The 54,221-nt window shown below is 65.0% G+C and carries 58 protein-coding genes and 1 pseudogene (2 of these 59 cut by a window edge); 30 read left to right on the plus strand and 29 right to left on the minus strand.

Annotation, left to right across the window (positions count from 1 at the left end):
• The 4 genes from ACT54B_RS18300 to ACT54B_RS18315 all read right to left on the minus strand — a co-directional run.
• Positions 1-328 carry the start of a sugar ABC transporter ATP-binding protein gene (locus tag ACT54B_RS18300; RefSeq protein ID WP_476046983.1) on the minus strand. Its footprint begins 1,226 nt before the window's first position, so 328 of the gene's 1,554 nt are visible here — the first part of the coding sequence; its start codon is at positions 326-328; its stop codon lies beyond the left edge, outside the window.
• 162 nt (positions 329-490) lie between these two features.
• Entirely contained in the window at positions 491-1,423 is a 933-nt protein-coding gene (locus ACT54B_RS18305; RefSeq protein WP_476046985.1) for a sugar ABC transporter substrate-binding protein, read from the minus strand.
• Between the two features lie 205 nt (positions 1,424-1,628).
• Positions 1,629-2,441 carry a TIM barrel protein gene (locus ACT54B_RS18310; RefSeq protein WP_476046987.1) on the minus strand — a complete coding sequence of 271 codons (813 nt, stop codon included), beginning with the start codon at positions 2,439-2,441 and terminating at the stop codon, positions 1,629-1,631.
• 162 nt (positions 2,442-2,603) lie between these two features.
• Complete coding sequence (locus tag ACT54B_RS18315) at positions 2,604-3,635, minus strand: LacI family DNA-binding transcriptional regulator (RefSeq protein WP_476046988.1); 1,032 nt, start codon at positions 3,633-3,635, stop codon at positions 2,604-2,606.
• Positions 3,636-3,796: 161 nt separating this feature from the next.
• Between ACT54B_RS18315 and ACT54B_RS18320 the strand changes: the two genes are divergently transcribed.
• The 9 genes and pseudogenes from ACT54B_RS18320 (at position 3,797) to ACT54B_RS18360 (ending at position 10,753) form a co-directional block, all read left to right on the plus strand.
• Entirely contained in the window at positions 3,797-4,885 is a 1,089-nt protein-coding gene (locus ACT54B_RS18320) for a fatty acid desaturase family protein (protein WP_476046990.1), read from the plus strand.
• A gap of 45 nt (positions 4,886-4,930) precedes the next feature.
• The gene (locus tag ACT54B_RS18325) at positions 4,931-5,245 is read left to right on the plus strand and encodes a MocE family 2Fe-2S type ferredoxin (RefSeq protein WP_476046992.1); all 315 of its coding nucleotides are present in this window, start codon (positions 4,931-4,933) and stop codon (positions 5,243-5,245) included.
• Positions 5,246-5,288: 43 nt separating this feature from the next.
• Entirely contained in the window at positions 5,289-6,083 is a 795-nt protein-coding gene (locus ACT54B_RS18330; protein ID WP_476046994.1) for a 3-methyl-2-oxobutanoate hydroxymethyltransferase, read from the plus strand.
• A gap of 182 nt (positions 6,084-6,265) precedes the next feature.
• Entirely contained in the window at positions 6,266-7,489 is a 1,224-nt protein-coding gene (locus ACT54B_RS18335; protein WP_476046996.1) for an AI-2E family transporter, read from the plus strand.
• A 138-nt stretch (positions 7,490-7,627) separates the two neighbouring features.
• Complete coding sequence (locus ACT54B_RS18340) at positions 7,628-7,939, plus strand: (2Fe-2S)-binding protein (RefSeq protein ID WP_476046998.1); 312 nt, start codon at positions 7,628-7,630, stop codon at positions 7,937-7,939.
• The gene (gene bfr, locus ACT54B_RS18345) at positions 7,905-8,390 is read left to right on the plus strand and encodes a bacterioferritin (protein WP_476047000.1); all 486 of its coding nucleotides are present in this window, start codon (positions 7,905-7,907) and stop codon (positions 8,388-8,390) included. Before ACT54B_RS18340 ends, bfr begins: the two co-directional genes overlap by 35 nt.
• Positions 8,391-8,734: 344 nt before the next feature.
• Positions 8,735-9,448, plus strand: a pseudogene (exbB, locus tag ACT54B_RS18350) (tonB-system energizer ExbB); the annotation flags it as partial.
• Positions 9,449-9,452: 4 nt separating this feature from the next.
• On the plus strand, positions 9,453-9,899 hold the full coding sequence (gene exbD / locus ACT54B_RS18355; RefSeq protein WP_476047001.1) for a TonB system transport protein ExbD: 447 nt from the start codon (positions 9,453-9,455) through the stop codon (positions 9,897-9,899).
• Positions 9,896-10,753, plus strand: a complete 858-nt coding sequence (locus ACT54B_RS18360) for an energy transducer TonB (protein ID WP_476047002.1) — start codon at positions 9,896-9,898, stop codon at positions 10,751-10,753. Before exbD ends, ACT54B_RS18360 begins: the two co-directional genes overlap by 4 nt.
• On the opposite strand, the gene ACT54B_RS18365 is transcribed toward ACT54B_RS18360, so the two are convergent.
• On the minus strand, positions 10,750-11,796 hold the full coding sequence (locus tag ACT54B_RS18365; protein ID WP_476047003.1) for an adenylate/guanylate cyclase domain-containing protein: 1,047 nt from the start codon (positions 11,794-11,796) through the stop codon (positions 10,750-10,752). The two genes, ACT54B_RS18360 and ACT54B_RS18365, sit on opposite strands and share 4 nt — an antisense overlap.
• A 153-nt stretch (positions 11,797-11,949) precedes the next feature.
• On the opposite strand from ACT54B_RS18365, the gene ACT54B_RS18370 reads away from it, so the two are divergent.
• Positions 11,950-12,255, plus strand: a complete 306-nt coding sequence (locus tag ACT54B_RS18370; protein WP_476047004.1) for a WGR domain-containing protein — start codon at positions 11,950-11,952, stop codon at positions 12,253-12,255.
• Positions 12,256-12,302: 47 nt separating this feature from the next.
• Entirely contained in the window at positions 12,303-14,309 is a 2,007-nt protein-coding gene (locus tag ACT54B_RS18375) for a beta-N-acetylhexosaminidase (protein ID WP_476047005.1), read from the plus strand.
• 10 nt (positions 14,310-14,319) lie between these two features.
• Here ACT54B_RS18375 and ACT54B_RS18380 read toward each other — a convergent pair whose 3' ends face one another.
• Both ACT54B_RS18380 and ACT54B_RS18385 read right to left on the minus strand, forming a co-directional pair.
• A complete protein-coding gene (locus ACT54B_RS18380) occupies positions 14,320-14,847 on the minus strand; it encodes a methylated-DNA--[protein]-cysteine S-methyltransferase (RefSeq protein ID WP_476047006.1) in 528 nt (175 codons plus the stop codon).
• Between the two features lie 58 nt (positions 14,848-14,905).
• Positions 14,906-16,093, minus strand: coding sequence for an ROK family transcriptional regulator (locus tag ACT54B_RS18385; protein WP_476047008.1), 1,188 nt, complete (start codon positions 16,091-16,093; stop codon positions 14,906-14,908).
• Positions 16,094-16,192: 99 nt separating this feature from the next.
• Between ACT54B_RS18385 and ACT54B_RS18390 the strand changes: the two genes are divergently transcribed.
• Entirely contained in the window at positions 16,193-17,068 is an 876-nt protein-coding gene (locus tag ACT54B_RS18390) for an alpha/beta fold hydrolase (RefSeq protein ID WP_476047010.1), read from the plus strand.
• A gap of 71 nt (positions 17,069-17,139) precedes the next feature.
• Entirely contained in the window at positions 17,140-17,319 is a 180-nt protein-coding gene (locus ACT54B_RS18395) for a hypothetical protein (RefSeq protein WP_476047011.1), read from the plus strand.
• A gap of 2 nt (positions 17,320-17,321) precedes the next feature.
• On the opposite strand, the gene ACT54B_RS18400 is transcribed toward ACT54B_RS18395, so the two are convergent.
• From ACT54B_RS18400 to ACT54B_RS18415, 4 genes are read right to left on the minus strand one after another with little or no spacing between them, the layout of a single operon-like run.
• Complete coding sequence (locus tag ACT54B_RS18400) at positions 17,322-18,209, minus strand: branched-chain amino acid ABC transporter permease (RefSeq protein ID WP_476047012.1); 888 nt, start codon at positions 18,207-18,209, stop codon at positions 17,322-17,324.
• A gap of 19 nt (positions 18,210-18,228) precedes the next feature.
• Positions 18,229-18,945, minus strand: a complete 717-nt coding sequence (locus tag ACT54B_RS18405) for an ABC transporter ATP-binding protein (protein WP_476047014.1) — start codon at positions 18,943-18,945, stop codon at positions 18,229-18,231.
• A complete protein-coding gene (locus ACT54B_RS18410; RefSeq protein ID WP_476047016.1) occupies positions 18,942-20,108 on the minus strand; it encodes an ABC transporter substrate-binding protein in 1,167 nt (388 codons plus the stop codon). The genes ACT54B_RS18405 and ACT54B_RS18410 overlap by 4 nt, the downstream gene beginning before the upstream one ends.
• 41 nt (positions 20,109-20,149) lie before the next feature.
• Complete coding sequence (locus ACT54B_RS18415; RefSeq protein ID WP_476047018.1) at positions 20,150-22,036, minus strand: branched-chain amino acid ABC transporter ATP-binding protein/permease; 1,887 nt, start codon at positions 22,034-22,036, stop codon at positions 20,150-20,152.
• A gap of 189 nt (positions 22,037-22,225) precedes the next feature.
• Between ACT54B_RS18415 and ACT54B_RS18420 the strand changes: the two genes are divergently transcribed.
• From ACT54B_RS18420 to ACT54B_RS18435, 4 genes are read left to right on the plus strand one after another with little or no spacing between them, the layout of a single operon-like run.
• Complete coding sequence (locus tag ACT54B_RS18420; protein WP_476047019.1) at positions 22,226-23,128, plus strand: MurR/RpiR family transcriptional regulator; 903 nt, start codon at positions 22,226-22,228, stop codon at positions 23,126-23,128.
• Positions 23,125-23,763, plus strand: coding sequence for a cysteine hydrolase family protein (locus tag ACT54B_RS18425; protein WP_476047020.1), 639 nt, complete (start codon positions 23,125-23,127; stop codon positions 23,761-23,763). Before ACT54B_RS18420 ends, ACT54B_RS18425 begins: the two co-directional genes overlap by 4 nt.
• A complete protein-coding gene (locus ACT54B_RS18430) occupies positions 23,760-25,073 on the plus strand; it encodes a type I glutamate--ammonia ligase (RefSeq protein WP_476047021.1) in 1,314 nt (437 codons plus the stop codon). Before ACT54B_RS18425 ends, ACT54B_RS18430 begins: the two co-directional genes overlap by 4 nt.
• Positions 25,073-25,867 carry an N-formylglutamate amidohydrolase gene (locus ACT54B_RS18435; protein WP_476047022.1) on the plus strand — a complete coding sequence of 265 codons (795 nt, stop codon included), beginning with the start codon at positions 25,073-25,075 and terminating at the stop codon, positions 25,865-25,867. The genes ACT54B_RS18430 and ACT54B_RS18435 overlap by 1 nt, the downstream gene beginning before the upstream one ends.
• 14 nt (positions 25,868-25,881) lie before the next feature.
• On the opposite strand, the gene ACT54B_RS18440 is transcribed toward ACT54B_RS18435, so the two are convergent.
• The gene (locus tag ACT54B_RS18440) at positions 25,882-26,769 is read right to left on the minus strand and encodes a cation diffusion facilitator family transporter (RefSeq protein ID WP_476047023.1); all 888 of its coding nucleotides are present in this window, start codon (positions 26,767-26,769) and stop codon (positions 25,882-25,884) included.
• 294 nt (positions 26,770-27,063) lie between these two features.
• Here ACT54B_RS18440 and ACT54B_RS18445 point away from each other — a divergent pair, with 294 nt between their 5' ends.
• On the plus strand, positions 27,064-28,782 hold the full coding sequence (locus ACT54B_RS18445; protein WP_476047024.1) for a methyl-accepting chemotaxis protein: 1,719 nt from the start codon (positions 27,064-27,066) through the stop codon (positions 28,780-28,782).
• A 3-nt stretch (positions 28,783-28,785) separates the two neighbouring features.
• Here ACT54B_RS18445 and ACT54B_RS18450 read toward each other — a convergent pair whose 3' ends face one another.
• The 4 genes from ACT54B_RS18450 to ACT54B_RS18465 all read right to left on the minus strand — a co-directional run bounded on the left by ACT54B_RS18450 (position 28,786) and on the right by ACT54B_RS18465 (position 30,826).
• Positions 28,786-29,418, minus strand: coding sequence for a TetR/AcrR family transcriptional regulator (locus tag ACT54B_RS18450; protein WP_476047025.1), 633 nt, complete (start codon positions 29,416-29,418; stop codon positions 28,786-28,788).
• A gap of 164 nt (positions 29,419-29,582) precedes the next feature.
• Entirely contained in the window at positions 29,583-29,924 is a 342-nt protein-coding gene (locus ACT54B_RS18455) for a DUF2853 family protein (protein ID WP_476047027.1), read from the minus strand.
• A gap of 71 nt (positions 29,925-29,995) precedes the next feature.
• Positions 29,996-30,439: a hypothetical protein gene (locus ACT54B_RS18460; RefSeq protein WP_476047029.1), complete on the minus strand. Its 444-nt coding sequence runs from the start codon at positions 30,437-30,439 to the stop codon at positions 29,996-29,998.
• 36 nt (positions 30,440-30,475) lie between these two features.
• Positions 30,476-30,826 carry a YidB family protein gene (locus ACT54B_RS18465; protein WP_476047031.1) on the minus strand — a complete coding sequence of 117 codons (351 nt, stop codon included), beginning with the start codon at positions 30,824-30,826 and terminating at the stop codon, positions 30,476-30,478.
• A 240-nt stretch (positions 30,827-31,066) separates the two neighbouring features.
• Between ACT54B_RS18465 and ACT54B_RS18470 the strand changes: the two genes are divergently transcribed.
• The 4 genes from ACT54B_RS18470 to ACT54B_RS18485 all read left to right on the plus strand — a co-directional run bounded on the left by ACT54B_RS18470 (position 31,067) and on the right by ACT54B_RS18485 (position 34,736).
• A complete protein-coding gene (locus tag ACT54B_RS18470) occupies positions 31,067-31,996 on the plus strand; it encodes a DnaJ C-terminal domain-containing protein (protein WP_476047032.1) in 930 nt (309 codons plus the stop codon).
• Positions 31,997-31,999: 3 nt separating this feature from the next.
• Positions 32,000-32,317, plus strand: a complete 318-nt coding sequence (locus ACT54B_RS18475; RefSeq protein WP_476047034.1) for a chaperone modulator CbpM — start codon at positions 32,000-32,002, stop codon at positions 32,315-32,317.
• A gap of 503 nt (positions 32,318-32,820) precedes the next feature.
• Entirely contained in the window at positions 32,821-33,060 is a 240-nt protein-coding gene (locus ACT54B_RS18480) for a hypothetical protein (protein WP_476047035.1), read from the plus strand.
• Positions 33,061-33,149: 89 nt separating this feature from the next.
• Entirely contained in the window at positions 33,150-34,736 is a 1,587-nt protein-coding gene (locus tag ACT54B_RS18485; RefSeq protein WP_476047037.1) for an MBL fold metallo-hydrolase, read from the plus strand.
• Between the two features lie 3 nt (positions 34,737-34,739).
• Here ACT54B_RS18485 and ACT54B_RS18490 read toward each other — a convergent pair whose 3' ends face one another.
• From ACT54B_RS18490 to ACT54B_RS18505, 4 genes are all read right to left on the minus strand, one after another.
• Positions 34,740-35,438, minus strand: a complete 699-nt coding sequence (locus ACT54B_RS18490) for an RES family NAD+ phosphorylase (protein ID WP_476047039.1) — start codon at positions 35,436-35,438, stop codon at positions 34,740-34,742.
• Positions 35,432-35,845 (minus strand): antitoxin Xre-like helix-turn-helix domain-containing protein, encoded by a 414-nt coding sequence (locus ACT54B_RS18495; RefSeq protein WP_476047040.1) that lies wholly within the window; start codon positions 35,843-35,845, stop codon positions 35,432-35,434. Before ACT54B_RS18495 ends, ACT54B_RS18490 begins: the two co-directional genes overlap by 7 nt.
• A gap of 216 nt (positions 35,846-36,061) precedes the next feature.
• Positions 36,062-36,829: a class II aldolase/adducin family protein gene (locus tag ACT54B_RS18500; protein ID WP_476047042.1), complete on the minus strand. Its 768-nt coding sequence runs from the start codon at positions 36,827-36,829 to the stop codon at positions 36,062-36,064.
• Positions 36,830-36,922: 93 nt separating this feature from the next.
• On the minus strand, positions 36,923-37,327 hold the full coding sequence (locus ACT54B_RS18505; protein ID WP_476047044.1) for a winged helix-turn-helix transcriptional regulator: 405 nt from the start codon (positions 37,325-37,327) through the stop codon (positions 36,923-36,925).
• Positions 37,328-37,481: 154 nt separating this feature from the next.
• Between ACT54B_RS18505 and ACT54B_RS18510 the strand changes: the two genes are divergently transcribed.
• Positions 37,482-38,114: an NAD(P)H-dependent oxidoreductase gene (locus ACT54B_RS18510; RefSeq protein WP_476047406.1), complete on the plus strand. Its 633-nt coding sequence runs from the start codon at positions 37,482-37,484 to the stop codon at positions 38,112-38,114.
• Positions 38,115-38,162: 48 nt separating this feature from the next.
• Here ACT54B_RS18510 and ACT54B_RS18515 read toward each other — a convergent pair whose 3' ends face one another.
• Complete coding sequence (locus ACT54B_RS18515) at positions 38,163-39,059, minus strand: LysR family transcriptional regulator (RefSeq protein WP_476047045.1); 897 nt, start codon at positions 39,057-39,059, stop codon at positions 38,163-38,165.
• 154 nt (positions 39,060-39,213) lie between these two features.
• On the opposite strand from ACT54B_RS18515, the gene ACT54B_RS18520 reads away from it, so the two are divergent.
• Together ACT54B_RS18520 and ACT54B_RS18525 are read left to right on the plus strand one after the other, a co-directional pair.
• Positions 39,214-40,155: a ring-cleaving dioxygenase gene (locus ACT54B_RS18520; protein ID WP_476047047.1), complete on the plus strand. Its 942-nt coding sequence runs from the start codon at positions 39,214-39,216 to the stop codon at positions 40,153-40,155.
• Positions 40,156-40,222: 67 nt separating this feature from the next.
• The gene (locus tag ACT54B_RS18525; protein ID WP_476047049.1) at positions 40,223-40,843 is read left to right on the plus strand and encodes an alpha/beta hydrolase; all 621 of its coding nucleotides are present in this window, start codon (positions 40,223-40,225) and stop codon (positions 40,841-40,843) included.
• Positions 40,844-41,038: 195 nt separating this feature from the next.
• Here ACT54B_RS18525 and ACT54B_RS18530 read toward each other — a convergent pair whose 3' ends face one another.
• From ACT54B_RS18530 to ACT54B_RS18540, 3 genes are all read right to left on the minus strand, one after another.
• Positions 41,039-42,475 (minus strand): NAD(P)(+) transhydrogenase (Re/Si-specific) subunit beta, encoded by a 1,437-nt coding sequence (locus ACT54B_RS18530; protein WP_476047051.1) that lies wholly within the window; start codon positions 42,473-42,475, stop codon positions 41,039-41,041.
• A 13-nt stretch (positions 42,476-42,488) separates the two neighbouring features.
• On the minus strand, positions 42,489-44,060 hold the full coding sequence (locus ACT54B_RS18535; RefSeq protein WP_476047053.1) for a Re/Si-specific NAD(P)(+) transhydrogenase subunit alpha: 1,572 nt from the start codon (positions 44,058-44,060) through the stop codon (positions 42,489-42,491).
• Positions 44,061-44,295: 235 nt separating this feature from the next.
• The gene (locus tag ACT54B_RS18540; RefSeq protein ID WP_476047055.1) at positions 44,296-44,796 is read right to left on the minus strand and encodes a DUF4405 domain-containing protein; all 501 of its coding nucleotides are present in this window, start codon (positions 44,794-44,796) and stop codon (positions 44,296-44,298) included.
• 156 nt (positions 44,797-44,952) lie between these two features.
• Between ACT54B_RS18540 and ACT54B_RS18545 the strand changes: the two genes are divergently transcribed.
• The 3 genes from ACT54B_RS18545 (at position 44,953) to ACT54B_RS18555 (ending at position 47,747) form a co-directional block, all read left to right on the plus strand.
• Positions 44,953-45,354, plus strand: coding sequence for a DUF1236 domain-containing protein (locus ACT54B_RS18545; protein WP_476047057.1), 402 nt, complete (start codon positions 44,953-44,955; stop codon positions 45,352-45,354).
• Between the two features lie 182 nt (positions 45,355-45,536).
• Positions 45,537-46,517: a bile acid:sodium symporter family protein gene (locus tag ACT54B_RS18550; RefSeq protein ID WP_476047058.1), complete on the plus strand. Its 981-nt coding sequence runs from the start codon at positions 45,537-45,539 to the stop codon at positions 46,515-46,517.
• A 96-nt stretch (positions 46,518-46,613) separates the two neighbouring features.
• Entirely contained in the window at positions 46,614-47,747 is a 1,134-nt protein-coding gene (locus ACT54B_RS18555) for a PQQ-dependent sugar dehydrogenase (RefSeq protein ID WP_476047060.1), read from the plus strand.
• Positions 47,748-47,771: 24 nt separating this feature from the next.
• Here ACT54B_RS18555 and mgrA read toward each other — a convergent pair whose 3' ends face one another.
• Positions 47,772-48,797 (minus strand): L-glyceraldehyde 3-phosphate reductase, encoded by a 1,026-nt coding sequence (gene mgrA, locus ACT54B_RS18560; RefSeq protein WP_476047062.1) that lies wholly within the window; start codon positions 48,795-48,797, stop codon positions 47,772-47,774.
• Positions 48,798-48,911: 114 nt separating this feature from the next.
• Positions 48,912-50,108, minus strand: coding sequence for an MFS transporter (locus tag ACT54B_RS18565; protein ID WP_476047063.1), 1,197 nt, complete (start codon positions 50,106-50,108; stop codon positions 48,912-48,914).
• A gap of 120 nt (positions 50,109-50,228) precedes the next feature.
• Between ACT54B_RS18565 and ACT54B_RS18570 the strand changes: the two genes are divergently transcribed.
• Positions 50,229-51,071, plus strand: coding sequence for an AraC family transcriptional regulator (locus tag ACT54B_RS18570; protein ID WP_476047064.1), 843 nt, complete (start codon positions 50,229-50,231; stop codon positions 51,069-51,071).
• A gap of 203 nt (positions 51,072-51,274) precedes the next feature.
• Here the strand turns inward: ACT54B_RS18570 and ACT54B_RS18575 are convergent, their stop codons facing one another.
• Positions 51,275-52,441 (minus strand): serine hydrolase domain-containing protein, encoded by a 1,167-nt coding sequence (locus ACT54B_RS18575; RefSeq protein WP_476047065.1) that lies wholly within the window; start codon positions 52,439-52,441, stop codon positions 51,275-51,277.
• 91 nt (positions 52,442-52,532) lie between these two features.
• Positions 52,533-53,582 (minus strand): ornithine cyclodeaminase, encoded by a 1,050-nt coding sequence (locus ACT54B_RS18580; protein ID WP_476047066.1) that lies wholly within the window; start codon positions 53,580-53,582, stop codon positions 52,533-52,535.
• Between the two features lie 124 nt (positions 53,583-53,706).
• On the opposite strand from ACT54B_RS18580, the gene ACT54B_RS18585 reads away from it, so the two are divergent.
• Positions 53,707-54,165, plus strand: a complete 459-nt coding sequence (locus ACT54B_RS18585; protein WP_476047067.1) for an Lrp/AsnC family transcriptional regulator — start codon at positions 53,707-53,709, stop codon at positions 54,163-54,165.
• An 18-nt stretch (positions 54,166-54,183) separates the two neighbouring features.
• Here the strand turns inward: ACT54B_RS18585 and ACT54B_RS18590 are convergent, their stop codons facing one another.
• A protein-coding gene (locus ACT54B_RS18590; RefSeq protein WP_476047068.1) for a CaiB/BaiF CoA transferase family protein crosses the window boundary here: on the minus strand, positions 54,184-54,221 show its 3' end. It continues 1,090 nt past the right edge of the window; 38 of the gene's 1,128 nt are visible here — the last part of the coding sequence; the start codon falls outside the window, past its right edge; the stop codon is at positions 54,184-54,186.

Here is a 54,221-nt window from a genome sequence, read left to right on the forward strand (position 1 = left end):
CCTGATGGATCATGGCAATGCCGTTCTCCAGTGCATCGAGCGGGTTCTTCAGGCGAATGTTCTGGCCGCGCAGGCGGAAGCTGCCGCTGTCGGGGGTGTAGATGCCGGCAAGGATCTTCATCAGCGTCGATTTGCCGGCGCCGTTCTCGCCCATCAGCGCATGCACGGTGCCGCGCTTCAGCTTCAGCTGCACATTGTCGAGGGCGACGACACCAGGGAATTCCTTGCGGACGTCCTCCACCTCGAGAAGATAATCCGAACCGGGAACGGCACCGCTCGCTCTCACGGCCTTCATGGTCTGGGGACTGACGGTATGCGGCTGGCTCATGGGGCTCCTCCCGAAGGTTCGACCGCGCCACGCCTCCCGCGGCGGCAAACCTTCCAGCAACCGGCCCGGGATCGGCAGACGAGCTGACGCGGGCGCGGACTATGCCTATAGCATGTCTTGCGGGGCGGCGCGCCGGAAGGACGCGCCGCCCGCCTGTCACGATCAGTTCTTGGAAACGAACTTGTCCATGTTTTCGGGCGTCACGAGCTGGAAGGGGATCCAGACCTTGGCATCGACCTTTTCGCCCTTGGCGAGCTTGATCGCCGCATCGACGGCGCCGGAGCCCTGGCCGAAGGCATCCTGGAAAACGGTGACGTCGAGATCACCCTGCTTCATGTAGGCCAGCGCTTCCTGGGTGGCGTCGATCCCGCCGACCACCACATCCTTCATGTCCCAGCCGGCGGCCTTCATGGCATTGATGGCGCCGATGGCCATGTTGTCGTTGTTGGCGATGACGGCGGCGGGCTTGTGACCGGCGGCGATCCAGTTGGTCATCAGGTCCTGGGCCCTGACCGGATCCCAGACGGCGGTCTGCTCGTCGAGGATCTTCATGCCGGAGCATTCGGGCGTGGCGATCACGTCGTGGATGTCCTTGGTGCGCTGGACGGCGGCCTGGTTGGCAAGGTCACCCTGCATGACGAGGATGTCGCCCTTGCCACCCAGCAGCCGGCAGACTTCCTTGGTTTCCAGCGTGCCGGAATCCACCTCGTTGGAGGCGACGAAAGCGCCCTTCGGGCCGAGCGCATCCACGTCGATCGGCATGCGGTTGACGTAGACGATCGGAATGCCGGCATCGTTGGCGAGCTTGGTCATCGGCGCGGTGGCCGAGGTATCGACCGCGTTGACGATGATGGCATCGACCTTGGCGGCGATGAAGTTCTGGATCTGCGAGAGCTGCTTCTGCACGTCGTCTTCGGCAATTTCGATCTGGACCGGCTGGTTGGCCTCGCCTGCGGATTTCTCGATGCCCTTGCGGAGCACGGTGAGGAAGGTATCGGAGTTCGCCATCGAGACGCCGATGGTGCCGGCATAGGCAGCCGGAGCGACCGAGGTCATCAGGGCAGCGAAGGCTGCGCCCAGCAGAAACTTTTTCATGTCTTATTCTCCTCCACGATGCGGTGTCCGGCGGCACCGCTTGACTGCCGGATGATCGAGCCTCCCCGGATCGATCTCATGCATCCGCCCAAGAATGGAACATGTATTTCCAGAATGCAAGTATATGGAATATACGTTCTATTTCGGGGGTATGGTTCGGCCCGCGCTCCACCCCGTGCAACGCGGCCCGAATGCCTGTTTCGCCTCAGAGCGACCGGGCGATGAAATCCATGCTGGCCTTGACCATGCCCGCCACATCGGCGGTCTTGTGCACCGAGGGCGCAAAGGGTTCGAACGAGAAGGGGCCGCCGTAGCCGGCCGCCAGAAGCGCGCGGATCTGGCCCACATTGTCGAGACGATCCGTGCCGCCGACCATCACGCGATGGGGATCGCGCATGTCGTCCACCGACACCGCCTGATCCTCGACACCCGAGATATGGACGAGGCCGGTGATATCAGGGAAGAGCTGCGGCTCGCCTGCGAGAACGTGATGGAACGTGTCATGCACCAGGCGGAACTTGCCCTCACCATCCACCGCACGGATGGCATCCGCCGCTTCCTTCTTGGAGCGCAGCGAACAGATCTGAAAGCCGAGCGGCTCGACCAGGCCGGTGATGCCACTGTCGGACAGGATCGACTTCAGGGCTTTCAGGGCAACCCGCAGATTGCCCTGCCGTTCGCCCTCCAGCTTGCCGGTGCCGTCATTGACGGGCACCAGAACCAGCGCCTTCGCGCCGGCCTTGCGGGCATAGTCGGCCAGTGCGCGAGCTTCCTGCTCCCGTTCGACGGTCCAGTCGTTGAAACGCTGGAGCGCATTGATGGAAATGATGGTGAGGCTATTGTCGGTGGCCATGGCCGCCACGTCTTCGGGCTTCGTGCCGTCGAGGATGGCATTGCCGGCCAGGTCGTTGCGGATCTCGACCGACGAGATTCCAAGGCTGCGCGCGGTCTCCATGAAAGCCCGGACCGGCAGCTGCGGCGCCGTCATGTGGTTCAGCGCGAAGGATATTCCCGCCATGATGCTACTCTCCCTGATGTGGTGAGGCGGATGTCTCCTCCCGCCCTCGTTGCCATCAGGTCATCAGGTTTCATGACGTTCGTCAAAGCGGTTTATGCCTTTGTTTCCATCATCCTTGATATAAATTGCAAAGATCAATGATGGTTTTCTCGCAATCCGGGCTCAGATGTTTTCCGGAACATACATCTCGAAAGGCAGGAAGGTCTGGCCGGGAACGTCCGCCGGCCCGTTCTCGATCGCGGTGACCATCAGGCGCACGAGTTCACGGCAGAGATTCTGCAACGGCGTATGAACCGCCAGCGTCGCAATATCGTCCGCCAGGGCGGAGCGGGAAATCGGAGTGAGTTCATTGACGACGGCAACGAGCCTGCCACTCGCCTTTTCCTCCCTGAGGGCGGAAATCAAACCCTCCATGCCACCACCTGCGACATAGATGCCGCGCAGATCGTCATGCTTGTGCAAGAGGTCCACGACTGCCTCATGCGTGAATTCCTCGCTGTCCATGTTGGTCATCGTCTCCAGGACTTCGAAATCGGGGGCGCACTCCCGGAAATAGGATCGGAAGCCGATTTCGCGCAGCTCATGGCCATTGAAGCGATGACTGCCGACAAAGACGGCAAGCTTGCCCGGCGACTTTGCGGTCTTCGCTATGGTCCAGGCAGCGGTCCTGCCGACCTTCCTGTTGTTCAGGCCAATATACCCCTCGCGAACGCCAGAGGCGAAATCGGACAGCAGGGCATAAACCGGAATGCCTCTGGCTTTGAGGTCCTCCACCGCCGTGGTGATGGCCGGATAGTCCGGCGATACCATGGCGACTGCCTGGCACTTCGCCCCCACGTCGCGCAAACGCTCCGATCGTTCAGCGGGGGTCTGGTTGGCGGAAAATTCGATCTGGGCCGTGCCTCGTATCCCCGGATGGTTCTGGACGGCCGCCTCTATTTCGCGTGCGAAAGCCTGGTAAAAATGTTGCTCGGGCTTCTGAAGCACGAAGCCCAGCCTGTATTGCGGCACGCCCTCCAGAACCCGCTGCTTCAGCAGGCTGACCGCATGGAAACCGATGGCATTGGCCGCCTCATAGACCCGGCGCGCCGTATCCTCCCGCACCTTGTGGCGGCCGTTCAGCACGCGGTCCACCGTGGCCACGCTGACATTCGCCGCCTTGGCGAGATCGGCAATCGTCGGTCTGGATGCCATCTTCCCTGCTCCCCCTGATCATATTCTTGCAGGATGACTAGCATGAAATGATGGTAAATGATAGATTCTATCACGCTGCTGTTGAGCTGCATTTTTTCCCTGCTAATTGTTTGCCATCCGTCAAGTGACGACAGGAGCGCTCGGGCTCCCCGGAGGAGAAGATGGCCACGACAGCAAGGAAAAGGGATTACTCCCTGCTTGGAAACGATGCCCGGAGGGCGGTCGAAACCGGTTTGGCAGCGGCGGAATGGTATCACACCGATGTCGCCCGCAAGGACATGAAGGAGCTGATGAAGCGCGAGGATGGCCCGGCCATTCGCGACACCCTCATCTGGCTTGGCCTGATGGTGCTTTTCGGCGGGCTCGGGATCTGGTTCTGGGGCAGCCTCTGGGCCGTACCCTTCTTCCCGGCCTATGGCGTGCTCTACGGCTCCGCATCCGACAGCCGCTGGCACGAATGCAGCCACGGCACGGCCTTCAAGACCCCGTGGATGAACACGGTCGTCTATCAGCTCGCCTGCTTCATGATCATGCGCAATCCGGTGACCTGGCGCTGGAGCCACACGCGGCACCATACCGATACGGTCATCGTCGGGCGCGATCCGGAGATCGCCGTCATGCGGCCGCCGGACCTCCTCCGTCTGGTGCTGAATGCCTTCGGGCTGATCGACGCCTTTTACGCCATGGTCGACATGGTGCGAAACACGTTCGGCGTGATTTCGGCGGAAGAAAAGACCTTCGTTCCGGAATCGGAGCAGCCGAAGGCCATCCGGGCTGCCCGCATCTGGTTCCTGATCTATGCCGCAACGATTGCCGCCGCCGTCTCTCTGGGCTCGATCCTGCCCCTGATGCTGATCGGCCTGCCCCGGCTCTACGGCGCCTGGCATCACGTCATGACCGGCCTGCTTCAGCATGGCGGCCTTGCCGACAACGTGATCGACCACCGGCTGAACAGCCGCACCGTCTACATGAACCCGGTCTCGCGCTTCATCTACTGGAACATGAACTACCATGTGGAGCACCACATGTTCCCCATGGTGCCCTATCACGCGCTGCCGAAGCTGCATGCGATGATCAAGCACGATCTGCCCGCCGCGAACCCGTCGATCCTCGACGGCTACCGGGAAATGCTGCCGGCCTTTGCCCGGCAGCTGCGCAACGAGGATTATTTCCTGCGCCGAGACCTGCCGCCGACCGCACGGCCTTACCGGGAAGAATTCCACAGGGACGCCCTGGCCGCGGCCGAATAGGGCCACGACACCCCGCAACCAGCGATGACGAGGAAGGACAAGACCATGAGCACTTGGGTTGAAATCTGCGGCACGGACGAAATCGACGCGGAGGACCTCATCCGCTTCGATCACGGCGGCCATGTCTATGCGATCTATCGCAGCCCGGAAGATACGTTCCACGCCACCGATGCGCACTGCACCCATGAAAAGGTGCTGCTGACCGACGGTCTGGTCATGGATCACATCATCGAATGCCCCAAGCACAACGGGCGCTTCGATTATCGCACCGGCGAGGCCAAGGGCGCTCCGGTCTGCGTCAACCTGCGCACCTATCCGGTCAAGGTCGAGGGCGGATCGGTCTTCATCGCGATCGACTGACCCACCCTTGCCTCCACGCCTCCTGTTTCAGAAAGCCCGGTTCATGAAGAAATCCCGCTATACCATCGCCGATCTTCTCGCCCTCAAGGGCAAGCGACAGCTTTCCATGCTGCGCGTCGAGACGCTGGAAGAGGCCGAAGCCGCCGAAAAGGCGGGCGTGGAAATGGTCTCCGTGCCGCCGGCGCTACTCGGTGCCGCCTTCCGCGAGGCGGCGCCCGATATATTCGCCATTCCGGGCCTCGAATATGGTGACTTCGTCTCGGCGGAAGACTATCTCCGCGCCGCCTTCCAGGCGATGAAGGCCGGCGGCGATGCGGTCTATTGCGCCGCCAGCCTCGGCATCGTCCGCAGGCTCCGGGACGAGGGCATTCCGGTCTGCGGCCATACGGGCCTCATCCCCTCCAAGGCCACCTGGACCGGCGGCTTCAAGGCGGTCGGCAAGACCGCCGACAGCGCCTGTTCCGTCTGGGAGCAGGTGAAGGCGCTGGAAGAGGCCGGCGCCTTCGCCGCCGAAATCGAGGTCGTGCCCGCCGAGATCGCCCGCCTGATTTCCGAACGCACCGGGCTGTTCATGATTTCCATGGGCGCCGGCGCGGGCTGCGATGCCCAATATCTCTTCGCCGACGACGTGCTGGGGCAAAATCGCGGACACGTGCCGCGCCATGCGAAGGTCTATCGCAATTTCGCCGCCGAATATGACCGGCTGCAGGCCGAACGCATCGCGGCGTTCCGGGAATTTCACACCGACGTGCAGGGCGGCGCCTATCCGGCGGACAAGCATCAGGTGGGCGTGCCCCCGGCCGAACTGGAGGCCTTCCGTCGGCGCATCGGCGCCTGATCGCCCCACCGGCGGCTCCGTCCGGCCGGGGCCACGGGCCTCGCCGGGCGAAAAGGCCGCACCCCGCAAGCGGGCGCCTTTCTTTGGTCGAGTGGTCAGGCCACCGCGTTTCTGTCATGGTAATCTGAAAGACCTGTCGCATCTCCGGCACATTTCCGTCGCGTTCACGGATTGTATTGAATATGACGGTAGTTTCGGGACAGACAGACCGCACGGAAGCAAAGATTGTGACAGTATCGACCGACCGACGCCTGAGTGAACGCGCATGGCTGCTGGGGCCCCGCTCCGTGGCCCGCTGGCTTCTGGCCTTTACCCTGATTGCAGGCGTCTATTTCTTTCACGGCTTCATCATTCCCGTTCTCGCCGCGCTGGTGATCGGTTTTGCAAGCTGGCCGCTCTTTCACCGGCTGACGCGCGCCACCGGCGGCAGGGAAACGCTGGCGGCCGCCATTGCGGTGCTGCTGGTCGTGCTGTTCATCGTCGTGCCGGTCTCCATAGCCTCGGTCTATGCGGTGCGGGAAATCAAGGTCTGGGCCGTCTGGCTCATCCGCGCCAATGCCATGGGTGCGACCGTTCCCCAATGGGTTCTGGGCATTCCGATCTTCGGCCAGTCGCTGGGCGAGGAATGGCAGAAGCATTTCGCACATCCCGGCGGCCTCGGCGAGCTGGTGCAGCTCGTCAGCGGCGCCAATATCGCCAACATCTATCGCGGCCTGCTGGTGGTGGGTACCTCCGCCTTCCAGTGGGTGCTGACGCTGCTGTTCATGCTGATCACGCTCTTCTTCGTCTATCGCGACGGACGGCGGCTGGTGACCCAGATCGACGTGGTCGGCGAAGCCGTGCTGCCGGAGCGCTGGGAGCGGGTGTCCCGCATCGTTCCCCAGACGATCAGTGCGACCGTGACCGGCATGACCATCATCGCCATCGGGGAAGGCATCGTGCTCGGCATTGCCTACTGGCTCGCCGGCGTGCCTTCGCCGGTGACGCTCGGCCTTCTGACCGGCATCATGGCGCTCATTCCCGGCGGCGCACCGCTGAGCTTCACGCTCGTCTCCGTCTATCTGCTGGCCAATGGCGAGCATATGGCGGGGCTGGCGCTCTTCGCCTGGGGCTCCATCGAACTCTTCATCGTCGACAAGACGGTGCGACCGCGCCTCGTCGGCGGGCCGATCAAGCTGCCCTTCCTGCCCACGTTCTTCGGGCTGATCGGCGGCGTGAAGACCATGGGTCTGCTGGGCCTCTTCGTCGGGCCGGTGCTGATGGCGCTGCTAGTCGCCATCTGGCGCGAATGGATGCTGGCCATCACCGATACCTATGCGGACGAGCTGCCGAACGAGGAAAGCCTCGATCCGCCCGCGGCCCTTCCGAGCCCGGACCCACCGGCCGCCGCCAAGCGCCGCGCCTGAGCGGCCCCGGTCCGGCATGGCCTTTTGCCGCAGCCGGACCGTGCAACGCGGCTTTAACTTGACATTCGATGTCATCTTTATTTATCTCGGATTCCGTGAGGCCCGATGCTGTCAGGCCTTGGCCCATGGAGTTCCGCGATGCTCGTCTGCAGCTGCAATTTCATCACCGACAAGGAGATCCGCGAAACCATCGTCGCGATGCTCGACGAGGATTGCTGGCAGCTCATCGTTCCCCTGAAAGTTTACCGGGCGATGGAGAAGCGCGGGCGCTGCTGCGGCTGCTTCCCCACCGTGGTCGATATCATCGTCGAAACGACGGAAGCCTATCATCGTGACCGGCAGTCTCCCCAGGAACAGGTTGTGACCTATCTAGACAGGATCAGAACGTTCCGTGACGAAGCAAGGAGACTGGATCATGAAAGGCGAACCACGGGTCATCGAGCGGCTTAACGAGGCACTGTTCCTCGAGCTCGGGGCCGTCAATCAGTACTGGCTGCACTACCGGCTGCTGGAGGACTGGGGCTATGCGAAGCTTGCGCGCAAGGAGCGCGCCGAATCCATCGAGGAAATGCAGCATGCGGACAAGCTGATCGCCCGCATCATCTTCCTGGAGGGCCATCCCAACCTGCAATCCGTGGCGCCGCTGCGCATCGGACAGAGCGTGCGCGAGGTGCTGGAGGCGGATCTGGCCGGCGAATACGACGCCCGCACCTCCTACAAGCTCTCCCGAGAGATCTGTGACGAGCTGGGCGACTATGTCACCATGAACCTGTTCGACGACCTTCTGAAGGACGAGGAAGGCCATATCGACTTCCTCGAAACCCAGCTGGAACTGCTCGGCAAGATCGGCGAGGAACGCTATGCCCTGCTGAATGCCGAGCCTGCCGACAGCGCGCCCTGATCATCCATGACCCAGCCTGCCGCCCCCGCCACAGACGGGCAGGGGGCGGCATTTCCAGCCCTCCGCCTTTAAACATGATTTTTTTAATCAAGTATTGTCTTCGGATTTTTCCCGTTTTATAGAAGGGGCAACACGGGCCTGCGCCCCCGCAGGCACCCCATATCTGACGGTATCGAAACGGATTGACGCCGCGCGGAGCAACCGCGCGCGATGCCTTTCGGCTGTCCGGACACAGGAGGACCACGGACATGAGGATCGATCCGGGCACGGGATGGTTTCCCCTGGCGGCGGGCGTCTTCGTCGCCCTTCCGGCTTTCGCGGAACCTCTGGGCACAGGGCCCGCGCTGCCGCAGGCGCTTTCGCCCTGGGGCATGTTTCTCGCCGCCGATCAGGTGGTGAAAGCGGTGATGGTCGCGCTGGCGGCCGCCGCCCTTCTGACCGTGACGATCCTGCTCGCCAAGAGCATCGAGCTGACCCTGGCGCGGCATCAGCTGCGCCGCAGCCTGCGCCTTGCCGCCCATGCGCCGTCGCTGGAGCAGGCCGCCCGCCATTGCGCCGGCCGGCGCGACCCGGCGGCCCTGATGGTCGAAGCGGCGAGCGAGGAGACCCAGCTCACCGGGACCGCGCTCGAACGGTCGGGCGGGGAGGGGCTGAAGACCCGGGTGGCCTCGGCGCTGTCGCGGATCGAGATCCATGCGGGCGCGCGGCTTTCCCGCGGGACGGGGCTTCTGGCCACCATCGGTTCGGTCGGCCCCTTTGTCGGCCTGTTCGGCACGGTCTGGGGTATCATGAATGCCTTCATCGGCATCAGCGAGGCGGAGACCACCAATCTTGCGGTCGTGGCGCCGGGCATTGCCGAGGCGCTGCTGGCCACGGCCCTCGGGCTGGTCGCCGCCATTCCGGCGGTCATCGTCTATAACGGCTTGCAGCGGTCCATCGCCGCCTATCGCCGCCTGCTCGGCGATGCCGCGAGCGCCATCGAACGGCTGGTCAGCCGCGATCTCGACCGGCGGCTGGCCACGAGCCGGCATCCCCTGTTGTCCGAAGCGGCGGCTTAAAGCCATGGCAGGCGGAATCGGCAGGGATGAGGATGCGCCCGGCGAACTGAGCGAGATCAATGTCACGCCCTTCATCGACGTGATGCTGGTGCTGCTGATCATCTTCATGGTCGCCGCACCGCTCGCTACCGTAGATGTGAAGGTGGACCTTCCCGCCGCCAGTGCCCGGGCGGAGAAACGGCCGGACAAGCCGGTGACGATCAGCATCGCCCGGGATCTCACCCTCTCGCTCGGCCAGGATCCCGTCGAACGCGGGGTGCTGGTCGACGCCCTGGCGCGCCAGACGGGAGGAGATCGGGAGACGCGCATATTCCTTCACGCCGACAAGGGTATCGATTACGGCGCCTTCATGGAGGTGATGAACCTGTTGCGCGGCGCGGGCTATCTGAAGATCGCCCTGGTCGGGCTGGAGGAGACCGGCAGCCCGCCGGTTGCCGGAGGCCCCCCGTGAGCCGCTGGACCGAGCGCCTGCACCGCCGCCTGACGCTGTCGGAAGCCGCGATCTGGGCGGGCGCGCTGCTGACGGTCAGCGCGGCCTGCGCGGCGGCGGCCCTTGCCGCGCCCGACTGGCCGGAGCCTGCCGGCCAGTCCGCACCGCAGGCGGCGATCCTGATCGAGCTGGCCCCCGAGCCGGAGGCGATCCAGACCGATACGAGCCGGGTAACCGAAGACCGGCAGGATGCTGCCGAACGCCCAAGCCCCATCGAGCCCGTCCCGCAAAGGCTGCCGCAGCCGGAGCCGCTGGCGACAGCCTCCCTTCCCGTACCGCAGATGCTGCCGGAACCGGCGGTCGATCCGCTGGAACAGCAGATGCTGGCCGCGCTCGATCGGGTCGAGGTGCCGCTGCCGCTCGCCCGGCCCGCCGAGAGGCCGAAGCCCGCCGACAAGAAAGAGACGGCCGGAAGGCCGCAGAAGAAGAAACCCCGCCCCGCCTCCGAGGCCACCCGGCAGGCGGCAGCGCCGGTAAAGAGCGCGAACCGCAATGCGGCGGCCCGGACCGTTATCTCTTCCACGGCCGCGAAGGGCGATTCCTCCCGCTGGAAAGCCAGGGTCGTCGCCCATCTGGAACGGCGCAAACGCTACCCGTCCGCAGCCCGCGCGCGGGGAGAGCAGGGGACTGTTCTGGTCGCCTTCCGGATCGATGCGGGCGGGCGGGTGCTGTCCGCTTCGCTGGCGCGGTCTTCCGGCCATGCAGCCCTGGATGAGGCCGCCCTTTCGATGGTGGCCCGCGCCTCGCCGGTTCCCGCTCCGCCCTCGGGCGAGGGAACGACGCTGACGGCACCGGTGCGCTTCGTCCGCCGCTAGCGGCGGCCTCTTTTCCAGCCGGGCAAGCGCTGGCGGTTGAGGCCGAAAAGCCGGATGGGCGATGCCCGGCCTTTCACCGCATGCTCGCCGAGATCGGCGGCGAGAACGCTCGCGGGCAGCTTCAGGCGTTCCAGCAGATCGGCGGATATCACCACCGGCTCGTTCAGGTCCTTGGCCAGATGTTCGAGCCGGGCCGCAATATTCACCGTATTGCCGAAATAGGTGATCTTGCGGTGATCCGTGCCCACTTCGCCCGTGACCACCGAGCCTGCATGCAGGGCGGCCCGAAGCCGCGGCACGCGCCCGTGCTGACGCTGCCAGCGGGCTTCGTGGCGGCCAATCTCGTCCATGATGTCGAAGACGCAGTGAATGCAGGAGGCGCGCCTCAGGCCCTTGTCCAGCGGCCAGGTGATCATGACCGCGTCGCCGATATAGTCGTCCACCGCTCCGCCATGGCGGCGCACGAGCGGATCCATCATCGCATAGAGCGCCGCCAGCAGGCGCAGCGTTTCCCGGTCGCCGCGGGCTTCCGCATAGGAGACGGAATCGACGAGATCGATGAACAGGAAGACCCGTTCCTCTTCCACCGGATTGCGGTAGCGCCCGGTGATGAGGCTGAGGAACACGCGCCGCCCCAGCAGTTCCCTCACCTGCAGCACAAAGACGATGAGGCCCGAGGCGGCCAGCGTATAGAGGAAAACATCCGCCGGCAGGATTTCGAGCCGCCGCCAGTCGCCGGGGATCAGCCCCGTGGCATGCACCACCATCGAGCCGAGGAGATAGCCGACATTGACCAGCAGGAAGGTCAGGGCAAGGCTGATGGCGAAATAGACGGGCGTCGTCTGCCGCCGCAGCCAGGCATGGAAGCGGCGGGCGGGAAAGCCCAGCCGGAACAGGATGATGGGTATGCCGCAAAAGAGCGCGTACGTGATCGACCCCGCCATGGACCGGCCACCCATGAACAGCAGCGAATAGAGCGCCCCGAGCAGCACCGTGGCGGTGATGATGAGCAGCCAGAACAGGAGGGCGTTGAGAAAACGCATGGGTCGACAGGAAACCTTCGGGCTTGGCGATGCGGTCCGCCCTGCTTAGCGTCCTGCGCCCCGTTCGTCCATCACGCGCGTGAATCGATCCGGCGGGACCGATTCCAAACAATCATTGGACGCGGGATTCCTGCCTCTGCGATTCTGCGGCCCATGATCGCACAAGCCTTTCACATCCACGTCGAGCGCATCGACCCCGGCCGCAACATGGCGCGTTTCTATGCCTTGAGCATCGAGCCGTGTCTGTTCGGCGTGGCCCTGATCCGCCGTTGGGGACGGATCGGAACCGGCGGGCGGCAGCAGGTGGAGCCGATGGCCTGCGAAGGGGAGGCGATCCGCCGGTTCCTCACGCTCGCCGCCGCGAAGAAAAGAAAAGGCTATCGACCCCGAACCCCCAAAATTGCCAGCCCCCCCAAAATTGAGGACCGATCCTGCTTGACGACGCCGCCCCTTATTTGATTAATTCAATTTGATTGACTCTACGCTGATCGGAGATGGCGCATATCATGGCAGAACCGGCATTTCGTTTCGAAACCGAATGGGTACCCGCAGATGCGGGAGGCGATTCCGCCTATATCGTCAAGCTTACCAACCGCTCGGGCCGGGCGCTGGAAGGGTTCCGTCTGGCCGTGAGCGGCCCCGGCCGGGTCGATCCCTCGGGCGAGGTGGAGGGCGCGTCCATCGGCACGCGCCTGTCGAACCACACGACGTTCCTGCCGCCGGAGGGCTTCGTGCTGCAACCGGGCGAGACCTGGACGATCACGGTGCGCAAGCTCAGCTGGCAGTTCAAGCATTGGAACGACGGCGCCCGCGGCGCCTATCTGGTGCTGTCCGACGGATCGACGCTGGACCTCAAGACCGCCCCCACCGCCTCGCGCAGCTCGAATGCCACCTTCAAGCGCGGCATCGAGACCTGGCCGGTTCCGGCCGTGCCGCCGGTGCCGGTCTCGATCATTCCCTGGCCGGAAAAGGTGGCCGTGGCCGGCCAGCGCACCGCGCCTGCGGGCTTCGCCATTGAGGCGCAGACCGAGGAAGGCGCAGCCGCCCTCCGCGCCTTTGCCCATCTGGCGGACGCCCTCTTTCCCGCCGACGGGCTGGTGCGCAGCGCAGCGGAAGACGGCGCGCCCGTGCTGCTGCAGCCGGCGGAAGGGATGGGGCCGGAAGCCTATCGCCTTGATTTTTCGGGCGATGTCGTGTCCGTCTCGGCCGCTACGCAAACCGGCTTCTTCTACGGTCTCGTCACGCTCGGCCAGATCTGGCGCGGCGCGAAGCTCTATCCCGCCTCCTATTCCTATCCGGCGGCGGGCCGTATCGAGGATAGCCCGTCCATGGGCTGGCGCGGCATGCATCTGGATGTGGCGCGGCAATTCTACGCCACGTCGGAAATCCGCCGGCTGATGGCCATTCTCGCCTGGAACAAGCTCAACCGCTTCCACTGGCACCTGACCGACGACGAATCCTGGCGGGTGGAAATCGAGGCCTATCCGGCGCTGACTGCCGTCGGCGCCTGGCGCGGGGAGGGCCTGCCCATCCCGCCGCTTCTCGGCTCCGGCGCGGCGAAGAGCGGCGGCTATTATTCGAAGGCGGCCGTGCGGGAGATCGTCGCGCTTGCCGGCTCCTACGGGATCGAAGTGGTGCCGGAAATCGATCTGCCCGGCCATTCCTTCGCGATGATCGCCGCGCTGCCGGAGCTGAAAGACCCCAATGAAACGGGCGAATACCAGTCGGTGCAGGGTTTCCCGAACAATTGCATCAACCCCGCCCGCGAAAGGACCTACGAGGTGCTGGAGCGCATCTTCGACGAGCTGGTGGATCTCTTCCCCTTCCGCACCATCCATGTGGGAGCCGACGAGGTGCCGCTGGGGGCCTGGTCGGGCTCGCCGGAAGCGCTGGCGCTGCTGACGACGCTCGCGGGCGAGGAGGTGGCCAGCCAGCATGCCCGCCGCCTGAACGTGCTGACCAACACCCATGGGGCGGACGACATCGAAGGCTCCGGAGCAGCGGTCCTGCAGGCCGTCTTCCTCGAACGGGTGCAGAAGATGCTCGCCGCCCGCGGCTGCACGACCGGCGGCTGGGAAGAAGCGGCCCATGGCAATGTCATCGACAAGAACAAGAGCTATCTCTGCGGCTGGCGAAGCGTCGAGGTCTGCGCGGCGCTCGCCCGGCAGGGCTATGAAATGGTGGTCTGCCCCGGCCAGGTCTACTATCTCGACATGGCCAACAGCCCCGACTGGGACGAGCCCGGCGCGAGCTGGGCCGGCTGGTCCAATGCGGACAAGCTCTATCATTTCGATCCCGTGGAAGGCTGGAGCGCAGAGGAAAAGCAGAAGCTGCGCGGCATCCAGGCTTGCCTGTGGTCGGAATCGGCGCTGGACCGCGGTATTGCCGACCGGCTGATCTTCCCGCGGCTTTCGGCGCTGGCCGAAAGCGCCTGGACGCCGCCCGGGGCGAAATCCTTCGAGCGCTTCAAGGCCGCCGCCGCGCTGATGCCGGTGCTCTACGGCTATCCGTAAGCGCCGCCGCTTACCCGAAGAGGCCCGGCAGAAGCGGGGCCTCTTCCGGCAATCCCGCCCCTTCGAGCCGCAGCATCCGCAATTTCGTCGAAACGCCGCCGGGCGCGGAAAAGCCGCCCGTCTTGCCGGCAGCCGCCAGCACCCGGTGGCAGGGGACCACGAGCGGCCAGGGATTGCGGGCCATGGCCGTGCCGACGCTGCGCGCCTCGCCGGGAATGCCCGCCTCGACGGCCAGCGCCCCGTAAGTGAGCGTGCTGCCTCGGGGCACACGCCTCAAGGCGGCGTAAATTGCCTGTTCCCGCGCGGGCACGCCGTCCATGTCGAGCGGGATGTCATCGAAATGCACCGGCTCGCCGCGAAAATAGGCGACGATGCGGGCGATCCAGCCGGAAACGGGATGACCGGGAAGAAGGGCCGCTCTCACGGATTCGCCGGTCGTCGCATCCGGCAAACGGGTGCGGACCAAGCCCTTGTCCGACCATTCCAGGCGGAAAAGGCCCCAGCCGGTCTCGATATCGTGGATCGTCCTGTCCGCCATCACCTCTCTCCTTTGCCGCCACTATAGGCGGGAGGCGAAGGGCTCGACACCCGAAATTTTACCCCACCGGCTTTTGCAGCACGTCGAATTGCGGATTGGTTTCGGAAAAGATCGGCAGGGCGGCGGCGCCGAGCAGCGAGGTGGTCTTGCCGGCCGCCCCGGCGATGACGCGCGGGATCTGCCGCACCGCGTCCGGATCGACCGGCGGATGAAGCGGTTCCAGCCGTTCCATCAAAAGCGCCAGAAGCGCGGGCGGCAGCGAGCCGCCCAGGATCACGGTGGCGGGATCGAAGGCAAGTTCATACATGTCGATGAGCTGGCGCAGCGGCCCGACGGCCTCTGCCGCCCAGACATCGAGCCCGGGATGCTTCGCGTCGAGCGCCTGCAGGAGGGACGCCTCGTCCTCCTCGCGGGTGCCGATATGCTCGTGGGCCGCCCCGACCGCCAGATAGGCGCCGACGCAGCCGCGCTTGCCGCAAGGACAGGGCTTGCCGCCGGGAACGGCGATGAGATGATGGATTTCGCCCGCATTGCGCTGGCTGCCGCGATGGAGCTGGCCGTCGATGACGAGGCTGGAAGCAACGCCCATGCCGATCCAGATATAGGCAAAGCTGGAAAGGCCGCGCCCCGCGCCATAGAGGCGTTCGCCGATGGCGGCGGCGCTTGCATCGTTTTCCACCAGCACCGGCATGCCGAGCCGCGCTTTGAGACGGGCCGCCACGGGGAAGGATTGCCAGCCGGGCAGGGCGACCGGCGTGAGCGAGGTCACCCCCTCTCCCTGATATCGGCCGGGCATGGCAATCCCCGCGCCGAGAATGCGGCTGCGGTCGATCCCGGCGCGGGCGATCAGGTCTTCGGCGAGGCCCGCCAGAAGCGGGATTGCCCGCTCCGGGTCCGGCCGCTCGGCGGGCAGGCGAAGCTCGGCGCGCACGGCCCCGGTCAGGTCGGTCAGCACACCGGCGGCATGGTCGCGCTCCAGTTCGAGACCGATGGAAAAGGCCCCATCCGGATCGATGGCATAGGGCGTGACCGGCTGGCCACGCGGCAGGGCCCGCTGCTTTTCCGCCTTCAGCAGCCGCAGCGCCACCAGCTCCCCGACGATGTTGGAAATGGTCTGCACCGTGAGCGCGGTCAATTTCGCCAGTTCGGAACGGGTCATCGGCCCGTGCCGGCGGATCGTTTCAATCACCACGCGGCGGTTATGGGCCTTGGCCTGCTCAAGGTTCGTTCCGGACACAGATTTCATCGTTTCGGTTTAGGCTTCCGGGAGGAAAAGATAAAGCCGGTCTGGACGGGCGAGCGCCGGAAAGCTACGCCTTTCCCTCGATAAAAAGCGGAGTGCGGCATGAATTATTTCCAGGCGGAAGACGGGGCAAAGCTGGCCTACACGGACGAGGGCGAGGGGCTGCCGCTGCTGGCGCTGGCCGGGCTGACCCGCGACGGACGGGATTTCGATTACCTCGCCCCGCACCTGCCCTCCGGCATCCGCCTCATCCGGCTCGACAGTCGCGGGCGCGGACGCTCGCAGTGGACGGGCGCGGAGACCTACACCGTGCCGCAGGAAGCCCGCGATGCGCTGGCGCTGCTCGATCATCTCGGCCTCGAGCGGGCCGCCATCATCGGCTCCTCGCGCGGCGGGCTGATCGGCATGCTGATCGCCATGACGGCCCGGCACCGGCTTCTTGGCCTCTGTCTCAACGATGTCGGACCGGTGCTGGAAAGGGACGGGCTCTTGCGGATCGCCGATTATGTGGGCGTCGCGCCGAAGGCTGCCAGCCTGGAAGAGATCGCCGCCCGGCTGCCCTTCGCCAATCCCGGCTTTTCCGGCGTGCCGGAAAGCCGCTGGCGGGAGGAGGCGGAACGTCACTTCACGCAGGAAGAGGGCCGGATCGGCCTGACCTACGACCCCGCCCTTTCGGAAGGCTTCAAGGCGGTGAAGGACGCGCCGCTGCCGGAGGCCTGGCCGCTGTTCGATGCCTGCGCCGGCCTGCCGATGGCGCTCCTGCGCGGCGCGGCCTCCGATCTCCTGAGTGCGGCAACAGCCGCCGAAATGAAGCGGCGGCAAACGGACCTCCTCCATGCCGACATTCCCGGCCGGGCCCATATTCCCTTCCTGGACGAGCCGGAGGCGCTTTCCGTCATCGGCCTGTGGCTTTCCGAGGTGAGGGCCTTTGCGGCTCGCCCCGTGGAGAGCCCGGCCGGGGAGGGCGCATCCGGCTGAGGAACGCCGTCCCCTTTTCGGCGTTCTCTTTCGCGGCGGGCATGGTGCCCGCCGGAACAGGGAGGCTGACGATGGGCAAGGATGACGAAGCGCGGGACGCCGTCGAGAAGACCGCACCCGAGCGGGCACCGGCGAAAAATCCGCCGGCCGGGCCGCATGCGGCCAAGGGGCTGACCGACAGGATGAAGACACCGGGCACCGGCCTTTTGCCGGAGCGGAAGGAGGGCGACGTCAACGCGCCCTCCGGCTGAGTTCAGCTGCGCCGGCCGGTCGGTGCGGGCAGCAGGCCCTGCGGCCGGACGAGCAGCAGCAGGATGACGAAGCCGAGCACGAAGGCGTCACGGAATTCGACGAGGCTGGGCGGCAGGAGAACCTGCGCCAGCACTTCGACGATGCCGAGCAGCATGCCGCCGGCAACTGCCCCCGTGAGCGAGCCGAGCCCGCCGACAATGGTCGCGACGAAGGCCTTGAGCACGGGCACGAAGCCCATCAGCGGATCGACCGACCCGCGCTGCGCCACCCAGAGGAAGGCTGCCACGGCGGCAAGCACGCCCGAAACGGCAAAGCTGGTGGCCACGACCCTGCCCGCCTTCAGGCCCAGAAGCCGCACCACATCGATATCCTCCGCCGCCGCGCGCATGGTGATGCCCATGACCGTGTGCTTGAGGAAGAGATTGAGCGCCACAAGGGCGACAACCGTGATCGAGATCGACATCAGCGGAATGATGCCGAGATGCACCGACCCGATATTGACGACACCGGAGAGCGCCTCCGGCATGGCCACAGCCCGGGGACGGGCGCCGATGGCATTCTGGAAGAAGGCCTGCAGGATCATGCTCATCGCGAAGGAGGTGATCAGAAGCCCGGTCATGTCCGCCTTGCGCATGGGCCGGAAGGCGGCGCGTTCGATGGCCATGGCGAGCAGCGCCACCGCGACGATGGCAAAGAGGATGGCGAGCGGCAGGCTGACCCCCGCCGCCAGCACGAAGAAGATCGTGTAGCCGGCCGCCGTCATCAGCTCGCCATGGGCGAAATTGATCAGCCCGATGATCGAGAAGACGATGGCGAGACCGAGCGACAGCAGCGCATAGGTGCCGCCGAGGCTGACCGCATTGATGATGTGCTGGAGGAGGAGATCCATTTTTCTTTACCCGGCAGTGTCAGGCGGAAAGATAGGCGGCCCGGATTTCCGGAGACGCCAGAAGGTCGCTGGCCTTGCCCGACAGCGCCACCGCGCCATTGGCGAGCACCAGGGCATGATGGGCGATTTCGAGCGCGCGGGACGCGTTCTGCTCGACGAGCAGGATGGTGAGCCCCGTGCCGTTCAGCCGCACGATCAGCTCGAAGACCTGATCGACGATCTGCGGCGCAAGCCCGAGCGAGGGCTCGTCGAGCAGCAGCAGGTCCGGTGCCGACATCAGCGAGCGGGCAATCGCCAGCATCTGCTGCTCGCCGCCCGAAAGCAGGCCCGCGCGCTGATGATAGCGCTCGCGCAGGATCGGGAAGAGCGACAGCATCTCCTCGCGTTTCGCCGCCGGATCATGCTTGCCCTTGTGGGCCGCGCCGCCGAGCAGCAGGTTTTCCGCCACGGTGAGGCTCGGAAACACCCGCCGCCCTTCCGGCGTCAGCGCCATGCCGAGGCCGGAGCGCTTCTCCGCCCCGAGCGCCGAAATATCGGTGCCCTTGTAGGCGATGCGCCCGGTGGCAGGGGTAAGCCCGGACAGCGCCGAAAGCGTCGAGGTCTTGCCCGCGCCATTCGCCCCGATCAGCGCCAGGATTTCTCCCGGCGCGACCGAAAAGGAAATGCCGCGAACCGCCTCCACATAGCCGTAGCGGACGCCAAGCCCCGCGACATCCAGAAGCGGGCCTGCACTCATGGAGCCGGAACCTTTGCGGCTTCCGGAACCACCGCTTCCACGAGGCTGCGCGCACCGCCCTTCACCTCGACCAGCGAGATGGAGCGGACCGGCATGCCCGCCGTGCCCTTGTAGGTGATCGGGCCGGTCACGCCTTCGACGTTCTCCAGATTGGCGATGGCATCGCGCAGGTCCCGGCCACGCGGGGTGGCGGCCACCTTGGCGGCGGCATCGAGGATCAGGCCGATTTCATAGCCATTGGCGATGTAGACCGTATCCGGATCCTTGCCGGTCGCCTGCTTGTACTTGGCGTTGAAGGCCTCCAGGCTGGAGCCCGGAACGGCAAAGCCTGCCGTGGTATGGACGAGACCGTCGGCGACCGATCCGAGCGACAGGGTGGTCGGCGTATCGACGCCATCGGAGCCCAGCACCGGCGCCTTGACGCCCGCCGCGCGGAGCTGCTTCAGGAAGGCCGGGAAATCCGGCTCGTAGGCCGCCGTCATGATCACGTCGGGCTGCGGGTCGAGGCCCTTGATCTTGGTGACTTCGGCGCCGAAATCCTGCTGGCCCATGGTGTAGGTGGACTGTTCCAGCACCTTGCCGCCGGCGGCCTCGAAGGCGGTGGCGAAATATTCCGGCAGCTTCAGCGTATAGGCGCTGTCGGCGGACTTCAGCACATAGGCGTTCTTGTAGCCCTTCTTGACGGCGAATTCGGCGAGCACGAGCGCCTGCGCATTGTCGGCCGGATAGGTGCCGAACATGAAATCCCCGACTGCCGTCGTGATCGTCGGTGTCGAGCCGCAGAAGGTGAAGGTCGGGATTTCCGCGCCTTGCGTGATCTGGCCGGCGGCAATCGAGGGATCGGCATCGCAGGGCGTGATGATGGCGTTCACGCCTTCGTCCACCAGTTCCTGCGCGGCCTGCACGGCGGCGGCCGTATCGGAGCGGGTATCCTTGATGTCGAGCTTGACCGGATACTTGCCGCCGAGGCCGCCGCGCGCGTTGATCTCGTCAATGGCGAGCTTCAGGCCGGCGAGCGAGGGCTGGTCATAGGCGGCGAGACCGCCGGTCTGGCCGGTCGCGAGGCCGAGCACGAAATCCTCCGCCGAGGCAAGCGAGGCGGTGGAGGCGAGGAGGGCGAGCGCAAGTGCCGCGCGTCCCGTCTTGGTCTTGAGCATGGGCATGGTCAGTTCCCCTTTTTTGTCCTGTCTCAATGGTTCGGTTTTCAATGGCTGTTGCGGGTGCCGATATAGGCTTCCACCACCGCCGGATCGTTGCGGACGGTCGCGGGATCGCCTTCCGCGATCTTCGCGCCGCGGTTGATGACGACGATACGGTCCGACACCCGCATGATCAGCGGAATATCGTGTTCGATGACGATGAGGCCGAGGCCGTAGCGGTCGCGGATCGCCTTGATTTCCTCGGTCAGCGCTTCCGTTTCCGCCGGGTTCATGCCGGCGGCGGGCTCGTCGAGCAGCAGATATTTCGGCTCGGTGGCGAGCGCCCGGGCAATCTCCAGCCGGCGGCGCGAGCCATAGGGCAGCGTGCCGGCGATGCGATCGGCAATGTCGAGAAGATGGAATTCGGCGGCGAGCGCGATGGCCTTTTCCCGGGCCTCCGCAAGGTTGCCCCGACGCAGGAGCGCGGCGGCGGTGATGTTTTCCAGCACCGTCATGCGCTCGAAGAGGCGGATGTTCTGGAAGGTACGGGCCAGGCCCGCCTCCGCGCGGGCGGCCGGATGCAGGCCGCTGACCCGGCGGCCGTTGAGGACCACCGTTCCGGCCTGGGCGGCAATCTGGCCGCAGATGAGATTGACGAGCGTCGTCTTGCCGGCGCCGTTCGGACCGATGAGACCGAGGATTTCGCCGGGCCGCACCGAGAAGCTCACGTCATCCACCGCCTTCAACCCGCCGAAACGGCAGGAAAGGCCCGATATGTCCAGCCGGTCGCCGGTCTGGGGCGGCGATGGCGCGGGGGCGGGAGCGGGCGTGAGGGCCGCGAGGGCGAGCGGCTTGGCACGGCCGGGCAGTGCGAGCTCGGCGAGACCCGAAAGGCCGAGCGGCCGGCGCCAGATGGTCAACATCAGGGCAAGACCGAGGCCCACTTCCGTCAGGCCGAAGAGCGGCGGCAGCGGAAACAGGCCGAGGAAGGTGGACTGGCCTTCCGCCTGCCGGAGAATCTGCACCACCGCGAAAATCAGCGCCGTGCCGACCACCGCGCCGGTGACCGAGAAGAAGCCGCCGACGATCAGCATCGCGACCAGCAGATAGGTGAAGGAGAAATAGAAATCCTTGGGCGAGAAGGCGCCGAGGAAATGGCCGTAGAGCGAGCCCGCCGCCATGCCGACGACGACGGAGAGAACCCAGCCCGCATAGCGCACCCGCGAGGCCTTGATGCCGAGCGCTTCGGCGGCCACCTCATTGTCGCGGGTGGCGCGCAGCTTCACCCCCGTGGCGCTGTCCTTGAAGAGGCGCGCGACGAAAACCGCCGCAATCGCCACCACCGCGACGACGACAGGCGTCGAAAGCCGGGGCACGCCATAGAAGGTCTGGCTGCCCCGGGTGAAATCCCGCGCGCCGACCAGAATGACGTGGATGATGATCAGCAGCGCCAGCGTCGAGATCGCCGCCGCACCGCCATTCAGACGGCTGAGCGGCGCACCGGTGAGCAGTCCGACCAGGACCCCCGCCCCGATGACGCCGACCAGTGCCGGCCAGTAGGTGAGCGCCCAGCCTTTCAGGAATTCGGGCAGATGCGGCAGCGCGGAGGCCTGCACGGCAGGCTGCATGGTGAGAATGGCCGAGACATAGGCCCCGAGACCGAGAAAGGCCGCATGGCCGAAGGAGGTGATGCCGCTGTTTCCGGAATAGATCGCGAGCGACAAGACCGCCGTCAGATAGATGAGGAAGAGGGTAGCGATGCGAGGGCCCCCGGGAAGAAAGGCATAGACGAGACCGGCCCCGACGAGGACCAGCGCTGCCAGCGCGGCGGCATCGACAAGCCCCCGCCTGCCATCCAGCGACCGGGGCGCGCTTAAAGCCGCAGCCCGTGCCTCACCCACTTCCGTACCGGGCTTTTCGCCGCTCACGGGCGCTGCCTCCGCCATGCTCATGATCCTGTCCGTCCCCCGTTCAGCCCGGCCTGAAGCACGGGCGACGCAGCCGTTTTCCGGCCCTGGTATTTCCATGCCGACTAGCATTGGACGAAAAATCCGCGATGTCAAACATTTTTCAATTTGCCATTTTCATTTATTTTTGTTGGAATGTTGACATAGACCGAAAGCTGTCGGATGACTGGGATCATGAGCATCAAGGATCAACTCAAGGACGCACAGGCCGCGCTGACGCCTTCCGAACGGAAGATCGTCCGCGAACTTCTGTCCAACTATCCGAGCGCGGCGATGACCACCGCGACGCGGCTTGCCAAGCGGGCGGGTGTCAGCGATCCCACCGTCGCGCGGCTGATGGCGAAGCTGGGTTTCGAAAGCTATGGCGCCTTTCAGGAGGCGCTCCTGGGCGAGGTGGAGGCGACGCTGAATTCGCCGCTTTCCATGTTCGGCGAACGCACGCCGCAGGCGGGTGAGCAGAGCTATCTGACCCGCTTCCTGACGGCTTCCGCGCAGACGCTCGGCACCGCCGACACCGGCATCATGGCGAGCGATTTCGATCAGGCGGTGGCGCTGCTGGCCGATCCGAAACTGAAGATCCATTTCCTCGGCGGACGGTTCAGCCGGTTTCTCGCAGGCCTTTTCCATCGCCATCTGCTGCTGCTCCGGGCCGGCAGCCACCTGCTTCCCGACGATTCCTCCGAGCGGATCGATCTCGCCGCCGATCTCGGCGCGAAAGACCTGCTCGTCGTCTATGACTACCGCCGCTATCAGGCCGATGTGGTGGCCTTTGCGGCCGAGGCTGCGGCGCGCAAGGCACGCATCATCCTCTTTACCGACAAATGGAAATCGCCGATCGCGGACTGGGCGACAATCACCTTTACCGCCCCGGTCGACACGATTTCCCCCTTCGACACGATGATCCCGGCGCTGGCCCAGACGGAGGCGGTGGTGGCCGCGCTCGCGGGCCGGCTCGGCGAGACATCCCGCCAGCGTCTCGAGAGCATCGAGGCGCTCCGCGCCCGCCTTCAGGCCGCCTCAAGAGGCGATGCCGACCAGGACCCCCCTTTCGGAAACTTCGAGGACCCGCAGTCATGAATGCGCCGATCACCCGCCAGTCGCCCTACCGGGCCGACGATACCGCCCTGTTCTTCGTCGACATGCAGAAGATCTTCTGCCTGCCCGACCTCGATCCCAAGCATCCGGAGCTCAATGCCGATCACTACTACCACCAGCGGCTGAAAAGCCTGGTGGTGCCGAATCAGGTGAAGATGCTGGAGGCGGCGCGCGCGGCCGGCGTGCAGGTCATGCACACCATCATCGAAGCGCTGACCGCCGACGGACGCGACATCTCCCTCGATCACAAGCTGTCCGGCATCTTCGTCGCAAAGGGGGATCCGCTCGGCCAGCCGATCGACGAGCTGGAGCCGGTCGAGAACGAGATCATCCTGCCGAAATCCTCCTCCGGCGTCTTCAATTCCACCAATGTGGATTACGTGCTGCGAAATCTCGGCATCCGCCATCTCATCATTGCCGGCGTCGTCACCGACCAGTGCGTGGACATGGCCGTGCGCGATGCGGCGGACCGGGGCTATCTCGTGACCCTCGTGCACGATGCCTGCGCGACGCTCAGCCAGGAGCGCCACGATGCGGCGCTGCGCGCCTATGGCGGCTATTGCTGGATCACCGATACCGAAACCGTGCTCGCCCGCCTGGAGGCACTGAAGCCATGAGCGACCATTCCCTGATCACGCTCGTCACCACCGACCATGCGGGCATCACCCGCGGGCGGGCGCTGTCACGGGCAGCCTATGAGGCGGACCCGTCGAAGACCTGCGGCTGGGTGCCGGCGAATTTCTCGCTCACTCCCTTCGGCGAGATCGCCTCGCCCAACCCCTGGGGATCTGCCGGCGACCTCCGGCTGCGCCCCGATCCGGCGGCGCGCTTCACCTGCGCGCCGATGGGCGCCGCAACGCCGCTCGATTTCGTCATGAGCGACGTGGTCAATCTCGACGGCAGCGATTTCGTGGCCTGCCCGCGCACCCTGCTGCGCCGGGCGATTGCGGCGCTGAAAGCGGCAACCGGGCTTTCGGTGACGGCAAGCTTCGAGCATGAATTCCAGTTCACCGACGGAGCGGGCGAAGGCGCGCCCTTCTCGCTCGCCAAGCTGCGCGGCATGGAGGAATTCGCCGACGATCTCTTCCGCTCGCTGGAAGAGGCCGGGCTGGGACCGGAAAACCTGCTGCCGGAATATGGCGCCCATCAGTTCGAGGTGACCGTGAAGCCCTCGGACGCGCTGGCGGCGGCCGACCGCGCGGTGGCGCTGCGCGAAATCCTGAAGGAGGTGGCCCGCACCCATGACCGGGCGATCACCTTCAGCCCGAAATCCGCGCCCGACGGCGTGGGCAACGGGTTGCACATTCACCTCAGCCTGACCGACGAGGCCGGCCGGCCGGCGACCTATGATGCTGCCGGTCCCGGCGGCCTTTCGGAACGCGCCGCCCGCTTTGCGGCCGGCATCGTCCGCCACATGCGGGCGCTCATCGCCTTTACGGCCTGCAGCGCGATTTCCGGCATCCGCCTGCAGCCGCACAACTGGAGCTCCAGCTATACCTGGCTCGGCGACCGGGACCGGGAATCCTCGCTGCGCATCTGCCCCGTGGTGACCCTGGGCGGCAAGACGCCCGATGCCCAGTTCAACATGGAATTCCGCGCCGCCGATTGCACGGCCTCGCCGCATCTGGCGCTTGCCATGCTGATCTTTGCCGGCCTGCGGGGTCTTGCCGACGCACTGCCGCCGGCCCCGGTCTTCAGCGGCGATCCCGATCTCCTGACCGCCGGGGAGCGCGAGCGGCTGGGTCTGCACCGCCTGCCCACCAGCATCGACGCCTGCCTGCAGGCGCTCGAAGCGGACGGCACCGTCTGCGGCTGGCTCGATCCGCTGATGCTGGAAAGCTATATCGGCATGAAGCGCAAGGAAGAGGCCCTCATGGCCGACCTGACGGCTGCGGAACGCTGCGCCCGCTATGCGGAGATCTACTGATGCTCGAACGCGCCTATCAAGCGCCGCCGCCTGCCTCGCCGGAAGAGGAGGCCGCCGAACGGCAGGCCGCCGTGACGGTGCTGAATGCGGAGGGCACGTCGCCCTTTGTGCTGCTGTGCGAACACGCCTCGCGGCTGATCCCCTCCCGCTACCGGGGCCTCGGGCTGTCGGAGGCGGACCTCACCGCCCATATTGCCTGGGACATCGGCGCAAGGGCCATGGCGCTCACCATGGCAAAGGCGCTCGATGCGCCTCTGGTCATGGCGGGCTTTTCGCGGCTGCTGATCGATCTCAACCGGCCGCTCCATGCGGCGTCCTCGATCCCGCCGGTGAGCGAGACGACCACCATTCCGGGCAATGCCGGGCTTGAAGCCGCGGAGCGCGACTACCGCATCCGCACCTATTTCCAGCCCTTCCAGCAGGCGGTGGACGCGCTGCTCGACCGGCGGCAGGCGGCGGGAAAGCCGACTGCGGTCATCGGCGTGCACAGTTTCACGCCCGTCTACAAGGGGTTCCGGCGGCCCTGGGCCTCGGGCATTCTGTGCTCCCACTCGCTGGCCTTCGGCGAGGCGCTGGTCCGCGCGCTGCACACGCCAGAGGCCCCCTCTGCCGTCAACGAGCCCTATGTGATCGACCGGGACGAGGATTATACGGTCCCCGTGCATGGCGAGGCCCGTGGCCTGCCCGCCGTGCTGATCGAGATCCGGCAGGATCTGGTGGCCGACGATACGGGCGCCGGGCTCTGGGCAGAGCGGCTGATTTCCGCGCTCGGCCAGACGGATCCCTTCGCCTGAAGGGGAGGGGCGGGCTAGAGGATCAGCACGCCCTGATGCTTGGCCTTGTTCTCCGGCTCCACATGAATGGTGATCATCGCGCCGGGGAATTCCTTCTTCAGCGCGGTCTCGATCCGGTCGCAGATGTCGTGCGCCTCGTCGACCGTGATGCTGCCGGGCACAACCATGTGGAAATCGATGAAGGTCGCGCGGCCCGCATGGCGGGTGCGCAGATCATGAACCTCGAGCGCGCCGGTTGCGGCAGAGGAAATGGTTTCGCGGATGCGGGCCAGGGTTTCGTCCGAGACCGCTTCGTCGAGCAGGCCGGAGAGCGATTCCGTCACCACCTTCCAGCCCGACCAGAGAATGTTGACGGCGACCAGCCCGGCCAGAGCCGGATCGAGCTTCTGCCAGCCGGTGATGATGGCGATCATCACGCCGAAGGTGACCCCGATCGAGGAAATCACGTCGGAGAGCAGGTGCTTGCCGTCGGCCACCAGGGCCGGCGAACGGTGCCGGCGTCCATAGGTGATCAGGACATAACACCAGATGCCGTTGATCACGCTGGCGAGGCCGTTGATGACAAGACCTTCCATGGGGGCGGTGAGGGTGCGCGGCTGCATGAACCCCTTATAGGCCTCGTTCATGATCAGCAGCGCGGCGATGATGATCATCACCCCTTCCAGCACCGCACTCATGAATTCGGCCTTGTGGTGGCCATAGGGATGGTTGGCATCGGCCGGGCGCGCCGCCACGCGGATCGCCACCAGCGCGGCGATGGCGGTCGCCACATTCACGGTGCTTTCCAGCGCATCCGAAAGCAGGGCGATGGAGCCCGTCATCCACCAGGCCAGCGCCTTCAGGGCGAGCACGCACAGACCGACGAGGATGCTGCCGATCGCAATCTTGATAGTGCGCTCCATGTTGCCCCCTTGGCTCGATGCTGCCCCCCGAGGGGCCTTTCGTCCTGCCGATAGCTTCAGCGCCCCTTCGTTTCAAGTGAATATATCAAGGAAAAACAATGATTTGTGCTATTGAAATTCATTAGCATCAAGGGATGGGCCCGAATTTCGGGTCTGCGTGGGTGGCAAGGTCCTGATCCGAAAGCCTGTTCCCGGTCTGCGGCGGGGAAATTCCCCAATCTGCCCGCTCTTATCGAGGCATTAACCCTTGTCAGTTATGAATGTCGAAAATGTAATATTTCGTGAGAATAAACGATGATGCCTTTCGGACTTGGTAACGATTCGCGCAATGTGCTGGCGGCCATGCGCCGGTCTCTCGCCGTCATCGAATTCGATCTCCAGGGCACTATCCTGGACGCAAACGAGAAGTTCTGCGCGGCGATGGGCTATCGCCGGGAGGAAATCATCGGCAAGCATCACCGGATTTTCGTGGATCCGGCGGAGGCTCAGTCGGAGGCCTATCGCAGCTTCTGGGCCCGGCTTCAGCGTGGCGAATTCGAGCAGAAGCAGTATCGCCGGCTGGCCAAGGGCAACCGCACGGTCTGGATCGAGGCGAGCTACAACCCCGTCATGCGGGGCAGCAAGCCCTACAAGGTCATCAAGATCGCGACCGACATCACCGCCGCCAAGGTAAAGTCCATGGACAGCGACGGCAAGCTGGAGGCGCTGTCCCGTTCGCAGGCGATCATCGAATTCACCACCGATGGCCATGTGCTTACCGCCAACGAGAATTTCCTGAAGGTGACGGGATATCGGCTGGAGGAGATTGCCGGGCGGCATCACTCGCTGTTCTGCCATCCGGACTATGCGCGCTCGCCGGAATACCGGGCCTTCTGGACCCGGCTTGCCGCGGGCGAGTTCGTCGCCGACGAATTTGCCCGGATCGACAAGTCCGGCGCGGAAATTCATATCCAGGCCACCTATAATCCGATCTTCGGCATCGACGGCAAGGTGATCAAGGTGGTGAAATTCGCCACCGACGTGACCGGGCGCGTCAAGGCGATGCAAACCCTGGCCGAAGGCCTGAAGCGGCTGGCGGACTGCAACATCCGCGTCACCATGGACGAACCTTTCGATCCCGCATTCGAGCCGCTGCGCAAGGATTTCAACCTGTCCATCGGCCGTTTCCAGGAAACGCTGGAAGAGGTTCTCGCCGAAACGCGCAAGCTCACGGAAAACGGCGCGGACATGCGGACCAATTCCGAAAGCCTGGACGAACGCAGCCATCACCAGGTTTCCGCCCTGCAGCAGACCACCACGGCGCTGGACGCCATTACCGAAACCATCCGCGAGGCCAGCACCCGCACGGTGGATACCCGGTCGCTGGTGCGCGATGCGCGGCAGGCGGCCACGGAATCGGTGAAGGTGCTGAATTCCACGGTCGAGGCCATGGGCCGGATCGAAACGGCTTCGGCCGAGATTGCCAACATCATCGGCGTGATCGACGAGATCGCCTTCCAGACCAATCTTCTCGCCCTCAATGCGGGCGTCGAGGCGGCGCGGGCGGGGGATAGCGGCAAGGGCTTTGCGGTCGTGGCGCAGGAGGTCCGGGCGCTGGCGCAGCGGTCGGCGGAAGCCGCCAAGGAAATCGCCCGGCTGATCAGCAATTCCTCCGGCGAGGTCAAGGAAGGCGTGCGGCTCGTCGGCGACACGGGGGATGCCCTGCGGCGGATCGAGGATTTCGTGCGCACCATCGACGGCAATGTGGAAGCCATCGCCACCTCGGCCACCGAACAGTCGCATCAGCTCTCGGAAATCAACACGGCGGTGCGCTCGCTCGACCGTCTGTCGCGGGAAAACATCTCGCTGGTGGAACGGATGAACTATGTCAGCCAGGCGCTGGCCTCCGGGGCGGAAACGCTTTCCAGTCTCGTGCACCGCTTCAAGCTCAACCGCCGCGCCCGCATTCGCGAGCCGGGGACGCCCGCGGCCAGCGCCGCACATCTGCGCGGCGGCGGACGGTCGGCGGCCTGAGGCTCAGGGCGCGTCCTGATAGCCGTGCCGGGCGTGGAAGCGGGCGAGTTCGCGCGCTTCCGGGCGACGGCCGGTAAAGATTTCCACATAGCCGGGAATGCGCTGCATGCGGGTGGAAAGGTCTTCCCGCGCCTGCATGGAAATATAGCCGATCTGCACGAGATAGACCGACCGCGCCCGCACATCCGCCATGTCCGCCGGATGGCCGAAGCGGGTGAAGAGCGCCGTCAGCGCGGCGAGGCGCACCGCATCGGCGGCCTCCACTTCGGCGGCCACCTCGGCCGATTGCAGCGCCCAGCTGCGGATGGCGAATTCGAAGGGCGCATCGAAGAGATCGCGATCCAGCCAGCAATCGAAAACATTCAGCATGGCTTCCGCCACCGTTTCCGCATAGGCGGCGCACTGGCGTTCGAGGCTGCCCGTATTCTTGTCGCGCCAGCGGGAGAGAAGATCGGAGAGCAGCGCCTCGCGATCCTTGAAAAACCAGTAGAAACTGGTGCGGGACAGATTGAGGGTCTTGGCGAGCGGCACGATGCGAACCGCATCCACGCCCTGTTCCAGCAGCAGCGTCTGGGCTGCATCGAGCCAGAGATCGCGCGAGCCGCGCCAGCCGGATTCGATCTCCTTGCTTTCCATGCCCAAGCCGATTCCCCACATCCGATTTTCGCGCACCATGGCGGAGAGGACCGCCAAGGTCAAATCCCGGAAAAGGGCCGCCGTCGCGCCGGCCGGGACAGCGCAGCAAAAAGGCGGCCGCCGCCGTTGACCGGCAGCAGGCCGCCCTCTCAATCACGGGTCGATCAGGCGTAAACGGATTCCTTGCCGAAATGCTTGACCAGCAGGTAATAGAGCACGACGCGATACTTGTTGCGGTTGGAACGGCCATAGGCTTCGATGGCGGCGGAAAGGCCGGCTTCGAGTTCGGCACCGGCGGAAAGGCCGAGCTTCTTCACCAGGAAATTGTTCCGCACGCGGTCCAGTTCCGATTCGTCGGAGGAGGAAACGGTGGAGGAATCGTCGTTGTAGATCGACGGGCCGAGACCCTTGGCGATCTTGGTCAGCAGGGCGGCATCCGCATCGATCCCGCACTTTTCCTTGAGGTCGGCGGTGTATTTGGCAATCAGGTTGTCGAATTCGCTCATGATGGAGTTCCCTTTCGGTTGTAGGACGGCCCCTCGTCAAAGGGGCCGGATCGATGGTGAGGCGTGGCCGCTCAGCCCTTGGCCTTCAGCTTGGCATTGCAGAGGCTGTAGTAACCGCCGCCCTTCTGGATCCACTTCAGGCCGTTCAGCGTGTTGGCGTCCTTGTTGGCATGGTAGGCATCGACGCAGGTGTGCATGCGGGCCTTGCCGGCCGATTCACCCTTGTACTTGGCGCTGATGGCGGTGGGGAAATCCACGCCCTTCGGGGCCTTGGCGGTCGGCTTTGCCGGCTCTTCGTTCACCGCTTCGGAAACGGACGGATCGTCGGATTCCTCGGCAGCAGCGCCGCAGTTCTTGGCGCGGAACTCGTTCCACTTCATGCCGTCAAGCGTGCCCTTCGCCTTGGCATCCTGGTACTTGACGCTGCATTCCTTCATCGTCAGCGCATGGGCGGACGAGCCGAGACCGAGCGCTGCAAACAGCGTAACGGCCAGGATGGCGATCTTCTTGGACATATCTATTCCTCTTGGTCCTAGGGGAGATGGAAGATTTCAGGACGGCAGGACGCCGTTGGGGCTAGCCTGATCCACAGCGGCCGGAAGCAGCTGCGACAGGATGGCCGGAAGTTTTGCCGGATCGAGGCCGAGCGCGCCGGCAATGCCGGCAAGCTGCTCGCTGGACAGGGCGGACTGGATCTGTTCGGCGGAGACCGGAAGGTTGGAGCCGGTCCCGATCCAGGAGGAAACCTGATCGCCAAGTCCGGCGCCACGCAGATTGTCCAGCAGGCCGCCGACGCCACCGGAATTGCCAAGCGCCTGCTCGGCAACCTGCAACAGGTTGATGTCCTGCCCGCTCATCAGTTTTTCGGCAAGCCCGCCTGCCAGATCACCCCAGAAACTCATGTTCGCGTCCCCTCGCCTCATGCGTGTTGATTGTATGAGTTATTATCAATTTGGTTACTATTTGTCATTGACCAAAATTAATGCTCGCTGAACAAACAGCCCGCTTCGGCAAAAACGTGGCTGAAGGCGGGGTGGCGGTTGAAAAAGCCGGGGTGGGGTCCCCACATAAGAATAAAATCATCGTTTCCGGCGGCCCGTGGCCTCCTTGGCCCCGCTCCGCCGGCAGGACTGGAGGGCTGAATGGCCAGAGACCCTTACGAGATCCTCGGCGTGGCGAAGACGGCCTCGCAGAAGGAGATACAGAGCGCCTATCGCAAGCTGGCGAAGACGCTGCATCCCGACCTCAACCCCGGTGACAAGCAGGCCGAGGAGAAATTCAAGGCGGCCTCGGCGGCCTATGCGATCGTGGGCGACGAGGAGAAGCGCAAGCGCTTCGACGCGGGCGAGATCGATGCGAGCGGTGCGGAAGCGCCGCAGCGCGATTTCTACCGCGACTATGCCCATGCTGGCGCGGATCAGGGGCGCTACACCTATTCCGGCGGCTTTTCCGATTTCGGCGATGCGGAAGACCTGCTCTCCAGCCTTTTCGGCCGGCGCGGCGGTGCCGGCGGTGCCGGCGGCGGGCGCGGCCATGCCGCCTTTCGCGGCCAGGACCGACGCTATGCGCTTCCGGTCGAGTTTCTGGATGCGGTGAATGGCGGCTCGGTGAAGGTGAACCTGCCGGAGGGCGGAGCGCTGGACATCCGCATTCCGCCCGGCACCCGCGACGGGCAGACGCTGCGCCTCAAGGGCAAGGGCGAGCCGGGCTTCAATGGCGGCCCACCGGGCGATGCGCTCATCGACATCACCGTAAAGCCGCATCCCTTCTACACCCGCGACGGCGACGACATCCGTCTCGATGTGCCGGTCACGCTGAAGGAAGCGGCGCTGGGCGGCAAGATCCGCGTGCCGACGCCCTCGGGCGCGGTCAGCGTCACCCTGCCGCCGCGGTCGTCGAGCGGCAAGGTGCTGCGGTTGAAGGGCAAGGGCGTGAAGCGCGGCACGGAGGCGGGCGATGCCTATGTCTCGATCCGCATCGTGCTGCCGGAAAAACCCGATCCTGCGCTGGAAGCCTTCCTCGAAGGCTGGAGCGGCGCAGACGAGGACCCGCGCCGGAACATGGGAGCATAAGCCATGAGGGAAAGCGATTTTCGACAGGTGCTGGCGATCGAGGTCACGGTTCTGGACCGCTGGGTCTCGCACGGGTGGCTGGTGCCCGCCGCCACCCGCGCCGGCCGCGAGTTCACCGATGCGGACGTGGCCCGGGGCCGCCTCATCCTCGATCTCGTCGAGGACATGGGCGTGAACGAGGAGGGCGTGGACGTGGCGATCCGCCTGATCGACCAGATGCACGGCCTGCGCCAGACGCTGCACGGCCTCATGCACGCCATCGACCGGCAGGATGCCGGCCTGCGCCACCGCCTGATCGCCGAGATCATCGATCTCGACTGAGAGGACAGCTCGCCTGAATTTCAGGCTTGCCAAATATTAGAATTAACTTAGCATGGACCATGGCGGGCAAAATCCCGCCAAGGGGCCTAAGAAACCTCTCATATACCGGTGTGCATCCTCTGTTCGAGGAATGCCAACCCGTGCTTTAAACGCACTCACCTGCCTCTTTGGCCGGGGAGGTTGCTGCGCATGTCCAGGGCTCATGCCTAAAGGCAGCGACGGCCGTGTATATGCGGTTTTCTTAGCTCCCCTGGCCGCCAGGCTCCTTGTCTGGCGGTCTTCGTCATCGGGGAGAGGGAAGGCAGACAAACGGCCGGCGAACCAGCACGGGCCTTGCGGAGACCGTCACAGGGCTCCGTCCCGCCTCACAGGGCCGGGGAGGTTGCTGCGCATGTCCAGGATTTCGATCTAAAGGCAGCGACGGCCGTTTCGACGCGGTTTTCTTAGCTCCCCTGGCCGCCAGGCGCTTCGTCTGGCGGTCCTTGTCATCGGGGATTTGAGACATGGATTATTCGCTGATCGATTTCTACAGCCAGTCTCCGGACTGGATCAAGGCGGCCATCATTCTGGGCGTGCCGGCCTTTTTGCTCGGGCTTCTCTGGCTCTTGCTCTGGTATCGGGTGGAAATCACCCGCATCGACCGGGTCTGGCCGCCAAGGGACCCGCCCGTTTCGCTCCGCGAGCGCTACGGGGCACGGCCTGCGGAGACAGCAGGAGAGGCAGAGGGCGAGACGCCCGTCTGATCCATTCCGCCGCAGGGGAAAACTCGTTTATTGACATCCGGTTCGCCGGGGGATGAGGTCAGGTCCGGCACAAGCGAAGGATTGACCCCATGGCGAATGACCCCATCCTGCATTTTCACGGCGCCGCCGGCACCGTGACCGGCTCCTGCTACCTGCTGGAGGCGGACGGCCAGCGGGTGGTGGTGGATTGCGGCATGTTCCAGGGCTCGAAGACAGAGAAGGAGCTGAACTATCGCCCCTTCCCCTTCGTGCCGGGGGAGATCGACGCGGTCCTCCTGACCCATGCCCATATCGATCATTCCGGCCTGATCCCGAAACTGGTCAAGGACGGTTTCGACGGCCCGATCTATGCCACACCCGCCACCGTCGATCTCGCTGCGGTGATGCTGCCGGATTCCGGCCATATCCAGGAAATGGAGGTGGAGCACCTGAACCGCCGCAACCGCACCCGCGGCCGCGATACGGTGGAGCCGATCTATACGGCTGCGGATGCGGGCGCCTGCATGACCCAGTTTCGCGGGGTGCCGCTGGAAGAATGGCAGACGCTGGGGGCGGAGGGCCTGCGCTTCCGCTTCTGGAATGCCGGCCATCTGCTCGGCTCCGCCTCGATCGAGCTGGAAACGGCGAGCGGACGGCGCATACTTTTTTCCGGCGATATCGGCCCGCCAAACAAGCTGCTGCAGCCCGATCCCGAAGCGCCCGCCAGCTGGGATTACATCCTCTGCGAAAGCACCTATGGCGACCGCGAGCGCGACGATGCGGATGATCAGGTGCGCCTGCATCAGCTCCGCGCCGAGGTGCGCGCCGCCACCCGTCCGGACGGGGCGCTGCTCATCCCCTCCTTCGCGGTCGAACGCACGCAGGAACTGCTGGCCGATCTGGTGCTGCTGATGGAGCGCGGCGAAATCGAGACCTGCCCGATCCTGATCGATTCGCCGCTCGCCTCGCGCGCCAGCCGGGTGTTCCAGCGCCATGCCCGCGAGATCGAGCATGGCGACCTGCTGTCCCGGGCCATGCGCGCCCGCCATGTGCGCTTTACCGAAACCGCCGAGCAATCCAAGGCCATCGATTTCATGCATGGCTTCCACATCGTGATCGCCGCCAGCGGCATGTGCGAGGCAGGGCGCATCCGCCATCGCCTGAAGAACTGGCTGTGGCGGGAAGAGGGCACCGTGCTGCTCGTGGGCTTTCAGGCCGCCGGCACGCTGGGCCGCATTCTCTCGGAAGGGGCGCCGACCGTGCGCATCCAGGGCGACGAGATTGCCGTGCGCGCCCGCATCCGCAAGCTCGACGTCTATAGCGGCCATGCGGACGGGCCGGGCCTTGCCCGCTGGGTGGAGGCCCGCCTGCCGGTGAAGGCCGGCCTGTTCCTCGTGCACGGGGAAGAGCAAGCCGTGGCCGGCCTGAAGGCAAGGCTGGAACCGCTGGTGGGGGCGCAGAAGCTCTTCACCCCCGGTCTCGATGCCGCCTACCGGCTTTCGGCGGGCGGTCCCGTTCTCGTGTCGGAAGGCGTGGAAAAGCCCCGCATCGATCCCGTCTCCGCAGGGCGGCCGGACTGGCACAACGAGACCCAGAATTTCATTCTCGATCTCAACGACGCGCTCAACCGGGCTGGCGATGCCCGCGCCCGCCGGGTGATCCTGCGCAAGCTGAAGCGGGCGCTGGAAGAGGAATAGGCCTCAGATCACTTCCAGCACGCGGCCCGTATCGTGCTGGTAGACCATATCCACCCGGCTGCCATTCCAATGATAGCTGTAATGGCGGCCCTGAACCGGAACGGGTACCAGATCCGGCCAGAAAAGCCCGATGCAGCGCCCGCCGGCCATGCGGACGCTCTCCCAGGCGAGCCCGTTGCTGCCGGCCTCGCGCAGGCGGCGGCCAAGCACCTGCGAGGCCGTGTAATCGTCCCGATCCATGACGCCGGGAACCCCGCTCACCTCATGCAGGTCCAGATCGACCGATCCGATCAGAACCCGGAAATCCGACGTCCAGCCGGGCTCTTCCTTTGTCGCCGCCATGAATTTCTGGTGGTGATGGATGGTTTCCGCCACCGCCACGTCTTCGCTGGAGGCCGCATAGTAGATGCCGTAATGGCCGTCGGTGAACCGGCCGGGGCGCAGTGGGGAACAATGCACGAAGGGGGCCATGACCAGGCTTGCGCCCGGCCCGGAGACGCGCCGCCCCGCCGGCACCTTGCCGAGATCGCCGATCTCGAACCGGACGCGCGGATTGGTCTTTTCCTCCACCGCCGCCAGCGCCTCCCAGTCTCGCGGATCGGCAATGTCCTCGAAGAGATCGATGGGCGGAAAGATAGAGCGGATGATGCGGTAGGTCTGCGGCCAACGGACACGAAGGAGAGGCGGCTCTTCGCCTACCATGCGCCCCGCTCCGCATCGAGCCATTCCCGCATGGTCTGGAGATCGGCCATCTCACCGCGCAGCATGAGATCGAGCGCCGAGCGGCCACCAAAGGCCGCATTCGGCTTGCGGATCCAGGCATAGCCACGGGCCGGGTCCTTGAAGAGATAGCGCAAGCCCTTGTGAATGCCCATCAGATGCGCCATCCGCATGCGCAGGTCGCGATCGGTCCGGCCGATCTGCCCTTCCTTCCAGCGCGCCCAGGTGCGCGCCGAAAGCCCGCCGAGAAGCGTCGAGGCTTCCGCATCGCTGAGGCCCCAGGCCTTGAACAGATTGACCGTGGTGCGCGCCAGCGCCCCCGCTTCCTCATCGGTAATAACGGGCGTGCGCACTTCCGAAGGCGTGGTCTCGATGGGCTGCAGCAACATGGCGCATCTCCTCTTTGGCATGAATATAGTCATATTCTGCCAAATGGCAAGAGAAGCAGCCTCTTGCTCTTCCACATTTTTCTGCTAATGTTCTAACGTACACCCCGGGTCGGCCTCTGCACTGCATGCTCCCGGGGTCAGTTTTTGTATGGATGACATCCAACGGGAGATACCCGCTGGACAAATCACCAAAGGCGGTCGTGCACAGAAATCCCCCTACAGCCGCCAGGAGCGGTCTTCGGCGTCCAGCGTGGATTTCAGATAGTCGAAATGGGCATAGGCCATGCCGGTATAGGGCAGCCAGTCTTCCGCCGTCTTGCGGGCGAGTTCGTCGGACAGGACGGCCAGCGGCTGGCCAGTGGAATAGGCGAGGATGAGGGTTTTGGCTGCCCGTTCGAAGAAATAGAGGTGTTCGAAGGCTTCCGCCACGGTCGGGCCGGTCACGGTGACGCCGTGATTGCCCATGAGCAGGATCGAGCGGTTGCCGAAGGCGGTGGCGAGTCTGCGCCCCTCTGCGGCATCGTCCGCAATCCCGCCGAAATTCGTATCGATGCCGACCAGGCCGTAGAAGCGGGCCGTATTCTGGTCGATGGGCAGCATCTCCGGGTTCTTGAGCGTGGCGAGCGCCGTGGCATAGGGCGGGTGGCAATGCAGGACGACCCGCACCGCCGGACGCTCCCGGTGGATCGTGCCGTGGATGCACCAGGCTGACGGATCGGGCGCATTGTCGCTTTCCATCACGCCGTGATCGTCCACATCGAGCAGCAGCAGGTCGCTCGCCCGAATGGAGGCAAAATGTTTCCAGCGCGGATTCATCAGGAAGGTGCGGCCGTCCGCCGAAACGGACACGCTGAAGTGATTGCCGACCGACTCATGCCAGTCGAATTTCGCCGCAAGCCGGAAGGCCGCCGCCAGATCGACGCGGAGATCGCGAATGGCATCCTCGTCGAGGGGGCGGGATCGGATGGGAGAGGCGAGATTCATGGGGGTCTCCTCGGCAGTCCAGACGCTCTACCGGCGAGAGTAAGGCGTCCCGAACCGACACAGAAGCGTCTCACGCACAAAAAATCTGCGCCCTCATGCCTCTTCGGCCGGGGACAAGGCACTCTTCTGCTCGCCATCGCCGTTCCGGCCGTCATAGGTCAGGCGGGCGCGGTCGATATGGGACAGGTTCTGCTGCGCCCATTTGCCAAGCGCCACAACGGGCTCCGACAGCGACCGGCCGAGCGGGGTGAGCGCATATTCCACCTGCGGCGGCACGGTGGCATAGACGGTGCGGATCACCATGCCGTCCCGCTCCAGCGTGCGGAGCGTGAGAGTGAGCATGCGCTGCGAAATGCCGCCGATCCGGCGCTTGAGCTCGTTGAAGCGCAGCGCCTCGTCGCCCAGCATCATGATGACCAGCACACTCCATTTGTCGCCGACGCGCTGCAGCACCTCGCTGATGCGTCCGCATTGGCAGGGTTCGTAATCATGGGGCATGGGGTGGGTTCCCTCCAGGTGACCTGGTCACAAAATTGTGCCTTCTTGCAGGAAAATTCAAGTACCATATTTTACCCAAGTTACGTTTTGTGACCGACCAGGGCGCCGCCTCCCTGGGCCCGGATCGGTCGGAGCCATGAAAAGGACCAGACATATGCTGCTCGACAAACTGAACTGGCGCTATGCCACCAAGAAGATGGACCCCTCGAAGAAGGTGCCGCAGGAGAAGGTGGACCGCATCATCGAGGCCGCCCGCCTTGCGCCGACCTCCAGCGGGCTCCAGCCCTTCGAGGTGATCCTGATCACCAATCAGGAGCTCAAGGAAAAGATCCGCGCCGTGGCATGGAACCAGTCGCAGGTGACCGATTGCTCGCACCTGCTCGTTTTCGCAGCCTGGGACAATTACACCGAAGAGCGCATCAACAAGGCCTTCGACCTCGTCAACGAAGCCCGCGGCTTCACCAATGAGGGCTGGGAAGCCTATCGCCAGCAGCTGCTCTCCACCTATGTGCCGCGCGGCGCGCAGATCAATTTCGAGCATGCCGCCCGTCAGGCCTATATCGGCTTCGGTCTGGCGCTGACTGCCGCCGCCTTCGAGGAAGTGGATGCCACGCCGATGGAAGGCTTCGATGCCGCCGCGCTGGACGACATCCTGAACCTCAAGGAAAAGGGCCTGCGCTCCGTCACCATCATGCCGCTCGGCTATCGCGATTCGGCCAATGACTGGCTCGCCAACCTGAAGAAGGTCCGCCGCGACCGGAAGAATTTCGTGACCGAAATCGCCTGATCCGGTCTCCGGGCCGCTCCTTCCTCCCTGCGGAGGGGCGGCCCGCCCTTAGCCTTCCCGCACCCGGTCCAGACCGGGGCTGCTGCCTTCGATCAGCGGCTTCAGCCGCTGCAATTCCCCCGCCACGTGATCCATGAACAGCCGGATGCGCGGGGATTGCCTGAGATCCGCATGGGTGAGCAGCCACAGCCCTGCCGAAAATTCCGGCTCCGGCTCCGAAAGCCGCTTCAACGCCCGCGATGCATCGCCGATGAAGCAGGGCAGGTGCCCGATGCCGATGCCCGCCTCCACCGCACTCGACAGCCCCAGCACCGTATTCGCCCGGTAGACGCGCCGTTCCGCCGGCACATGGTCTCGCGCCCAGCGCACCACCTTCAGGCCCGCCATATCCTCCCCCAGCGTGACCCAGCGCGGATCGTCGATGACGCAGTCGGGGGTGCCGTAAAGCGCCCAGGCAATCGTGCCGATCCGCCGCCCGATGAGGGTTTCGGGCGGGGAATCCGTGGCCCGGATCGCCACATCCGCATCGCGGCGGGAGAGGTTGAGCGCCGGATTGCCGATCACCACGTCGAGCGTGATATCGGGATGCGCCGCCTGGAAGGACTGGAAGATCGGCGTCAGCAGATGGGCGAGCAGGCTGTCGGCCGTCGCAATGCGGATTTCGCCCCTCACCGCAATCGCCTTGCCTTCCAGACGACGGGCGAAATCCACGATGCCCCTCTCGAAGCGATCGGCGAGCGCCACCAGCTCCTCACCCGTCGCCGTCGGCACGTAGCCGGTGCGGTGCCGCTCGAAGAGGGCCGCGCCGAGCACCTTTTCCAGCGCGCCGAGCCTTCGGTAAACCGTGGACTGGTCGATGCCGAGCTCTGCGGCCGCACCCGTCAACCCGCCCGCCCGTGCGATGGAGCGCACCAGCTTCAGGTCATCCCAGGCAGGGTCGATCATGGCGTGATTTCCTTGCCTCCGTGCAGATAGCTTTACAATAATGCAATTTCATCCTTGCATCAATGCAAGCAAATCCCCGTGCAATTCCGCTCTCTCGCGCCTACCTCTTGTCCATCGAGACGGCTTTCCCGCCTCAGGCACAAGGAGAAAGACCATGAGCAACACGCTCCACCACATCACGGCCATATCGGGCCATGCGCAGCGCACCTATGATTTCTATACCGGTGTGCTCGGCCAGCGCTTCGTCAAGCGGACCGTCAATTTCGACGATCCCGGCACCTATCACTTCTATTTCGGCGACGAGGCCGGCAGCCCCGGCACAATCATGACCCACTTCCCCTTCGAGGGCGTGGGCCCGGGCCGGCTCGGCATCGGCGAGACGCAGGAAACGCTTTACCGCGTGCCGAAGACAGCGCTGGGCTTCTGGAGCCACCGCTTCATCGAAAAGGGCGTGACGCACGGGGCACTGGAAACCCGCTTCGGCGAAACCGTGCTGCCCTTCCGCGATCCCGACGGCATGCGTCTGGCTCTCGTCGGCATCGAGGGCATCGAGGCCGAGCCGGGCTATGCCACGGCGGGCATTCCGGCGGACATGGCGCTGCGCGGCTTTCACGGCGTCTCGCTGCTGATCGAATCTGCGGAGGCCACCGCCCGCGTGCTGACCGAGGTTTTCGGCTTCCGCAAGGGGGCGACCGAGGGCAACACCACCCGCTACCGGATCGAGGGCGAGTGGATCGGCGCGATTGTCGATCTTCACGCCGCCGGCGGCTTCCTGCCCGCCCGGCAGGGGGCCGGCTCCGTCCATCACATCGCCTTCCGGGCGAAGGACGATGCGGAGCAGGCAGCACTCGCTGCCAAGCTGCGCGGCGAACTTGGCATCGGCACCACCGAGCAGAAGGACCGGGATTATTTCCGCTCGGTCTATTTCCGCTCGCCGGGCGGGGTGATCTTCGAGATCGCCACGGACGAGCCGGGCTTTGCCGTGGATGAGCCCGCCGAAAGCCTGGGCGAGGCGCTGAAGCTGCCGGCCGGCCTCGAGCCCTACCGGGCAAAGATCGAGGGCCTGTTGCCCGAACTGATCACCGCCGCCGCCTAACCGGCAATCCCGTCCTCCGGAGCGATCCGGAGGACGACCCCATTCTTCCAGAGAAGGAGACCGGACCATGACCGGAACGACCCTTTCCCATATTCATCGCTTCCAGCCCGCGACCGCGCCGGACCGGGCGCCGCTGCTGCTTCTGCATGGCACCGGCGGCGACGAGAACGACCTTCTCGGCCTTGGCGCGCAGCTCAGCCCCGGCGCGGCCCTGCTGTCGCCACGGGGGCAGGTGCTGGAACGGGGCATGCCGCGCTTCTTCCGACGCCTGTCCGAAGGCGTCTTCGACGAGGCGGATGTGGTGGCGCGGGCGGCAGCGCTGGCCGGGTTCATCCGCGAGGCGCGCGAGGCCTACGGGCTCGCAGCCCCCGTTGCCGTCGGCTTTTCGAATGGTGCGAACATGGCCGCAGCCCTGCTCTACCGCCATCCGGATGTGCTGGCCGGCGCCGTGCTGCTGCGGGCCATGGTGCCGCTCACCGATCCCCCGCTCGGCGGGCTTTCGGCCAGGCCGGTGCTGATCCTTTCCGGCGCGATGGACCCGATCGTGCCGGCCGAGAATGCCGGACATCTCGCCGCAAGCCTCACCGCCGCCGGGGGTGACTTGACCCACGAGACCCTGCCGACCGGCCACAATCTGAGCCGCATGGATCTGGAGATTGCGAAAGGCTGGCTTGCAGCGCGATTTTGAGGGAGCAGAACTCGAACGAACCACCCGCCTCCGTCATCCCAGGGCTTGTCCCGAGGATCTGCGAGGCTGAACGGGACCGGCCGGGTGGCGGATGCTCGGGACAAGCCCGAGCATGACGGCAACAGGGGGGAGAACGAAAAACGCCGCGTCGGGAAGACGCGGCGTTTCCTGTTTCCGACCTTACCCGGCCGCCGATCAGTCGATCAGGCGCAGCAGCTTTTCGAGCGAGGCCTTGGCGTCGCCGTAGAACATGCGGGTGTTCTCCTTGAAGAACAGCGGGTTTTCGATGCCCGAATAGCCCGTGCCCTGACCGCGCTTGGAGACGAAGACCTGCTTGGCCTTCCAGCATTCGAGAACCGGCATGCCGGCAATCGGGCTGTTCGGATCTTCCTGCGCCGCCGGATTGACGATGTCGTTCGAGCCGATGACGATCGCCACATCCGTTTCCGGGAAGTCCTCGTTGATCTCGTCCATTTCCAGAACGATGTCGTAGGGCACCTTGGCTTCCGCCAGCAGCACGTTCATGTGGCCGGGCAGGCGGCCCGCCACCGGATGGATGGCGAAGCGGACATTCTTGCCCTTGGCGCGCAGCTTGCGGGTGAGTTCGGAAACCGCCCCTTGCGCCTGCGCCACCGCCATGCCGTAGCCGGGGATGATGATGACCGAGTCCGCATCGTTGAGCGCGGCCGCCACACCTTCGGCGTCGATTGCCACCTGTTCGCCCGAGATTTCCATCGCCGGGCCCGTCGTGCCGCCGAAGCCGCCGAGGATGACCGAGATGAAGGAGCGGTTCATCGCCTTGCACATGATGTAGGAGAGGATCGCGCCCGAGGAACCGACCAGCGCGCCGACGACGATCAGGAGATCGTTCGACAGCGAGAAGCCGATGGCCGCTGCCGCCCAGCCGGAATAGCTGTTCAGCATCGACACCACGACCGGCATGTCGGCGCCGCCGATGCCCATGATCAGGTGATAGCCGATGAAGAGCGCGGCCAGCGTCATGACGATCAGCGCCAGCGAGGAGCCGGACTGGATATAGACCACCAGCAACACGACGGAGAGGATCGCCGCCACCGCATTCAGCACATGACCGCCCGGCAGTTTCTTCGCCTTGCCATCCACCTTGCCGGCGAGCTTGCCATAGGCAATGACCGAGCCGGTGAAGGTGACCGCCCCGATGAAGACGCCGAGGAAGGTTTCGACCCGGAGGATCGACAGTTCGACGCTGTCCTTGTGGGCGAGGATCGCGGCAAAGCCGGTCAGCGCCGCCTTTGCCGTCTCGTCGAGGCCGGCCACATGGGCGGCCTCGATATGGGCGTTATAGCCGATGAAGACCGCCGCAAGGCCGACCAGCGAATGCATGGCAGCGACGAGCTGCGGCATTTCCGTCATCTGCACACGCTTGGCGGCAATCGCGCCCAGCACCGCACCGGCACCCAGGAGGAGGACGGTGAGGATGTTGATGAAGGTGCCATTGGCCGACTGGCCGATGAAGGTGGCGATGACGGCGAGCGCCATCCCTGCAATGCCATACCAGACGGCGCGCTTGGCGCTTTCCTGGCCGGAGAGGCCGCCGAGCGACAGGATGAAGAGAACCGCCGCGACGACGTAAGCCGATGTCGTGAAACCCATTGTTCTCTCCTCCTCAGGACTTCTGGAACATGGCGAGCATGCGCCGTGTGACCATGAAGCCGCCGAATATGTTGATCCCGGCCATGAAGACCGAGAGGCCCGCCAGGATGATGACCAGCCAGCTTCCCGAGCCGATCTGCATCAGCGCGCCGAGAATGATGATCGAGGAGATCGCATTGGTGACGGCCATCAGCGGCGTGTGCAGCGAGTGGCTGACATTCCAGATGACCGAGAAACCCACGAAGCAGGAGAGCACGAAGACGATGAAGTGGCTCATGAAGGCCGCCGGCGCATAGAGACCGGCGGCGAGCATCAGCGCCCCGCCGATGACGAGCAGGCTCACCTGCGTCATCGTCTGCTTGCGGAAGGCGGCGGTTTCGGCCGCGCGCTTTTCCTCCGGGGTCAATTCCCTGGCCTTTTCCTTCGGCTTGGCCGCGGCAATCGCCGCGATCTTCGGCGGCGGTGGCGGATAGGTGATCTCGCCACCCTTCGTCACCGTTGCCCCGCGGATCACGTCATCTTCCATATTGTGGTTGATGACGCCGTCCTTGCCGGGCGTCAGGTCCGACAGCATGTGGCGGATGTTGGTGGAATAGAGCGTCGAGGCCTGGGCGGCCATGCGGCTCGGGAAGTCGGTATAGCCGACGATCACGACGCCATTTTCCGAAACGATCCGTTCGTCGGCAACCGTGAGATCGCAGTTGCCGCCGCGCTCGGCGGCGAGATCGACGATGACGGAACCGGGCTTCATCATCGCCACCATGTCCGCCGTCCAGAGCTTCGGCGCCGGACGGCCCGGAATGAGGGCGGTGGTGATGACGATGTCCATTTCGGGCGCCAGTTCGCGGAACTTGGCAAGCTGCTTCTCGCGGAATTCGGGCGAGGAAGGCGCGGCATAGCCGCCTGTCGCGGCCCCGTCCTGGGTGGCTTCGAATTCGAGGAAGACGAAGTTGGCCCCCATGGACTCGATCTGCTCGGCCACCTCAGGGCGCACGTCGAAGGCATGCACGATCGCGCCGAGGCTGACCGCCGTGCCGATGGCGGCAAGACCGGCAACGCCGGCGCCGACGATCAGCACCTTGGCCGGCGGCACCTTGCCCGCCGCCGTCACCTGACCGGTGAAGAAACGGCCGAACTGGTTGCCCGCCTCGATGACGGCGCGGTAACCGGCAATATTCGCCATGGAGGACAGGGCGTCCATCTTCTGGGCGCGCGAGATGCGCGGCACCATGTCCATGGCGACTGCGGTGATGTTCTTCTGCTTGAAGGTTTCCAGAAGCTCCGGGTTCTGGGCCGGCCACAGGAAGGAAATCAGCGTCTGGCCGTCTTTCAGGCTCTGCGCCTCGTCCCCTTCGGGACCGCGCACCTTCACGACCACATCGGAAGCCGCGATCACGGCCGCAGCATCCGGCACCACCTCGACGCCCGCCGCGCGGTAGGCGTCATCCGTGATCCCGGCCCTGATGCCGGCTCCTGCTTCCACCAGACACGTATGGCCAAGCTTGTTCAATTGCATGGCCGAGTCAGGCGTCATTGCGACGCGGGCTTCCTGTTCAGCCCTCTCGCGCAGTGCTCCTATTTTCATTGTCAGTTCTCCCGTGTTCCGGACACTAAGGCAGGCCCGGATCTCCTCCGCGTCAAGCGGAAAGCCGCCTGAAGTCACAGCTTCTGGCGGCGCGGGTGAGACTGATCCCATTCCGGAGGGGGCGGCAAGTCCAGAATCCACCGCAAATGTCCAGTTTTGACATTTTTTTGTCGGACATGGCGGATTGTGCCGGACCGGACAGGAACGAAGCGTCGCCGCCGCCCGCCGTCGCCGCTCAGGGCGAGGGAATGAGCAGGCCGCTCAGCTCGAACTCGGTCTTTCCCGATTTGCTGGCAATGTCCGAAAGGGGGAGGGAAGGGTCCGCCGCGGCAAAGCCCGCCGTCTTCAGTTTGGCGACCAGCGCTTCGCCGGTCGTGCCGAGAAGCGGGGCGAGTTCCCCTGCCCGGTGTTCGAAGAGCGCATGGGCAAGCGCGATCTGGGGCGGTCCGCGACGCCCTTCGCCGCTTGCGGCGCCATAGGCGAAGACACCCGCAGCCAGCACGGACAGGAGGAGCGCCACCGCCATCGGCGGCTTCTTCAGATAGGTCATCATGGGGCGCCAGTTCTTCCACAGATGCAGCACGAAGGGCACGACCAGCACCATGCTCAACCATTCATGCATCTCGTTGAACAGGCCACCGCCCAGATGGAAGAAAAGCGCGATGCCCGAAACGAGCGACACGAGGAAAAGGCCTGTGATGGCAGGCGTGGCATAGCGGGACAGAAGGGATGGCATCGGCATGCTCCGGTTCGAATTTTTCCTCCCGCCTCCTTCTAACCGAGCCGGTGCGCCGCGGCGCATTAATTCTTCGCAAGAATTGTCAATCCCCAAAATGTGGAACCGAATTTGGCTGTTGTTCGTTTAAGCGGCACAACGACAAAGGAGAAAGCAATGCGTAAGACCCTGATTATGTTCACTGCCCTTCTTGCCGCGGGCGGTTTCGCCTCCGCAGCGAATGCCCAGGAAGGCACCGTCAACGGCGCGGCCGGCGGTGCGGTCACGGGTGCGATTGTCGGTGGCCCGGTGGGCGCGGCCGTCGGTGGTGTCGCGGGCGCAATTGTCGGCACGGCCATCGATCCGCCGCCGCAGAAGGTCATTACCTACGTTCAGGAACAGCCCATGCCGACAGAGCGGGTCGTGGTGGAGGAGAAGGTCGTCGTCGGCCAGCCGCTGCCGCAGACCGTGCAGGTCGTGGCCATTCCCGATGATCCGCAATACGGCTATGCCGTCGTCAACCAGGAGCGCGTGATCGTCGATCCGCAGACCCGCACCGTGGTGCAGGTCATCCGCTAAAGGCGGAAGGCTCCGGAACCGGACAGGGGGTGCCGCATGCGCGGCACCCCTTTTTCGTGCCGGCCCGGAGACCGTTGCGGCGAAAGCAAGGCTTGCAATGCCGGGGCGAATGGGGAAGATCGGCGGCCCTTGCGCCCTGGCCGGCGACCGGGAAGCCCTTTCACATCCCAGGAATATTGCCGATGCGGCGTCTGATCCCCGATACATTCACCGTCCTTCTGGTTCTTGCCGTCGTGATTGCCGCCCTGCTGCCCGCGACCGGGCGGGCCGCCGATCTTCTCTCGCAAACGGCGGTGATCGCCATCGGGCTTCTGTTCTTCCTGCATGGCGCCCGCCTTTCCACCGATGTGGTGATTGCCGGCTTCCTGCACTGGCGCCTGCAGCTTTTCATTCTGGCGATGACCTTTCTGGTCTTTCCGGCCATCGGCCTGGCGCTGGGCGGGCTCTCTCCCTCCCTCATTCCGCCGCCGCTCTATCTGGGGCTCCTCTATATCTGCGTGCTGCCCTCGACCGTGCAGTCCTCCATCGCGTTCACCTCGATTGCGGGCGGCAATGTGCCGGCGGCAATCTGCGCGGCGTCGGCCTCCAATATATTCGGGATTTTCCTCACACCGCTGCTGGTGGCCGGGCTGTTCTCGGCGGGCGGGCATATCGGCTTTTCGACCGATATTCTCATCAAGATCATGACGCAGCTCTTCCTGCCCTTCGTGGCCGGGCAGATCCTGCAGCCCTTCATCGGAAAATGGGTGCGCGCCCACAAGGCGATCCTCAATCCGTTCGACCGCGGCTCGATCCTGCTTGTCGTCTATCTCGCCTTCAGCGATGCGGTGGTGGAGGGAATCTGGAAGACGCTTGCCCTGAAGGATCTCGGCCTGATCGTGCTGCTCGACGGCACGATCCTCGCCCTCGTCCTCGTCATCACCACCTTCGGCAGCCGGCTCTTCGGCTTCCGGCAGGAAGACCGGATCGCCGCGATTTTCTGCGGCTCGAAGAAAAGCCTGGCCAGCGGCGTGCCGATGGCCAACGTCATCTTTGCCGGCCAGAGCATCGGCGCCATCGTGCTGCCGCTGATGATCTTCCACCAGATCCAGCTGATCGTCTGTGCCTGGATTGCCCGGGGACTGGCCGAGCGGAAAGCCGCGTCGGAGCCGGCGGCCGGCTGATCCGATCACTTTGCGGAGAGGGAGACGGGCCTTGCCCTTTTTCTCCCGGCGAACCGGCCTATCTCGCCAGAAGACCGGATGACACGGAGCGACCGCATGAAGACCGCAATCCTTCTCGCCACGGCCCTCGCGCTGGGGCTCGCCACATCCGCATGGGCCGCCAGCATCAATGCCGGCGACCGGAGCGCGAGCGCGGAAAAGCCTTTCGAGGCAAGGGAAATCGCCACCTTCGATACGCCCTGGGCGCTTGCCTTCCTGCCGGACGGGCGGCTTCTGGTGACGGAAAAGCCGGGCGGACTTTACCTCCTCGATCGGAAGGGCGCAAAACAGGCGGTGAAGAACCTGCCGGATGTGGCCGCTGCCGGCCAGAACGGCATGCTCGACGTGGCCGTTTCCCCCAAATTTGAAGAAGACCGTGCCATCTATCTCACCTATGTGGCGCCGGGCGAGGGCGGTTCCTCGCTGGTTCTTGCAAAGGCCCGGCTTGCCGCGGAGGGTGAGGGGATCGCTCTGAACGATCTGAAGGAACTCTTCCGCCAGAAACCGGGTGGGCGCGGCCAGCCCGGCGGCATCATCGCCTTCGATCCGGATGGCGTGCATCTTTTCCTCACGGTCGGCGACCGGATGCAGCCGGAAAGCGCGCAGGACCCGGATCAGGCGCGCGGCAAGGTTTTCCGCCTGACGCTCGACGGCAAGCCGGCGGAGGGCAATCCCGCATTCGACAAGGGCGGCATCCCCGCCATGACCTGGACGACCGGCCACCGCAACCCCTATGGCCTCGCCTTCGCGCCGGACGGCCGGCTCTGGCTGCACGAGATGGGGCCGAAGGGCGGCGACGAATTCAACCGGATCGAGAAGGGCAATAATTACGGCTGGCCGGTGGTTTCCAACGGCGACCAGTATAGCGGCGAGCCCATTCCCCGCCACGATACGCGCCCCGAATTCGCCGCGCCGCCGCTCTACTGGAACCCGGTGATCGCCCCGGCGGGGCTTGCCTTTTATGAGGGCGGGCTTTTTCCGGCATGGAAGGGATCTGCGCTGGTGGGCGGGCTTGCTGGCCTCTGCCTCGTCCGCATCGGCTTCGATGCGCAGGGTAATCCCGACGAGGCCGAGCGCTTCGACATGGAAGCGCGCATCCGGGATGTGGCAGTCGGGCCGGATGGGGCGGTCTGGGTGATCGAGGACGACCAGCCCGGACGGCTGCTGCGCCTCGCGCCACCCGGGAAATAGGCGGCGCGAGGGGGCTTCTTTCGCTTACTTGAACTCGGACACGCCGCGCCAGAGATCCACCCCGCCATCATGGGCGTGACGGTCGATTTCGGCGAGCTCTTCCGCCGTGAAGGCAAGGTTCTTCAGCGCGTCCAGCGAATCGTCGAGCTGGGCGACGTTACGGGCGCCGATCAGCGCCGAGGTCACGCGGGGGTCGCGCAGCACCCAGGCAATCGCCATCTGGGCCAGCGACTGGCCGCGGCGCTTCGCAATGCCGTCCAGCGCCCGGACCATGGCGAGATTCTGCTCGGTCAGCATGTCCTGCTGGAAGGAGCCGCCCTTGGCCGCACGGGCATCCGCCGGCACGCCGTTCAGGTATTTGTTGGTCAGCATGCCCTGCGCCAGCGGCGAGAAGGCGATGCAGCCGGTGCCGATCTCGTCCAGCGTGGCCAGAAGCTTGTCTTCGACCCAGCGGTTCAGCAGCGAATAGGACGGCTGGTGGATGAGCAACGGCACGCCTTCGGCGCGCAGGATCTTTTCCGCCTCGCGGGTCCGCTCCGGGCCGTAGGAGGAAATGCCGACATAGAGCGCCTTGCCCTGACGATGCATCTGCACCAGCGCGCCCATGGTTTCTTCCAGCGGCACGTCGGGGGTGGGGCGGTGCGAATAGAAGATGTCGACATAGTCGAGCTTCATGCGCTTCAGGCTCTGCTCCAGCGAGGCCATCAGGTGCTTGCGCGAGCCGCCCTGGCCATAGGGGCCGGGCCACATGTCCCAGCCGGCCTTGGAGGAGACGATCAGCTCGTCGCGGTGGCTCTTCAGGTCGCGCTCGAGGATGAGGCCGAAATTCTCTTCCGCCGAGCCATAAGGCGGGCCGTAATTGTTGGCGAGATCGAAATGGGTGACGCCCCGGTCGAAGGCGCGGCGGATGACGGCGCGGCCCGTTTCGAACACGTCCTCGCCCCCGAAATTCTGCCAGAGGCCGAGCGAGATCGGCGGAAGGCTGAGGCCCGAACGGCCGCAACGGCGGTATTCGGCGCCGTCATAGCGATGGGATGCGGCAACATACATCGTGATGTGTACTCCGGATTGGAAAAGCGGCCTCCCCCGGGAGGCCGCATCGGTTGGGTCTTAAATCGATTCAGGGCGCGAGAAAAGCCGGACCGGGCAGCATGCCGGTCCCGCCTACGCCTCGCGCGGAAGCTTCGGCAGGAAGATGGTCAACAGGCCGAGCAAAGGCAAGAGCGAGACGACCTGATAGACGAAGGCAATGCCTTCCCGATCCGCGAAGACACCGAGCACCGCAGCCCCGATGCCGCCGAATCCGAAGGCGAAACCGAAGAACATGCCGGCAATCAGCCCGACGCGCCCCGGCACCAGTTCCTGCGCGAACACCACGATGGCCGAGAAGGCGGAGGAGAAGACGAAGCCGATCAGCACCACCAGCACGCCGGTCCAGAACAGGTCCGCATAGGGCAGCAGAAGTGCGAAGGGAATGACGCCGAGGATCGAGAACCAGATCACCGCGCGCGAGCCGAACCGGTCGCCGATGGGGCCGCCGAAGAAGACACCCGCCGCCGATGCGCCCAGGAAGAGGAACAGCATCAGCTGCGCGCTCTGCACGGAGACGCCGAACTTGTCGATGGCATAGAAGGTGAAGTAGCTCGACAGGCTGGCGAGATAGGCATTCTTCGTAGCGGTGAGAACGACGAGGATGAGCAGCGTCGTCACCACCTGGTTGCGCGGCAGGGGCAGGGTGCGGCTTGCCGGCTTGCGGCCGGCATTGGCCCGGCGGTGGCGCATGTACCAGACGCTGACCCAGGACAGCACCATGAAGCCGGTGAGCGCAATCAGCGTGAACCAGCCGAGGCTGTGCTGGCCATGGGGAATGACGATGAAGGCCGCCAGCAGCGGGCCGATGGCCGTGCCCGTATTGCCGCCCACCTGGAAGAAGGATTGCGCCAGCCCGTGCCGCCCGCCCGAGGCGAGGCGCGCCACCCGCGAGGCTTCCGGATGGAAGATCGCCGAGCCGATGCCGATCAGGCAGGCGCCCAGCACGAGGAAGGGGAAGCTCGCCGCATAGGCCAGCGTGAACAGACCCGCGCAGGTGGAGACCATGGCGGCCGGCAACGAGAAAGGCATCGGCCAGCGGTCGGTGATCATGCCCACGGCCGGCTGGAGCAGCGAGGCCGTCACCTGGAAGGCAAAGGTCAGCAGGCCGATCTGGACGAAATCCAGTGCATAATTGTCTTTCAGCAGCGGATAAAGCGAGGTCAGAAGCGACTGCATGATATCGTTCAGCATATGGCAGAAGCTCGCTGCCACGATGACCGAGATGGCCGTCCGCTCCGCATTCATTCCCGCATTGGCTACCGTCGCCATCGTTTCCATTCCTGACATTGATCAAGCCCCGCCGGATGGCGAAGCGATGCCGGCGAACTTACAGGGCTTGCCGATGGCCCGCTTTCGTGGTCTGGTCTGTGAGTTTCGAGAGTGGGCCAAATGCGCAGACTGGATCTCCTGAAGGATGCCGCAACGGCCATCCAAGACCATCATAATCTGAGCCTCGACTGGATCGAGGGAGCGAACGAACCGGTTCTTGCCCTCGGACGGCTCTATCCGGCCGGGCTGCGCGTGCCCGCGCACAGCCACAGCCGCACCCAACTCTGGTTCGCGCGGCGCGGCGTGGTGCTTGTTAGCACGGAAAGCGGCCGCTGGATGATCCCGCCCGGCCATGCGCTGGTGATTCCCGCGGGCATAGAACATGCGACCGAGATGATCAGCGACGTGGACATGCAGTCCATCTATGTGCATCCCTCGGTGCGGGGCGGCGAGGGGCCGCCGCGGGTGGTGGAGGTGACCGGGCTTGCCCGCAACCTGATTGCCGAACTGGTCAATGCCGATGACCGCCCGCTGTCTGCGCGGCGGCAATGGCTGGTGATGGAACTGCTGCTGGAGGAAATGGCGGAATTGCCGCAGCGGCCGCTCGGCCTGCCCTTTCCCGAGGACGGGCGGCTTGCCCGCCTCTGCCGCGATTTCCTGAAGACGCCCTCCGCCACGGCCGGCATCGACCAGTGGGCGGCGGGGCTCGGCATCAGCCGGCGTTCCTTTACCCGGCTGTTCCGGCAGGAAACCGGGGTGAGTTTCGGCACCTGGCGGCAACAGGCCTGCCTGTTTGCCTCGCTGCCCCGGCTGGTGGACGGCGAACCCGTGACTTCGGTGGCGCTGGAGGCCGGCTATGAAAACATTGCCGCCTTCACCACCATGTTCCGGCGCATGCTCGGCAGCGCACCAAGCATCTACCTGAAGGCGAGGGAAAGCAGCAGGACAACTCAGGAAAGATGATATCCGGACGGCTGTTGCAAAGATGTATCTCCGAATGCTTTTGCAACCGGATTGCCCGTTCCGGCCTGCAAAAATCGCTGCATCGAAGCGGGCAACTCGCCTAAGACGGGCCTACGGGGATGCGCGGACCGGTAACAGAACGCCCTGCCGGACCTTTTGAGGTCGGGCAGGGCTTTTTGCTGCCCGCGACGACGGGCGCGATGTCAGCCGAGGCTATCGCGGACCGCCCGAACCGCTGCCAGCGCCCGGCGTGTAGCCTGCGGGTCCACGAAATCGGGCCAGCTCGACAGTTTGACCGCTGCGAAATCCGCTTCCATGTCGATATAGACCAGTTGTCCGAAGACACCGCGGCACAGAAGGATGGCGCGCCCCGCCTCTTCCAGCCAGAACTGGTTGCGATAGGCGCCCCTGGGCAGCACGGCGCGGGGCTCCGCGCCGAAACGGGCCGCATCGCCCTTGAGGCAATCCGCGACAAAGGCTTCCGGCACCACCTGTCTGCCGCCGATCCGGCCGCGCCCGGCCATCATGCAGGCAAAGCGGCCGAGATCGGAAAGGGTGGCGTTGAGCCCGCCATCGCTGCCGGCGAGGCCCGAGGGATCGACGGTGAAGCGGGCATCCCGGGCCGCGCCCATCGGCTGCCAGACGAGACGGGAGACGAGGCTTGCGAGCCGCTCGCCGCTTGCCCGTTCCATGCAGAGGGCCAGCACGTCGGTCTCGATGGACCGGTAGCGGAAGGCCTCCCCATGCGGCAATTCCAGATGCCGGAGGCCGAGGATGAGGTCGGTGACGGTGCGCGGCCAGTGCGCCGCGCCATAGGGCTTCCACCCGGCAGCGGCATCGAGATGGGCGCAGTCGGAATCCGGCGCCGTATAGGTTTCGTCGAACCGGACACCGCTCGTCATGTCCAGCACGTGGCGCAGCAGCGCGCCGCGATAGGCGGTCTGTTCCAGCTCCGGCACATAGGCCGCAACCGGTGTCTGCGGATCGAGCAGGCCCTCGCCGATCATCACGCCCGCAGCGGCTGCCGTGACGGATTTCGAGACGGATTGCAGGAGATGCAGCGTCTGCGGGGCCATGCGATTGCGGTATTCCTCGGTTCGCACCGTGCCCGACCGGATGACCATGAAGCCATCCGTGTGGCTGCTCTCCAGCCAGGAACCGATGGTGTGGCGCTCCTCGTCGAGGGTGAAGGAAAGCGCGGAAAAATCGGTCAGCTCTGCCGGAAGCGGGGCCGGCGCGCCGGTGCTGCCCTCGACCGCAACGGTCGGGACGAGATCGGCCACATGCCGGAAGGCCCAGCGGTTGAAGGGGCCGCGATCCCAGTTTTCGGCAGTCAGGCCTTCCGGCCGTGGATCCTGGTCGCGTTCCATCCTGTCCTCCCCGACGGTTGCGGGACAGAAGATAGGACAGGGATGCCGCCCCCGCGCAAGGGGCGACATGGGGTTTACCTGTGGGATCGTCTCAGGGCTGGGCGCGCAGGAGCATGCCGAAGAGATCGCGCGGATCGTCGGGATCGGCAAGCAGGTCGAGTTCCTGATAGAGGGTCGTGCCCTTCAGCCGGTGGCGCACATAGCGAAGCGCCGAGAAATCCTCGATGGCGAAACCGACGCTGTCGAAAAGCGTGATCTGCCCTTCGTCGCGGCGGCCCGTATCGAGCCCGGTGATCACGCGCCAGAGTTCGGTCACGGGATAATCGGGGTCCATCTGCTGGATCTCGCCCTCGACGCGCGTCTGCGGCGGATATTCCACGAAGGTATCGGAGCGCAGCAGGATATCCCGATGCAGCTCCGTCTTGCCCGGGCAATCGCCGCCGATGGCGTTGATGTGGATGCCGGAGCCGATCATGTTGTCGGTGAGAATGGTGGCGAGCTGCTTGTCGGCGGTGCAGGTGGTGACGATCTGGGCGCCCTCGATGGCCTCCTCCGCCGTCCGGCATCCCTTCACGCGCAGGCCCGAGCCCTGAAGGTTGCGAACCGCCTTTTCCGTCGCCCGGGGATCGATGTCGTAGAGGCGGACCTCCTCGATGCCGACCACGACCTTCATGGCGAGCGCCTGGAATTCCGACTGCGCGCCGCTGCCGATCATGGCCATGACCTTCGAACCCTTCGGCGCCAGATGGCGGGCCGCCATGGCGGAGGTCGCGGCCGTGCGCAACGCGGTCAGCAGCGTCATTTCGCTGAGCAGCACCGGATAGCCCGTCGCCACTTCGGCGAGCAGGCCGAAGGCCGTAACCGTCTGCAGACCCTGCGACATGTTCTTCGGATGGCCGTTCACATACTTGAAGCCGTAGGTCTCGTGATCGGAGGTCGGCATGAGTTCGATCACGCCCTCGGCGGAATGGGAGGCGACACGGGGCGTCTTGTCGAAGCTTTCCCAGCGGCGAAAATCGTCTTCGATGGCATCGGTGAGCTCGGCGAGCATCGTCTCGATCCCCACATGATGCACCAGGCGCATCATGTTCTCGACGCTCACGAAGGGCACCAGCGCTTTTTTCGAGGGTTCGGTCGGCAAGGCTTTATCCTCAGGTCTGTTGGCAGGACCCGCAGGGTAGCAGGCGAAGCCGACTGGCGGAAATCCCAAATGAGTGCTATTTCCGACGGGCAATTGATCGAATTGTCAGGGAGAATTGTGAAAAATGTCAGCCGGCACCCGGGATACCCTGATCGCCAAATATATTCCCGACGATCTCGACCGCCGGATCATCTCGCATCTGCGCGCCGATGGGCGCGCCTCGCTGGCGAAGCTTTCCGAGGCGCTTGGCGTGGCGCGGGGAACCGTGCAGAACCGGCTGGACCGGCTGATGGAAACGGGCACGCTGCTGGGCTTCACGGTGCGCGTGCGCGACGATTACGAGGGCGCCACCATTCGCGCGGTGATGATGATCGAGGTGACCGGCAAGTCGACCACACAGGTCATCCGGCGGCTGCGGGGCATGCCGGAAATCCACTCCCTGCACACCACCAACGGCAATTGGGACCTGATCGCCGACATCCGGGCCGCCAGCCTCTCGGACTTCGACCGGGTGCTCCGCGAGGTGCGCATGATCGATGGCGTTGCCAACAGCGAAACCAGCCTGATGCTGTCGAGCGTATGAGGCGCGGGCGCCGCCCTTCTATTCGCCGGCCTTCGCCTCGTGCTGCCCGAGGCGGG

The organism is Gellertiella sp. DMC107 (assembly GCF_056313605.1).

Coding starts and splice junctions, on each gene's coding strand:
- ACT54B_RS18305 (WP_476046985.1), bottom strand. CDS start 1,423: ATGAAAAAGTTTCTGCTGGGCGCAGCCTTCGCTGCCCTGATGACCTCG.
- ACT54B_RS18310 (WP_476046987.1), bottom strand. CDS start 2,441: ATGGCGGGAATATCCTTCGCGCTGAACCACATGACGGCGCCGCAGCTG.
- ACT54B_RS18315 (WP_476046988.1), bottom strand. CDS start 3,635: ATGGCATCCAGACCGACGATTGCCGATCTCGCCAAGGCGGCGAATGTC.
- ACT54B_RS18320 (WP_476046990.1), top strand. CDS start 3,797: ATGGCCACGACAGCAAGGAAAAGGGATTACTCCCTGCTTGGAAACGAT.
- ACT54B_RS18325 (WP_476046992.1), top strand. CDS start 4,931: ATGAGCACTTGGGTTGAAATCTGCGGCACGGACGAAATCGACGCGGAG.
- ACT54B_RS18330 (WP_476046994.1), top strand. CDS start 5,289: ATGAAGAAATCCCGCTATACCATCGCCGATCTTCTCGCCCTCAAGGGC.
- ACT54B_RS18335 (WP_476046996.1), top strand. CDS start 6,266: ATGACGGTAGTTTCGGGACAGACAGACCGCACGGAAGCAAAGATTGTG.
- ACT54B_RS18340 (WP_476046998.1), top strand. CDS start 7,628: ATGCTCGTCTGCAGCTGCAATTTCATCACCGACAAGGAGATCCGCGAA.
- bfr (WP_476047000.1), top strand. CDS start 7,905: ATGAAAGGCGAACCACGGGTCATCGAGCGGCTTAACGAGGCACTGTTC.
- exbD (WP_476047001.1), top strand. CDS start 9,453: ATGGCAGGCGGAATCGGCAGGGATGAGGATGCGCCCGGCGAACTGAGC.
- ACT54B_RS18365 (WP_476047003.1), bottom strand. CDS start 11,796: ATGCGTTTTCTCAACGCCCTCCTGTTCTGGCTGCTCATCATCACCGCC.
- ACT54B_RS18370 (WP_476047004.1), top strand. CDS start 11,950: ATGATCGCACAAGCCTTTCACATCCACGTCGAGCGCATCGACCCCGGC.
- ACT54B_RS18375 (WP_476047005.1), top strand. CDS start 12,303: ATGGCAGAACCGGCATTTCGTTTCGAAACCGAATGGGTACCCGCAGAT.
- ACT54B_RS18380 (WP_476047006.1), bottom strand. CDS start 14,847: ATGGCGGACAGGACGATCCACGATATCGAGACCGGCTGGGGCCTTTTC.
- ACT54B_RS18385 (WP_476047008.1), bottom strand. CDS start 16,093: ATGAAATCTGTGTCCGGAACGAACCTTGAGCAGGCCAAGGCCCATAAC.
- ACT54B_RS18390 (WP_476047010.1), top strand. CDS start 16,193: ATGAATTATTTCCAGGCGGAAGACGGGGCAAAGCTGGCCTACACGGAC.
- ACT54B_RS18395 (WP_476047011.1), top strand. CDS start 17,140: ATGGGCAAGGATGACGAAGCGCGGGACGCCGTCGAGAAGACCGCACCC.
- ACT54B_RS18400 (WP_476047012.1), bottom strand. CDS start 18,209: ATGGATCTCCTCCTCCAGCACATCATCAATGCGGTCAGCCTCGGCGGC.
- ACT54B_RS18405 (WP_476047014.1), bottom strand. CDS start 18,945: ATGAGTGCAGGCCCGCTTCTGGATGTCGCGGGGCTTGGCGTCCGCTAC.
- ACT54B_RS18410 (WP_476047016.1), bottom strand. CDS start 20,108: ATGCCCATGCTCAAGACCAAGACGGGACGCGCGGCACTTGCGCTCGCC.
- ACT54B_RS18415 (WP_476047018.1), bottom strand. CDS start 22,036: ATGAGCATGGCGGAGGCAGCGCCCGTGAGCGGCGAAAAGCCCGGTACG.
- ACT54B_RS18420 (WP_476047019.1), top strand. CDS start 22,226: ATGAGCATCAAGGATCAACTCAAGGACGCACAGGCCGCGCTGACGCCT.
- ACT54B_RS18425 (WP_476047020.1), top strand. CDS start 23,125: ATGAATGCGCCGATCACCCGCCAGTCGCCCTACCGGGCCGACGATACC.
- ACT54B_RS18430 (WP_476047021.1), top strand. CDS start 23,760: ATGAGCGACCATTCCCTGATCACGCTCGTCACCACCGACCATGCGGGC.
- ACT54B_RS18435 (WP_476047022.1), top strand. CDS start 25,073: ATGCTCGAACGCGCCTATCAAGCGCCGCCGCCTGCCTCGCCGGAAGAG.
- ACT54B_RS18440 (WP_476047023.1), bottom strand. CDS start 26,769: ATGGAGCGCACTATCAAGATTGCGATCGGCAGCATCCTCGTCGGTCTG.
- ACT54B_RS18445 (WP_476047024.1), top strand. CDS start 27,064: ATGATGCCTTTCGGACTTGGTAACGATTCGCGCAATGTGCTGGCGGCC.
- ACT54B_RS18450 (WP_476047025.1), bottom strand. CDS start 29,418: ATGGAAAGCAAGGAGATCGAATCCGGCTGGCGCGGCTCGCGCGATCTC.
- ACT54B_RS18455 (WP_476047027.1), bottom strand. CDS start 29,924: ATGAGCGAATTCGACAACCTGATTGCCAAATACACCGCCGACCTCAAG.
- ACT54B_RS18460 (WP_476047029.1), bottom strand. CDS start 30,439: ATGTCCAAGAAGATCGCCATCCTGGCCGTTACGCTGTTTGCAGCGCTC.
- ACT54B_RS18465 (WP_476047031.1), bottom strand. CDS start 30,826: ATGAGTTTCTGGGGTGATCTGGCAGGCGGGCTTGCCGAAAAACTGATG.
- ACT54B_RS18470 (WP_476047032.1), top strand. CDS start 31,067: ATGGCCAGAGACCCTTACGAGATCCTCGGCGTGGCGAAGACGGCCTCG.
- ACT54B_RS18475 (WP_476047034.1), top strand. CDS start 32,000: ATGAGGGAAAGCGATTTTCGACAGGTGCTGGCGATCGAGGTCACGGTT.
- ACT54B_RS18480 (WP_476047035.1), top strand. CDS start 32,821: ATGGATTATTCGCTGATCGATTTCTACAGCCAGTCTCCGGACTGGATC.
- ACT54B_RS18485 (WP_476047037.1), top strand. CDS start 33,150: ATGGCGAATGACCCCATCCTGCATTTTCACGGCGCCGCCGGCACCGTG.
- ACT54B_RS18490 (WP_476047039.1), bottom strand. CDS start 35,438: ATGGTAGGCGAAGAGCCGCCTCTCCTTCGTGTCCGTTGGCCGCAGACC.
- ACT54B_RS18495 (WP_476047040.1), bottom strand. CDS start 35,845: ATGTTGCTGCAGCCCATCGAGACCACGCCTTCGGAAGTGCGCACGCCC.
- ACT54B_RS18500 (WP_476047042.1), bottom strand. CDS start 36,829: ATGAATCTCGCCTCTCCCATCCGATCCCGCCCCCTCGACGAGGATGCC.
- ACT54B_RS18505 (WP_476047044.1), bottom strand. CDS start 37,327: ATGCCCCATGATTACGAACCCTGCCAATGCGGACGCATCAGCGAGGTG.
- ACT54B_RS18510 (WP_476047406.1), top strand. CDS start 37,482: ATGCTGCTCGACAAACTGAACTGGCGCTATGCCACCAAGAAGATGGAC.
- ACT54B_RS18515 (WP_476047045.1), bottom strand. CDS start 39,059: ATGATCGACCCTGCCTGGGATGACCTGAAGCTGGTGCGCTCCATCGCA.
- ACT54B_RS18520 (WP_476047047.1), top strand. CDS start 39,214: ATGAGCAACACGCTCCACCACATCACGGCCATATCGGGCCATGCGCAG.
- ACT54B_RS18525 (WP_476047049.1), top strand. CDS start 40,223: ATGACCGGAACGACCCTTTCCCATATTCATCGCTTCCAGCCCGCGACC.
- ACT54B_RS18530 (WP_476047051.1), bottom strand. CDS start 42,475: ATGGGTTTCACGACATCGGCTTACGTCGTCGCGGCGGTTCTCTTCATC.
- ACT54B_RS18535 (WP_476047053.1), bottom strand. CDS start 44,060: ATGAAAATAGGAGCACTGCGCGAGAGGGCTGAACAGGAAGCCCGCGTC.
- ACT54B_RS18540 (WP_476047055.1), bottom strand. CDS start 44,796: ATGCCATCCCTTCTGTCCCGCTATGCCACGCCTGCCATCACAGGCCTT.
- ACT54B_RS18545 (WP_476047057.1), top strand. CDS start 44,953: ATGCGTAAGACCCTGATTATGTTCACTGCCCTTCTTGCCGCGGGCGGT.
- ACT54B_RS18550 (WP_476047058.1), top strand. CDS start 45,537: ATGCGGCGTCTGATCCCCGATACATTCACCGTCCTTCTGGTTCTTGCC.
- ACT54B_RS18555 (WP_476047060.1), top strand. CDS start 46,614: ATGAAGACCGCAATCCTTCTCGCCACGGCCCTCGCGCTGGGGCTCGCC.
- mgrA (WP_476047062.1), bottom strand. CDS start 48,797: ATGTATGTTGCCGCATCCCATCGCTATGACGGCGCCGAATACCGCCGT.
- ACT54B_RS18565 (WP_476047063.1), bottom strand. CDS start 50,108: ATGGCGACGGTAGCCAATGCGGGAATGAATGCGGAGCGGACGGCCATC.
- ACT54B_RS18570 (WP_476047064.1), top strand. CDS start 50,229: ATGCGCAGACTGGATCTCCTGAAGGATGCCGCAACGGCCATCCAAGAC.
- ACT54B_RS18575 (WP_476047065.1), bottom strand. CDS start 52,441: ATGGAACGCGACCAGGATCCACGGCCGGAAGGCCTGACTGCCGAAAAC.
- ACT54B_RS18585 (WP_476047067.1), top strand. CDS start 53,707: ATGTCAGCCGGCACCCGGGATACCCTGATCGCCAAATATATTCCCGAC.